57 protein-coding genes and 1 pseudogene (1 of these 58 only partly in view) are annotated in these 57,671 nt (G+C 30.4%); 37 read left to right on the top strand and 21 right to left on the bottom strand.

Annotation, left to right across the window (positions count from 1 at the left end):
• Positions 1 to 24: 24 nt before the first annotated feature.
• The 8 genes from N5D03_RS05715 to N5D03_RS05750 all read right to left on the bottom strand — a co-directional run bounded on the left by N5D03_RS05715 (position 25) and on the right by N5D03_RS05750 (position 6,426).
• A complete protein-coding gene (locus N5D03_RS05715; protein ID WP_115001095.1) occupies positions 25 to 729 on the bottom strand; it encodes a formyltransferase family protein in 705 nt (234 codons plus the stop codon).
• Between the two features lie 2 nt (positions 730 to 731).
• Entirely contained in the window at positions 732 to 1,586 is an 855-nt protein-coding gene (locus N5D03_RS05720) for a BadF/BadG/BcrA/BcrD ATPase family protein (RefSeq protein ID WP_181816317.1), read from the bottom strand.
• 99 nt (positions 1,587 to 1,685) lie between these two features.
• Entirely contained in the window at positions 1,686 to 2,138 is a 453-nt protein-coding gene (locus N5D03_RS05725; RefSeq protein ID WP_280051131.1) for a DUF4625 domain-containing protein, read from the bottom strand.
• 53 nt (positions 2,139 to 2,191) lie between these two features.
• Positions 2,192 to 2,509: a hypothetical protein gene (locus N5D03_RS05730; RefSeq protein WP_038337229.1), complete on the bottom strand. Its 318-nt coding sequence runs from the start codon at positions 2,507 to 2,509 to the stop codon at positions 2,192 to 2,194.
• 7 nt (positions 2,510 to 2,516) lie between these two features.
• On the bottom strand, positions 2,517 to 4,901 hold the full coding sequence (locus N5D03_RS05735) for a TonB-dependent receptor (RefSeq protein ID WP_221855587.1): 2,385 nt from the start codon (positions 4,899 to 4,901) through the stop codon (positions 2,517 to 2,519).
• Between the two features lie 50 nt (positions 4,902 to 4,951).
• On the bottom strand, positions 4,952 to 5,263 hold the full coding sequence (locus N5D03_RS05740; protein ID WP_038337225.1) for a hypothetical protein: 312 nt from the start codon (positions 5,261 to 5,263) through the stop codon (positions 4,952 to 4,954).
• Positions 5,264 to 5,284: 21 nt separating this feature from the next.
• Positions 5,285 to 5,926, bottom strand: a complete 642-nt coding sequence (locus N5D03_RS05745) for a hypothetical protein (RefSeq protein WP_115001090.1) — start codon at positions 5,924 to 5,926, stop codon at positions 5,285 to 5,287.
• Positions 5,926 to 6,426 (bottom strand): sigma-70 family RNA polymerase sigma factor, encoded by a 501-nt coding sequence (locus tag N5D03_RS05750; RefSeq protein ID WP_038337221.1) that lies wholly within the window; start codon positions 6,424 to 6,426, stop codon positions 5,926 to 5,928. Before N5D03_RS05750 ends, N5D03_RS05745 begins: the two co-directional genes overlap by 1 nt.
• A gap of 325 nt (positions 6,427 to 6,751) precedes the next feature.
• Here N5D03_RS05750 and N5D03_RS05755 point away from each other — a divergent pair, with 325 nt between their 5' ends.
• Genes N5D03_RS05755 through N5D03_RS05765 form a run of 3 tightly spaced genes read left to right on the top strand, consistent with a single transcriptional unit; the run spans position 6,752 to position 10,305 of the window.
• Positions 6,752 to 7,444, top strand: a complete 693-nt coding sequence (locus tag N5D03_RS05755; RefSeq protein ID WP_038337219.1) for a succinate dehydrogenase cytochrome b subunit — start codon at positions 6,752 to 6,754, stop codon at positions 7,442 to 7,444.
• 17 nt (positions 7,445 to 7,461) lie between these two features.
• A complete protein-coding gene (locus N5D03_RS05760; RefSeq protein ID WP_125349258.1) occupies positions 7,462 to 9,474 on the top strand; it encodes a fumarate reductase/succinate dehydrogenase flavoprotein subunit in 2,013 nt (670 codons plus the stop codon).
• A 60-nt stretch (positions 9,475 to 9,534) separates the two neighbouring features.
• On the top strand, positions 9,535 to 10,305 hold the full coding sequence (locus N5D03_RS05765; RefSeq protein ID WP_038337216.1) for a succinate dehydrogenase/fumarate reductase iron-sulfur subunit: 771 nt from the start codon (positions 9,535 to 9,537) through the stop codon (positions 10,303 to 10,305).
• A 640-nt stretch (positions 10,306 to 10,945) separates the two neighbouring features.
• On the opposite strand, the gene htpG is transcribed toward N5D03_RS05765, so the two are convergent.
• Positions 10,946 to 12,823 (bottom strand): molecular chaperone HtpG, encoded by a 1,878-nt coding sequence (gene htpG, locus N5D03_RS05770; protein WP_115001086.1) that lies wholly within the window; start codon positions 12,821 to 12,823, stop codon positions 10,946 to 10,948.
• Between the two features lie 210 nt (positions 12,824 to 13,033).
• Here htpG and N5D03_RS05775 point away from each other — a divergent pair, with 210 nt between their 5' ends.
• Positions 13,034 to 13,885 (top strand): DUF72 domain-containing protein, encoded by an 852-nt coding sequence (locus N5D03_RS05775; protein WP_280051132.1) that lies wholly within the window; start codon positions 13,034 to 13,036, stop codon positions 13,883 to 13,885.
• An 86-nt stretch (positions 13,886 to 13,971) separates the two neighbouring features.
• The gene (locus N5D03_RS05780) at positions 13,972 to 14,943 is read left to right on the top strand and encodes an N-acetylornithine carbamoyltransferase (protein WP_280051133.1); all 972 of its coding nucleotides are present in this window, start codon (positions 13,972 to 13,974) and stop codon (positions 14,941 to 14,943) included.
• A gap of 65 nt (positions 14,944 to 15,008) precedes the next feature.
• Here N5D03_RS05780 and N5D03_RS05785 read toward each other — a convergent pair whose 3' ends face one another.
• The 7 genes from N5D03_RS05785 to N5D03_RS05815 form a co-directional block, all read right to left on the bottom strand.
• Complete coding sequence (locus tag N5D03_RS05785; protein ID WP_280051176.1) at positions 15,009 to 17,066, bottom strand: glycoside hydrolase family 2 TIM barrel-domain containing protein; 2,058 nt, start codon at positions 17,064 to 17,066, stop codon at positions 15,009 to 15,011.
• Between the two features lie 263 nt (positions 17,067 to 17,329).
• Positions 17,330 to 18,409 (bottom strand): peptidylprolyl isomerase, encoded by a 1,080-nt coding sequence (locus tag N5D03_RS05790; RefSeq protein ID WP_038331198.1) that lies wholly within the window; start codon positions 18,407 to 18,409, stop codon positions 17,330 to 17,332.
• A gap of 25 nt (positions 18,410 to 18,434) precedes the next feature.
• A complete protein-coding gene (locus N5D03_RS05795) occupies positions 18,435 to 18,962 on the bottom strand; it encodes an FKBP-type peptidyl-prolyl cis-trans isomerase (protein ID WP_115000909.1) in 528 nt (175 codons plus the stop codon).
• On the bottom strand, positions 18,962 to 19,987 hold the full coding sequence (locus tag N5D03_RS05800; RefSeq protein ID WP_280051134.1) for a DHH family phosphoesterase: 1,026 nt from the start codon (positions 19,985 to 19,987) through the stop codon (positions 18,962 to 18,964). The genes N5D03_RS05795 and N5D03_RS05800 overlap by 1 nt, the downstream gene beginning before the upstream one ends.
• 171 nt (positions 19,988 to 20,158) lie before the next feature.
• A complete protein-coding gene (locus N5D03_RS05805; protein ID WP_125349264.1) occupies positions 20,159 to 20,632 on the bottom strand; it encodes a DUF1203 domain-containing protein in 474 nt (157 codons plus the stop codon).
• A 163-nt stretch (positions 20,633 to 20,795) separates the two neighbouring features.
• The gene (locus N5D03_RS05810; RefSeq protein ID WP_280051135.1) at positions 20,796 to 21,626 is read right to left on the bottom strand and encodes an ABC transporter permease; all 831 of its coding nucleotides are present in this window, start codon (positions 21,624 to 21,626) and stop codon (positions 20,796 to 20,798) included.
• 1 nt (position 21,627) lies between these two features.
• Entirely contained in the window at positions 21,628 to 22,524 is an 897-nt protein-coding gene (locus N5D03_RS05815; protein ID WP_221856261.1) for an ATP-binding cassette domain-containing protein, read from the bottom strand.
• Between the two features lie 74 nt (positions 22,525 to 22,598).
• Here N5D03_RS05815 and N5D03_RS05820 point away from each other — a divergent pair, with 74 nt between their 5' ends.
• The 8 genes and pseudogenes from N5D03_RS05820 to N5D03_RS05855 all read left to right on the top strand — a co-directional run bounded on the left by N5D03_RS05820 (position 22,599) and on the right by N5D03_RS05855 (position 28,806).
• Positions 22,599 to 23,483, top strand: a complete 885-nt coding sequence (locus N5D03_RS05820) for a ChaN family lipoprotein (RefSeq protein WP_280051136.1) — start codon at positions 22,599 to 22,601, stop codon at positions 23,481 to 23,483.
• Between the two features lie 50 nt (positions 23,484 to 23,533).
• Positions 23,534 to 23,719 (top strand): annotated as a pseudogene (locus N5D03_RS05825) (gfo/Idh/MocA family oxidoreductase); the annotation flags it as partial.
• Positions 23,709 to 24,629, top strand: a complete 921-nt coding sequence (locus N5D03_RS05830) for a sugar phosphate nucleotidyltransferase (RefSeq protein ID WP_280051137.1) — start codon at positions 23,709 to 23,711, stop codon at positions 24,627 to 24,629. The pseudogene N5D03_RS05825 and the gene N5D03_RS05830, both read left to right, overlap by 11 nt.
• Before the next feature lie 6 nt (positions 24,630 to 24,635).
• The gene (locus tag N5D03_RS05835) at positions 24,636 to 25,667 is read left to right on the top strand and encodes an aminoglycoside phosphotransferase family protein (protein WP_115000898.1); all 1,032 of its coding nucleotides are present in this window, start codon (positions 24,636 to 24,638) and stop codon (positions 25,665 to 25,667) included.
• A complete protein-coding gene (locus N5D03_RS05840; protein WP_280051139.1) occupies positions 25,639 to 26,127 on the top strand; it encodes a GNAT family N-acetyltransferase in 489 nt (162 codons plus the stop codon). Before N5D03_RS05835 ends, N5D03_RS05840 begins: the two co-directional genes overlap by 29 nt.
• Positions 26,127 to 27,221 carry a Nif3-like dinuclear metal center hexameric protein gene (locus N5D03_RS05845; RefSeq protein WP_280051178.1) on the top strand — a complete coding sequence of 365 codons (1,095 nt, stop codon included), beginning with the start codon at positions 26,127 to 26,129 and terminating at the stop codon, positions 27,219 to 27,221. Before N5D03_RS05840 ends, N5D03_RS05845 begins: the two co-directional genes overlap by 1 nt.
• 2 nt (positions 27,222 to 27,223) lie before the next feature.
• Complete coding sequence (locus tag N5D03_RS05850) at positions 27,224 to 28,009, top strand: hypothetical protein (protein ID WP_125349270.1); 786 nt, start codon at positions 27,224 to 27,226, stop codon at positions 28,007 to 28,009.
• A gap of 143 nt (positions 28,010 to 28,152) precedes the next feature.
• Positions 28,153 to 28,806, top strand: a complete 654-nt coding sequence (locus N5D03_RS05855; protein WP_280051140.1) for a hypothetical protein — start codon at positions 28,153 to 28,155, stop codon at positions 28,804 to 28,806.
• 71 nt (positions 28,807 to 28,877) lie between these two features.
• Here the strand turns inward: N5D03_RS05855 and N5D03_RS05860 are convergent, their stop codons facing one another.
• Positions 28,878 to 30,212 (bottom strand): NAD(P)/FAD-dependent oxidoreductase, encoded by a 1,335-nt coding sequence (locus N5D03_RS05860; protein WP_125349272.1) that lies wholly within the window; start codon positions 30,210 to 30,212, stop codon positions 28,878 to 28,880.
• 297 nt (positions 30,213 to 30,509) lie between these two features.
• Between N5D03_RS05860 and N5D03_RS05865 the strand changes: the two genes are divergently transcribed.
• The 8 genes from N5D03_RS05865 (at position 30,510) to arfB (ending at position 39,828) form a co-directional block, all read left to right on the top strand.
• Positions 30,510 to 31,589, top strand: a complete 1,080-nt coding sequence (locus tag N5D03_RS05865; protein ID WP_280051142.1) for an NADH:flavin oxidoreductase/NADH oxidase — start codon at positions 30,510 to 30,512, stop codon at positions 31,587 to 31,589.
• A 3-nt stretch (positions 31,590 to 31,592) separates the two neighbouring features.
• Positions 31,593 to 31,982 (top strand): VOC family protein, encoded by a 390-nt coding sequence (locus N5D03_RS05870; protein ID WP_280051144.1) that lies wholly within the window; start codon positions 31,593 to 31,595, stop codon positions 31,980 to 31,982.
• An 8-nt stretch (positions 31,983 to 31,990) separates the two neighbouring features.
• Entirely contained in the window at positions 31,991 to 33,097 is a 1,107-nt protein-coding gene (locus N5D03_RS05875) for an MFS transporter (RefSeq protein ID WP_280051146.1), read from the top strand.
• 128 nt (positions 33,098 to 33,225) lie between these two features.
• Positions 33,226 to 34,020 carry a LytTR family DNA-binding domain-containing protein gene (locus N5D03_RS05880; RefSeq protein WP_280049277.1) on the top strand — a complete coding sequence of 265 codons (795 nt, stop codon included), beginning with the start codon at positions 33,226 to 33,228 and terminating at the stop codon, positions 34,018 to 34,020.
• On the top strand, positions 34,007 to 37,039 hold the full coding sequence (locus N5D03_RS05885; protein ID WP_280051148.1) for a histidine kinase: 3,033 nt from the start codon (positions 34,007 to 34,009) through the stop codon (positions 37,037 to 37,039). Before N5D03_RS05880 ends, N5D03_RS05885 begins: the two co-directional genes overlap by 14 nt.
• A 260-nt stretch (positions 37,040 to 37,299) precedes the next feature.
• Positions 37,300 to 38,253, top strand: coding sequence for an aldo/keto reductase (locus N5D03_RS05890; protein ID WP_280051150.1), 954 nt, complete (start codon positions 37,300 to 37,302; stop codon positions 38,251 to 38,253).
• Between the two features lies 1 nt (position 38,254).
• Positions 38,255 to 39,436, top strand: a complete 1,182-nt coding sequence (locus N5D03_RS05895; protein ID WP_280051152.1) for an MFS transporter — start codon at positions 38,255 to 38,257, stop codon at positions 39,434 to 39,436.
• Positions 39,436 to 39,828, top strand: coding sequence for an alternative ribosome rescue aminoacyl-tRNA hydrolase ArfB (gene arfB / locus N5D03_RS05900; protein ID WP_038331233.1), 393 nt, complete (start codon positions 39,436 to 39,438; stop codon positions 39,826 to 39,828). Before N5D03_RS05895 ends, arfB begins: the two co-directional genes overlap by 1 nt.
• A gap of 5 nt (positions 39,829 to 39,833) precedes the next feature.
• Here the strand turns inward: arfB and N5D03_RS05905 are convergent, their stop codons facing one another.
• On the bottom strand, positions 39,834 to 40,103 hold the full coding sequence (locus N5D03_RS05905; RefSeq protein ID WP_115000878.1) for a DUF1294 domain-containing protein: 270 nt from the start codon (positions 40,101 to 40,103) through the stop codon (positions 39,834 to 39,836).
• Positions 40,104 to 40,249: 146 nt separating this feature from the next.
• Here N5D03_RS05905 and N5D03_RS05910 point away from each other — a divergent pair, with 146 nt between their 5' ends.
• The 8 genes from N5D03_RS05910 (at position 40,250) to N5D03_RS05945 (ending at position 46,420) form a co-directional block, all read left to right on the top strand.
• Complete coding sequence (locus N5D03_RS05910; protein WP_280051155.1) at positions 40,250 to 40,969, top strand: 3-ketoacyl-ACP reductase; 720 nt, start codon at positions 40,250 to 40,252, stop codon at positions 40,967 to 40,969.
• A 118-nt stretch (positions 40,970 to 41,087) separates the two neighbouring features.
• Positions 41,088 to 41,720, top strand: a complete 633-nt coding sequence (locus N5D03_RS05915) for a hypothetical protein (RefSeq protein ID WP_280051156.1) — start codon at positions 41,088 to 41,090, stop codon at positions 41,718 to 41,720.
• Positions 41,721 to 41,729: 9 nt separating this feature from the next.
• Positions 41,730 to 42,029 carry a transcriptional regulator gene (locus N5D03_RS05920; RefSeq protein ID WP_038331250.1) on the top strand — a complete coding sequence of 100 codons (300 nt, stop codon included), beginning with the start codon at positions 41,730 to 41,732 and terminating at the stop codon, positions 42,027 to 42,029.
• Positions 42,030 to 42,094: 65 nt separating this feature from the next.
• On the top strand, positions 42,095 to 43,498 hold the full coding sequence (creD, locus tag N5D03_RS05925) for a cell envelope integrity protein CreD (RefSeq protein ID WP_115000873.1): 1,404 nt from the start codon (positions 42,095 to 42,097) through the stop codon (positions 43,496 to 43,498).
• A complete protein-coding gene (locus tag N5D03_RS05930; protein ID WP_280051157.1) occupies positions 43,480 to 44,079 on the top strand; it encodes a hypothetical protein in 600 nt (199 codons plus the stop codon). Before creD ends, N5D03_RS05930 begins: the two co-directional genes overlap by 19 nt.
• A 12-nt stretch (positions 44,080 to 44,091) precedes the next feature.
• Complete coding sequence (locus N5D03_RS05935; protein WP_125349284.1) at positions 44,092 to 44,292, top strand: hypothetical protein; 201 nt, start codon at positions 44,092 to 44,094, stop codon at positions 44,290 to 44,292.
• A 220-nt stretch (positions 44,293 to 44,512) separates the two neighbouring features.
• A complete protein-coding gene (gene brnQ / locus N5D03_RS05940) occupies positions 44,513 to 45,802 on the top strand; it encodes a branched-chain amino acid transport system II carrier protein (protein ID WP_280051158.1) in 1,290 nt (429 codons plus the stop codon).
• 279 nt (positions 45,803 to 46,081) lie between these two features.
• A complete protein-coding gene (locus N5D03_RS05945) occupies positions 46,082 to 46,420 on the top strand; it encodes a cysteine-rich CWC family protein (RefSeq protein ID WP_115000866.1) in 339 nt (112 codons plus the stop codon).
• Between the two features lie 291 nt (positions 46,421 to 46,711).
• Here N5D03_RS05945 and N5D03_RS05950 read toward each other — a convergent pair whose 3' ends face one another.
• Positions 46,712 to 47,482, bottom strand: a complete 771-nt coding sequence (locus N5D03_RS05950) for a hypothetical protein (RefSeq protein WP_280051159.1) — start codon at positions 47,480 to 47,482, stop codon at positions 46,712 to 46,714.
• A gap of 180 nt (positions 47,483 to 47,662) precedes the next feature.
• Here N5D03_RS05950 and N5D03_RS05955 point away from each other — a divergent pair, with 180 nt between their 5' ends.
• Positions 47,663 to 48,784, top strand: a complete 1,122-nt coding sequence (locus N5D03_RS05955; RefSeq protein WP_280051160.1) for a redoxin domain-containing protein — start codon at positions 47,663 to 47,665, stop codon at positions 48,782 to 48,784.
• Between the two features lies 1 nt (position 48,785).
• Here N5D03_RS05955 and ybaK read toward each other — a convergent pair whose 3' ends face one another.
• Positions 48,786 to 49,277: a Cys-tRNA(Pro) deacylase gene (ybaK, locus tag N5D03_RS05960; RefSeq protein ID WP_125349287.1), complete on the bottom strand. Its 492-nt coding sequence runs from the start codon at positions 49,275 to 49,277 to the stop codon at positions 48,786 to 48,788.
• Between the two features lie 301 nt (positions 49,278 to 49,578).
• Here ybaK and tyrS point away from each other — a divergent pair, with 301 nt between their 5' ends.
• A complete protein-coding gene (tyrS, locus tag N5D03_RS05965; protein ID WP_125349288.1) occupies positions 49,579 to 50,781 on the top strand; it encodes a tyrosine--tRNA ligase in 1,203 nt (400 codons plus the stop codon).
• Between the two features lie 54 nt (positions 50,782 to 50,835).
• On the opposite strand, the gene N5D03_RS05970 is transcribed toward tyrS, so the two are convergent.
• Positions 50,836 to 52,404, bottom strand: coding sequence for a hypothetical protein (locus N5D03_RS05970; RefSeq protein ID WP_280051161.1), 1,569 nt, complete (start codon positions 52,402 to 52,404; stop codon positions 50,836 to 50,838).
• 505 nt (positions 52,405 to 52,909) lie between these two features.
• On the opposite strand from N5D03_RS05970, the gene N5D03_RS05975 reads away from it, so the two are divergent.
• The 6 genes in view from N5D03_RS05975 to pyrH are tightly spaced (at most 50 nt apart) and all read left to right on the top strand, a layout consistent with a single transcriptional unit that may run on beyond the window.
• Complete coding sequence (locus N5D03_RS05975) at positions 52,910 to 53,899, top strand: LLM class flavin-dependent oxidoreductase (protein WP_115001001.1); 990 nt, start codon at positions 52,910 to 52,912, stop codon at positions 53,897 to 53,899.
• Positions 53,900 to 54,397, top strand: coding sequence for a hypothetical protein (locus N5D03_RS05980; protein WP_280049270.1), 498 nt, complete (start codon positions 53,900 to 53,902; stop codon positions 54,395 to 54,397).
• Positions 54,398 to 54,436: 39 nt separating this feature from the next.
• Positions 54,437 to 55,408: a polyprenyl synthetase family protein gene (locus tag N5D03_RS05985; RefSeq protein WP_280051162.1), complete on the top strand. Its 972-nt coding sequence runs from the start codon at positions 54,437 to 54,439 to the stop codon at positions 55,406 to 55,408.
• A gap of 3 nt (positions 55,409 to 55,411) precedes the next feature.
• Positions 55,412 to 56,401, top strand: a complete 990-nt coding sequence (locus N5D03_RS05990) for a GSCFA domain-containing protein (protein WP_180904651.1) — start codon at positions 55,412 to 55,414, stop codon at positions 56,399 to 56,401.
• A complete protein-coding gene (locus N5D03_RS05995; protein WP_115000994.1) occupies positions 56,391 to 57,158 on the top strand; it encodes a TatD family hydrolase in 768 nt (255 codons plus the stop codon). Before N5D03_RS05990 ends, N5D03_RS05995 begins: the two co-directional genes overlap by 11 nt.
• A gap of 50 nt (positions 57,159 to 57,208) precedes the next feature.
• On the top strand, positions 57,209 to 57,671 hold the 5' portion of the coding sequence (gene pyrH, locus N5D03_RS06000; protein ID WP_115000992.1) for a UMP kinase. Its footprint extends 248 nt past the window's final position; the window shows 463 of its 711 coding nt (coding positions 1–463); its start codon is at positions 57,209 to 57,211; the stop codon falls past the right edge of the window.

Raw genomic sequence — 57,671 nt, forward strand, 5'->3', positions numbered from 1 at the left:
TTTTAATTTTTTTCTAAAAAATATTTAATCCCTTTTATATTTTTCTTTGTAAGTATCAAATGCTTGCATCAAATTTTCTTCGATAGCTTTTGGCATTCTGCGCGTCGCTTCAAATTCATTTGATGAAAGTGATTTGAATTCTGAAAGTGTTGGTATTAATTCAATCGAATTAACTAACATTTCAATTTCTGTTTCATATTGACGATTAGCCAAAGAATGAAACGTATCATTCCCGTAAACAGGAACATATTGTTGTTCAATCAAAAAACCAGCATCGGCTTCTGTGTCTACAAAATGAGTTGTAACACCAATTTCGACTCCTTTTGTGATTGCCCATTTTAATGAATCTAAACCTCTTGTCAAAGGTAAAAAACCTGGGTGTGTATTGATAATTTTATGATTTTCAACCAATTCATCTGGTAATAATCCTGCACCTGCAATAATTACATATTCAGCTTTATAATCGTTTAATTGATTATTCAACGTTTCAGCAGTTGTTAAATCAAAATTATAACCAAAACTATTACAGTAATCATCTAAATTTACTTGAATCGCTTTACTTGGACGATGTTGATAAATTGGTTTGAACGGATTTTCTCTTTGTACAAAAGGCAATGCAAATATTTTTACATTTTGATAACCTTTAGCTTTTAATCCGTGTAAAACATCTTGTGTTTTGCGATGAGGAGTATTGTAAGAAATTACTGCTATTTTTGGTTGAGTTGCCATGATTATTTAATCAAATATTTTTTGTGATAATCAACAACATTATCAATTGGTTTTCTAATAATATGACCAACTGTTAAGTGATATTCTGCCGCAACTGAACGAATAACATCTTCGTAAATATGAGCAATCGAACCAATGAAATTTAATTCAGAATGACGAGCTTCTTCGTAAGGCATAATTTGATATTCGATAAAAGAAGACATTGCATCATAAATAATTTTCTGAATAAATGGATCATTTTTATGTTCGACAACAAATTTATTGAAAGAGGCTAAATAAGTATTTGCAAATTTATTTTGGTACACATTTTTATTTAACTCATTTACAGATAATTTATAATAATCATCAAAAGCTTTTGCTAAATGTGGAGGCATTTTTTTTGTATAAAAAGCGCGTAATACACGTTTTCCTAGGTCATTTCCAGAACCTTCGTCTCCTAAAATATAAGCTAAAGATTTTGTTTCTTCGCGCATTGTTGTTCCATCGAAATAACAAGAATTAGAACCTGTTCCTAAGATACAAACCATTGCAGGTTTTCCCATGTAAGTGGCATAACAAGCGGCTAATAAATCATGGTCTATTACAAATTCAGCATTTGTAAAGAAGTTTTGTAAACCTTCTTTAACAACAGCATGCATTGTTTCGCTGGAAGTTCCAGCACCATAAAAAAAGATTTTTGCGAAATCATTTGCAACAGGTGCAAAATCTTCATTTTTTTGTAATTCAGTCGTAATATCTTCTGCTGTTACAAAATACGGATTAAATCCAATTGTACTTGTTCTAAAAACTTCATTAAGGTCGCTATCTAAAATTACCCAATCCGTTTTAGTAGAACCACTATCTGCTATTGCAATCATTTTTTTGTTTTGATATAATTGAAGAGTGCTAAAATAGTATTCTTTTAACAATGCACATAAAAAAACGCCCGAAATTTCGGACGTTTTCAAATTTTTTTTTTAGTGATCATGGTCGTAATCTTCACCTACAACGATTTCGATAAAAGATTGCGTTTGATTTCCAGCGCGATCAATTAAGAATAATCCTAAGTGATAATGTCCTTCCGTAATTCCTTCTGTAGGAATATTTACTTTATGACTTAATGTGTGCTCAGTTTTTCCTGCTGGAATAGCTTCTTCTGCATCATACGTCCAATTAACATTTGCTGTTCTGTGTTGATGACCATCTCCTGCATAATGAATATCAATTTTTACCGTTCCCAATTCTACATTGTCTTTCAAAATAGCATCAATTGAGATGGTTTCGCCTAAATGAAATTCATCGTGGTCTTTAGGTGCAATCAAATTAATTTCAGGTTTTGTTGTATCTAATGAAGAATCATCTGATGAACAAGATGTAATGAATAATGCTGATAATGTTATAAATGAATAGTTTAAAATTGAATTTTTCATTGTTTTATTTTTTTTGAATTGAATATTATTTTTTTAAGATTTTGGTTGATTTATTAATAAACAAAATCCTGAGGCGGACCTCGTGTAAAATGATATTCAATTGTAGAATGTTTAATTTTTTCTACTTGTTCAAAACTTTCTTTACTGTAAAATTCTTCGTTCGGTTTTGATTCTATTTTTGGTTCATCATGCGTGTCAATAAAGACAGAGTAATAGGTGAAATGATTACATTGATGATGAATAATTTCTTTCTTTTGATTCGAAAAATCTTGTGAATGATCGATTAAAGAAAAATGTAATTGATTAAAAGTTGGAATCGAAAAAAGAATAATACTAAAGAAAAGTCCAAAAATAGGATGTTTCTTTTTCATGTATCAACTATTTTCCGAACGGAATTCCTAACATAATTTGTATGTTTCGAGCTTGTTCTGGTAATTGCAATGCACGATAAAAACTGGTGTGATTGTAATAGTTTTTATTGAATAAATTAGAAACCTGAACACTTAAATTTGCACTAAAATTATTGAATTTAAGTTTCGTTTTTCCTCCAATTCCAACCAAGAAATAACTTGGAGTGATATCTTCATTTTGTGCAATTTTATCTTGCTCAAATGTATATTTTCCATTTGCAAAAAAGCTCAAACCTTCTAAAAATGCAATATTTTGATTGATTTTATAATTAATTTGTCCAAATAAATTATTTGCAGGAGTGAAAGGAAGATAATTTCCGAATTTTTTATTTTCCGTAATTTGTCGATTGTATAAATATTCGTACACAAGATTTGCATCAAAATTTTCGTTGATTTTCTTACGAACTTCAAATTCAAAACCAGTCAACAAAGCTTTGCTTTGTGTATATTGATAAATTTGTCCACCATGAGGAAGAATCGAAAATTGTCCCGAAGGTTTTAAGAAAATATAATTGCTGAAATAATATAAATACGGACTTAGCGAAATATTCCAATCATTTTTGTGAAAAACAGATTTGAAATCTACAGCAATTCCTTTTTCTATATCAAGATTTTCGTCACCTCGTTCATGTCTAAAACTACCGTGATGAATTCCGTTAGAACCCAATTCTATAGCGGTTGGTAAACGGAAATTTGTTCCAACATTCAAGTTGAAATCCCATAAATCATTTGGTTGAAAAGTTGCACCAATCATTCCGTTTAAATTACTGAAACTACGATCGATTGATTTGCTACGATTTGCATAATAATCTGCAATGCCTTCAGAATTACCTTTTTCAATCAAATAATTGTAAAGAAATTCATCAAAATAACCTTCCGATTTGAACGTCGAATAATCGTAACGTAAACCAGCAGTTACTTTCCAACGATTTCCTTTTTTGAATTCTTCAATCAAAAATCCGCTAAAAATATTTCGGTCATATTTTGGTAATAAATAATTGTAACCGGCAATATTATTGGCTTGTAATTGCGCTTGTGCGCCAATTATTGTTTTGAAATTTTTGCTATGATTATGTTCAAATTTTAATTGAGAATCATACGTTGATAAATTAAAATCTAATTCTAAATCAGGATTTTTTGTTGGAACTGGTTGATTTGCATAATGTGTGTGAAATGAACTAACTTCTTGTCGACGATTGTTTTGATAACTTGCTAAAAATTTTAAAACGTCTTTTGAATTTAAACGAAATTCATTTTCGGAAATTACTTTAAAATGATTCACTTTTTGATAAGGAAATTCGATATTTCTATAATTTCCATCATCTTGAAGTCTATCTACAGAAGGAATTCCGTGTGAACCAGGAAAGAAACCGATTTTCTGATTAACGTTAGAAACCGTTAAAATTGAACGAAATTTCTCACCAATATAACCTGTTTGTATTTCAGCATTCAAATCTTGTCCAGCCGTATTTTTTACACGTTTATTGTAAATTGGTAAATAGCGATTCAGGTAATAAATGCGATCGGTAGTCGTTCTGTAGTCTGCATAATCAGAATAAGAACCTTTTATTTTATAGAAAAAATGATCGTTACGAGATTTCAAATTAAATCCAATTCCGTAATTATCATTTATTGATTGATATAAAGTTTTTGCTTCTCCAGAAAGTGAATGTTTCGCTGGTAAATTGTTATTGTTAATCTTGATAACTCCAGCAATAGCTTCATTTCCGTACTCCAAAGCCGCAGGCCCTTTTATCACTTCGACATCTTCAACATTTAGCGCATCAATCTCCAAACCATGATCGGCTCCCCATTGTTGTCCTTCTTGTTTTACACCATTTTCAGCAACAATTAATCGATTGAAACCAAGTCCACGAATAATTGGTTTTGAAGCTGATGATCCAATTCCAGAAGCATTAACACCTGCAATATTTTCAAGTGATTTGGCTAATGATCCTGCATAGTTTTCTTGAATATAAGATTGATCGACACGCTCTACATTAGCTGTTGAAAAATCGTGATGATGCCCTAAAACAGTAACTTCATCTAAATTATATGCTTTGTGAAAAGTAAGTGTAAAAACAAATTTTTGTTGAGAATCAAACGTAATATTTTGAGAAAAAGGTTCGTAACCTTGCTCATCAATTTGAACTTGATAATTTCCTTTGTTTAAATTCTCAATTCTAAATTTTCCTTCGGCATTTGTGTGATATTCTTCGTTGTTGAAGTATACAGTTGCGAAAGGAATTGGTTTTTGATTTTTATCTATAATTTGACCTTCGAAAATGTTTTGTGCAAACACAGTTCCGCACAATAATGTAGCCGCAATACTACATTTTATGTTGATTGACATAAATACAATAATTTAATAACGTTAAAAAAATAAGGTGGTTTTTTCTGAAATTAAATTGCGTAGGGCGGTGCTCGAAGACTTTTTTGAGTAAGTAATACAGCTTGTTTTACACGAGTTGTATAAAGTGTTTTATCTTTTTGGATAAATGATTGTGACCATTCAAATAACTCAATTTCTGAATCATTTTCTATAAAATGTTGATTGAAATGGCAAATTGTACAGCTATGATCGTGTACGTTAGAGAATTTGTCTTTCAGCTCTTTGTGCTCTTTATTTAGAGCATGATCCAATATATGCGCAGACTGATACACTGTCATAAACAGTGAAATCGTAAGCATAATATATTGGATAAATTTTTTCATTCAGTTTACAAAAATAAGATTTTATTTCATTTCTTTCAACTCTTTCATGTTTTGTTGAAGTTTTCTTAAAAATAAAAAATAAATAATCCCATAATAAACCGTTCCTATAATCACAATAAAAGCAACAGCAGTTATTATTGCAATCCAACCATAAACAGCAGCATTATTCACAATTGGCTGTATATCATGAGCGTGTTTTGCCAAATAAATAGATTGGCCTAATTCGTAATAGAATGGGGCAGAAGAAACAATTAAACTTAAAACGGTGAAAAGAATAAACAAGTTCACCAATCGACGAAATGAAATAATATTTTTCATCAAATCGACTACAGATTGATTAAGATCTATTTTTTTGAAATAACGATAAGCCATCACCAAAAATCCAAACGTAATCACAATACTAAAAACCGAAGCGATTTCGTAATTGTTAATTGTTTTTTCTTCGACTAATGTTTTGACTTCGTTATTAAAAAAATTTTTTCCTGAAATTAAAACATATAAATTGTAGACAAGAAAAAGGATAAATTCGCAAAAAGTGAATATAAATAACCATTTTATTGTCGTTGATGATTTTTTCTTCAACATTTGAAAAATTTGATTTTGATCAAACTTTTCTTCTTCCTTTATGGAACCCCAAATTGATTTTAAGTCATCTAACTCCATTATTGTTCCATTTTAGACATTATTTCTTTTAATTTTATCTTTACTCTGTTCATTTTTACCCGAGCATTAACTTCTGAAATTCCTAAAGTTTCAGCAATATCTTTATAAGGTAAGTCTTCCAAAAATAGCAGTACCAATGCACGTTCTACGTCGTTTAATAATCTAATTGCTGCGTATAAAAGTGTGATACGCTCTTCTAAAAATTCGTCTTTGTCATCAGATTTTAAGTTTAAAAATTGAGCTTCATTAAAATCAGTTTCACTGGATTTTGTTTTTTTTCTAATTAAAGTAATTGCTGTGTTTAAGCTAACACGATACATCCACGTACTAAATTTTGAATCTCCTTTGAAAGAGTCATAAGAGCGCCATAATTGCAAAACTATTTCCTGAAATAAATCGTCATGAGAATCCTTGTCGTCTGTGTAAATACGACAAACTTTATGGATAATTCCCTGATTTTTCTCGACTAATTCAGTAAATATTTTTGCTTTATTATTCAAACTATTATTCTGTTGCTCTTTATTTGTAGTAAAAAAAAGAATAATGTTACAACTAAAAAAATAAAAAATCCTCTTATAGAAATATAAGAGGATTAACCTAACTAACTTAAACCTATGAAAAGTTGTTCTACTTTTCTACTGCAAGTATAGAAATTAAATATTTATTAAGCAAAAAAAAATTAGAAAATTTGTTAAAATGTCTTAATTAACTAAGAATGATTCTAAACTATCGAAATCTGTTAACGAAATGATATAATTCATTGTGATTAGAGCAACGGGATGATTAAATTTGTGGAAATATCTAAAAAATTAAACGAATTGCTTTATGGCAAATGAATCATTACTAAAATCGTCGATTGGTAAGAAGTTCGCGATGGCGCTTTCAGCGTTATTTTTGATTGTGTTCTTGTTACAACATTTCGTGATTAATGCATTATCTGTTATTAATCCGAATGGGTTCAATGAAGTTTCGGCTTTCATGAGTGATAACCCTTTTATCCAATATTTAATGCAGCCTATTTTATTAATTGGTGTTGTATACCACTTTGTAATGGGGTTTGTATTAGAAGCGCAAAACAAGAAAGCGCGTGGACCAGTTGCTTATCAAAAGTACAATGGTGCTGCAAATGCTTCTTGGATGTCAAGAAACATGTTAGTTTCTGGATCTGTAATTTTAGTTTTCTTATTATTACACTTGTATGACTTTTGGGTTCCTACAATTACTGATCACTACATTGCTCCAAATCCTGAGTTTGCTCAAGGAAATTACTTTATGGATCATTTAAACCACGTTTTCACATTAGAAGGTGCTTTAAGTTTTGTAAGATTAGTAATTTACATTGTTGCATTTGTATTTTTATCATTACACTTACAACATGGATTTGCATCAGCATTCCAATCTATTGGTGCAAGACACAACAAATACACTCCAGTAATTGTTGCTTTCGGGAAATGGTATTCAATTTTAATTCCAGCAGGTTTCATTATCATCGCTGTTTACCATTTTTTTGTTAAATAATTAAATAATATCAAGAAATGAGTATATTAGATTCAAAATCTCCACAAGGAGATATCGCACAACAATGGAGCGAACACAAAGCACACTTAAACTTAGTGGCTCCAAATAACCGTGATAAAATTGATGTTATTGTTGTAGGTACTGGTTTAGCTGGTGGTTCTGCAGCTGCTACTTTAGCAGAGTTAGGATATAAAGTAAAAGCTTTCTGTTATCAAGATTCACCACGTCGTGCGCACTCTATTGCTGCACAAGGGGGGATAAATGCTGCTAAAAATTATAAAGGAGATAACGACTCTATCTACCGTTTATTTTACGATACAATCAAAGGTGGTGATTACCGCGCTCGTGAGTCTAACGTTTATCGTTTAGCGGAGGTTTCTGGTAATATTATCGACCAATGTGTAATGCAAGGGGTTCCTTTTGCACGTGATTACGGTGGGTTATTAGATAACCGTTCTTTTGGTGGGGTACAAGTATCTCGTACTTTCTATGCGAAAGGTCAAACAGGACAACAATTATTATTAGGAGCTTATTCAGCAATGAATCAGCAAATCCACTTAGGGCACATCCAAATGTACAACCGTCACGAAATGTTAGATATTGTACTTGTAGATGGTAAAGCTCGTGGTATTATCGCTCGTAATTTAATTACAGGTGAAATCGAAAGACATTCTGCTCACGCAGTAGTTATTGCTACTGGTGGTTACGGAAACGTATATTTCTTATCTTCTAATGCAATGGGTTCTAACGTAACTTCAGCATGGAAAATTCACAAAAAAGGTGCTTATTTTGCTAACCCTTGTTATGTACAAATTCACCCAACTTGTATTCCAATCCACGGAACAAATCAATCTAAATTGACTTTAATGTCTGAATCTTTACGTAACTCTGGTCGTATCTGGGTTCCTAAAAAGAAAGAAGATGCTGAAGCAATCCGTGCTGGTAAGAAAAAAGCAGTTGATATCAAAGAAGAAGACAGAGATTACTACTTAGAAAGACGTTATCCTGCATTTGGTAACTTAGTTCCTCGTGACGTTGCATCTCGTGCTGCAAAAGAGCGTTGCGATGCTGGTTATGGTATTGAAGCAAATGAAACTGGAGAAGGAGTTTACTTAGATTTTACAGATGAGATCAAGAAAAAAGGTCGTGAGGTTGCTTTCGCAAACGGAGATCAAAATCCATCAGATGCTGAAATCGAGAAATTAGGTAAAAAATGGATTGAGGAGAAATATGGTAACTTATTCCAAATGTATTGGAAAATTACAGATGAGAATCCATACGAAAATCCAATGCGTATCTATCCAGCAATTCACTACACAATGGGTGGTGTTTGGGTTGACTACAACTTACAATCAACAATTCCTGGATGTTTCGTAGTAGGAGAAGCTAACTTCTCTGATCACGGAGCTAACCGTTTAGGAGCTTCTGCATTAATGCAAGGTTTAGCAGATGGTTATTTCGTATTACCTTATACAATTGCAGATTATTTATCAGCAGATATTCGTACAGGTAAAATTCCTACAAATACGCCAGAATTTGATGAAGCTGAAAAGGCTGTTAAAGACCAAATTCAACATTTCTTAAGCAATAAAGGAACTAAAACTGTAGATAGTTTCCACAAACGTTTAGGAAATATTATGTGGAACAAAGTAGGTATGGCTCGTAATGCTCAAGGTTTAAAAGAAGCGATTGCTGAAATTGCTGCTTTACGTGAAGAATTCTATCGTGATGTAAAAGTTCCTGGTGATGCTAACGAAATGAATACTGAGTTAGAAAAAGCTGGACGTGTAGCTGACTTCTTAGAATTAGGACAGTTAATGGCAATTGATGCTCTTAACCGTAATGAGTCTTGTGGTGGTCACTTCCGTGAGGAGTACCAAACAGAAGAAGGTGAAGCAATGCGTGATGATGAAAACTATACTTATGTTGCCGCTTGGGAATATAAAGGTGATGATATCAACACTGAGGTTTTACACAAAGAGGAATTAAATTACAAATATATCGAGCTTAAAACTCGTAGTTATAAATAATAAAATCATTTTGCTTGATAACAAACTTTCAAGCAAAATGTCAAAATATCATATAGAATTATGGCATCATCAAAAACAATCAGCATCACGCTGAAAATTTGGCGTCAAAAAAACGCTAATGCTCAAGGAAAAATGGAAACATATTCCTTAAAAGATGTTTCTACTGATTCTTCTTTCTTAGAAATGCTTGATTTATTAAACGAGCAATTAATAGAGGAAGGAAAAGAGCCAGTTGCATTCGACCACGACTGTCGTGAAGGTATTTGTGGTATGTGTTCTTTATTCATCAATGGAGAAGCGCACGGACCAGATAGAGGTGTTACAACTTGTCAATTACATATGCGTATGTTCAAAGATGGTGAAACGATTTACATCGAACCATGGAGATCTGCTGCATTCCCAGTAATCAAAGATTTAATTGTAGACCGTTCATCTTTCGACCGTATCCAACAAGCTGGTGGTTACATCTCTGTAAATACATCAGGACGTACAGTAGATGCAAACAATATTCCAGTAAACAAAATGCATGCAGATGAAGCGTTCGACGCTGCAACATGTATTGGTTGTGGAGCTTGTGTTGCAACTTGTAAAAATGGATCTGCAATGTTATTCGTAGGAGCTAAAGTTTCTCAATTCGCATTGTTACCACAAGGACAAGTAGAAGCTGCTCGTCGTGCTCAAAAAATGGTTGCACAAATGGATTTAGAAGGTTTTGGTAACTGTACAAATACAGGAGCTTGTGAAATCGAATGTCCAAAAGGAATTTCTTTAGATAACATTGCACGTATGAACCGTGAGTATTTATCTGCAAAAATTGTATCACAAGAATAATAACATTCTGATATATATTAAAAGAGCGACATGTTTGTCGCTCTTTTTTTGTTATAATAATTGCAAAAAAAAAAAGGATTTCAATCTCTTGAAATCCTTCCCAATGTCAAATTCTTTCTTCTGAATAAGTCCATTGTAACTTGTTCTTTTTAAATGATTATAAAAAAGAATTTTTATAAATAGAACAAATATCTATTGTAAATAATAAATGAAATGTACTCATATATGAGAGACTATTAATCCTATGCAATAACTATGAGCAAAATCGATTTAAAAAGAACGTCTAGGGAAAAAAGGATTTCAATTTCTTGAAATCCTTCCCGAAATTTTTGATAATGATTTGAATTAATTTTCACCTTATTATGAAAATTCTCTGTCGGCTTAAAAATTTCGTTATTTTGTGGAAAAACAACTATTAATTTTAATGTTCTGTTTCAAAACAACTAAAGTATTTTGAAGTCCTGAACGAATAATTATTAATTCCTTGATGTAAAATTAATGACAAAAATCATGTTTTGCAAATTATTTCAGATTAATTTTAAAAGTTTAACACATCAATAAATCTATTTAGAAATAAAAAATCCAGCACATTATGTGCTGGATTTTAAGTTTAAGATTACTAAAATATAGTGTTCTGAGATTATTTAATGTTCTTAAAACTTCTATTGATAAAATTTGTTAATTCTTTACCTTTTAACAAACCTTGCGATAATTTTGCTAGATCTAATGCTTGATTAATCAACGCTTCTTTTTCTTCTTTCGAATCTTTAGCTAAAATTTCTGTTGCTAAATCCGAGTTTGCATTCACAACAACATTATACATTTCAGGGAAATTACCCATTCCAAACATCCCAGCTCCGCCAGAAGCTTGCATATCTTTCATACGACGCATAAATTCTGATTGCGTAATGATGAAAGGTGCATCTGTTCCAGATAAATCTTCTAATTGAATTGTATATGATTTATTGTTGATTGATTCTGTGATTTCAGTTTTCAATTTTTCTTTATCATCATCAGATAATTTGGAAATTTTAACTTCATCTTTTTCAATCAAATTATTGATATGATCCGCATCAACACGAACAAATGTTACATTTTCTTTTGTAGATTCTAACTTCTGAATCAAGTGAGAAGAAATAGGAGAATCTAATAAAATTACTTCGTAACCTTTTTCTTTCGCAATTTGTATGTATTGATCTTGTCCATCAACATCAGACGCATAAAGAATTACTAATTTTCCGTCTTTGTTGGTTTGATTGTCTTTAATCGCAGTATTTAATTCATCCCAAGTAAAATATTTACCATCAACTGTTGGATACAATGCAAATTTGTCAGATTTTTCGAAGAATTTATCTTCCGAAATCATTCCATATTCAATTACAACTTTAATATCGTTCCATTTTTGCTCGTAATCTTCACGATTTTGATTCATTAATGAAGACATTTTATCCGCCACTTTTTTCGTAATATGTGCCGAAATTTTCTTCACAGCTCCATCAGCTTGTAAGTACGAACGCGAAACATTCAATGGAATATCTGGAGAATCTATCACACCACGTAATAACATCAAGAAATCAGGAACAATTCCTTTCACTTCGTCTGTTACAAATACTTGATTTTGGTATAATTGAATACGATCTTTATCAATATTGATGTTGTTTCCTAATTTTGGGAAGAATAAAATTCCAGTCAAATTAAATGGATAATCAACATTTAAGTGAATATGGAATAAAGGTTCTTCGAATTGCATTGGATACAATTCTCTGTAGAAATTTTGATAATCTTCGTCAGACAATTCTGATGGCGCTTTTGTCCAAGCCGGATTTGTATTATTGATAATATCATCAACTTCGATTTCCTCAGGTTTTGCATCTTCTGAAGCATCTTCTGGTAAAGGAAGTGTTTCTTTTTTCGTTCCAAATTTGATCGGAATTGGCATGAATTTATTGTATTTATTCAATAATTCACGGATTTTCCATTCGTCTAAAAACTCTTTCGAGTCTTCTGCAATGTGTAAAACGATTTCAGTTCCACGATCTGTTTTATCCGAATTTTCTAATGTAAATTCAGGAGAACCATCACACGTCCAATGAACTGCAGGCTCGTCTTTATATGATTTTGTTATGATTTCTACTTTATCCGCAACCATAAATGCAGAATAAAAACCTAAACCAAAATGTCCGATAATTCCGTCCGCATCTTGGTGTTGATTGATAAATTCTTCCGCTCCAGAAAACGCCACTTGATTGATGTATTTCTCCACTTCATCAGCTGTCATTCCCAAACCTTGGTCAATAATGTGCAAAGTATTATCGTCTTTATTTATTTTTACTTCAATTTTTGGATTTCCGTATTCTACTTTTGCGTCACCAATACTTGTTAAATGCTTTAATTTCAGGGTTGCGTCAGAAGCATTTGAAATTAATTCACGTAAAAAGATTTCGTGATCGCTGTATAAAAACTTCTTAATTAATGGAAAGATATTCTCTACCGAAACATTAATATTTCCTTTATTCATCGTTATTGTATTTTTATTATTTAATAATTAGTTTTTCTTGTAAATAGTCTAAATCATAAGATTTATTGACGAATTCTAAATTTCAAAAGATATTCCAAATGAAATTTTTCTGACATTTTGTCGTAAAATAGATCATGAGAACTGCTTATAATTGCTTAATTTTCGTTCAAATTTAGAAAGATGAAATTCGGATAAGTAGAAAACCCAGAATTGGTTAATTTTACATTGCCAAAAACGCCAAAAGAAACGATTGATTTGTTGAATAAAGCTGATAAATCAGATAATTTCGAAGTATATGTAGGCTGTGCAAAATGGAATAAGCAAGATTTGAAGAATTTTTATCCGCCTAAAACAAAAGATGAATTGAGTTATTATTCAAAGCAATTTAATAGTATCGAGCTAAATGCGACATATTATCGTTCGCCAAGTAAAGAAAATGTCGAAAGTTGGGCAAATAAAACTCCAAAAGATTTTAAATTTTTCCCGAAAATTCCACAAAGTATTAGTCATTATGGACGATTGCAAAATGTGACAGATAAATTGAATGAATATTTGGATGCAGTTGCGTTATTTGAAGAAAAATTAGGAATGATTTTCTTACAAATGCACGAAAATTTTGCTCCAAAAGATTTTGAAAAATTAGAAAATTTCATTCAAAATTTTCCGAAAGGTTATCCGTTAGCTGTAGAACTTCGTCATGAAGATTGGTTTTCGAACGAAGAAAATTTTAATCGATTGGTTTCGTTATTAGAAAAGCATAACATTTCAAATATTATTGTTGATACAGCGGGTAGGAGAGATATGGTGCATATGCGATTGACTTCGAATGAAGCTTTTGTGCGTTTTGTTGGAGCAAATATTCCATCTGATTACGAGCGTTTGGATGAATGGATTGAAACAATTAAACTTTGGAAAGCAGAAGGTTTGCAGAAATTGTACTTTTTTATTCATCAAAATTTAGAGTTAGAATCGCCAATGTTAGCCAAATATTTTATTAAGAAATTAAACAATGATTTAGATTTAGATATTCGTGGTCCGCAAGATGAATTGACGTTGTTTTAAGTGAAAATTAGAAAAAATAATTCTTTAAACCTCGATTGTTTCAACTAATTTTGCAGAACAAATAAAACAAAAGATTCTTCTCAATTATGAAACAATTTACTTCGGTTTATGATGTAGAAAACATCGACGAATTACTAAAAACAGCCTTAGAAATTAAAGCAAATCCTTTTGCTCAACAAGAAGTTGGTAAAAATAAAACAGTTGGTTTAATTTTTTTTAATCCAAGTTTACGTACACGTCTAAGTTCTATTAAAGCGGCTTATAATCTTGGAGCAAATGCTTGGGTTTTGAATGCTGGAGCAGATTCTTGGACATTGGAAATGGCTGATGGTGCTGTGATGAACGGAGATTCGCAAGAACATATCAAAGAAGCAATTCAGGTAATGAGTGCGTATTGTGATGTTTTAGGCGTTCGTACTTTTCCGAAATTAGTAGATCGTGATGAAGATTATAACGAAATCATGTTCAATAAAGTAAAAGAATTATCTTCTGTTCCTGTTGTGTCTTTGGAAAGTGCAACATTACATCCATTACAATCTTTTGCTGATTTAATTACAATTGCAGAAAAAACGGGTTATACGCCTGGGACAAAACCTGAAAAGAAAGTGAAAGTTGTGATGACTTGGGCGCCGCATCCACGTCGTTTGCCACAAGCTGTTCCGAATTCTTTTGCGCAATGGTTTTCTAAAGTAGATTGGGTAGATTTTACAGTTGTACAACCAAAAGGTTTGGAGCTAGATCCAAAATTTACTGATGGAGCAACGATTGCTTATGATCAAGATGAAGCGTTGAAAGATGCTGATTTTGTTTATGCAAAAAACTGGTCTTCTTATGAAAATTATGGTCAACCGAATGATGGTGATAAGGATTGGGAAGTGACAATGGATAAAATGAATTTGACAAATAACGGAAAATTTATGCATTGTTTACCAGTTCGTCGCAATGTAGTAGTATCTGATGAAGTTTTAGATTCTGATCGTTCTATCGTAATTGATGAAGCAACGAACCGAATTTTCTCAGCTCAAACCGTTTTCCACGAGATTTTGAAAAATAAGTAGTAAACTACAATATAAAAAAGGCTTAAAAATTAATTTTTAAGCCTTTTTTATGATATTATTTCCCACTAAAGTCCAACATGAATATCTTTCGTAGTGGCTTCTTTTTGAGAAGTTTTATATTTTGGATCATAGTTCCAAATAATTTTATCTGAAATGGTTTTTCCATTAAGATTAGTTTCTGCAATGATTATGTTTTCACCTTTTTGCAATTGAACATTTTCAGCAACGAAATGAATTTTATTATAGCCATTTTTTACATTTTCAATCTTTTTACCATTGACAGTTAACGTTGGCGTTCCTTGATTAGAGAAGATTGTAACAGTTGTAAATTCATTTCCTCTATTTACCATTCTACGTTGCGTTAAATAAACAACAGGTTCTTTGCTCCAATTTGCTTTATACCAATAAAAAGGATCTTTTTTAATTTTTCGATCAAATGAAACCAAACCTTTGAAATTTCTTGGATTAACATTCAATCGTGTAATAGGCGTTGCAAAATCGAAAGTATTCCAAACATAAGATCCCAAAAATATTGGATGTTTTTCTATTGTTGCCCAATGAACAATATGAAATTTAGTTGCAAATTCTTCTGGAAAAAATGCAGGATCACTCCATTGATTTCCATAGTTCCCAGCAACTTCAACTTGATCTTCAGGTTTTGCTTCTGCGCCATATTCAGAGAAAATAATTTTATAATCTTTAAATTTTTTTGAAATATCATTTGCCCAAGTTTCAACATCTTCTTTGTCAGATAAATTTTCTACTTCGCCATTGTACCATCCAAAATAATGATTAATTCCTTGTATATCTGCGTTGTTATTCACAGGATGATCTACTGTGTTGTATCCATTTACTTGAACTGTGTAACGGTATGGATCTTCTGTTTTAGCTAAATCATTTAGTTTTGTTGTTAATTCGGTTGTGTAATTATTTGGTGTATAAACTTCGTTGTGTAATCCCCAAGTATAAATTGATGGATGATTGTAATTCTGACGAATTAATTCTTTCAATTGTTGCATCGCATTATTTTCTTCCAAGGTTGTAACCTGATTTACAAACGGAATTTCTGCCCAAATTATTAATCCTAAACTATCACATTTAGAATAAAAATAATCTGATTGTTGGTAATGTGCTAATCGAATAGAAGTTGCACCAATTTCTTTTATAATTGCTAAATCTTCATCGTGATCTTCATTTGATAAAGCCGAACCTTTTCCCCAGCGATCTTGATGTCTTGTGACACTATATAGCGGATATTTTTTGTCGTTTAAGAAGAAACCATCGTTGGCTTTTAGCTCAAATTTACGGATACCTAAAGGTTGCGCTACTTCATCTAGAACTTGATTATTTTTTTTGATTTGCGTAACCACTTTATATAAATATGGATCTTCTAAACCATTCCATAAATGTGGATTATTAACCTTGATATCTTGAATAATTTCTTGTCTACCTTGCGGCGATAGAGTGTAAGGGGTAGTGATAGATTTTACAGTTTTATTGTTATGATCAATAATAGAAGTGAAAATTTCGATGTTATTTTGTTGACCAGATTTATTATCAACTTTGACTTTAACATGAATATCAGCCGATTTTTTGCTAACATTTTTTTGAGAAATAAAAATTCTAGCCGAAGCAAAATCATTTACAGCAATATTGATAGGGTCAGTAACAATCAACGAAACTGGACGATAAATTCCGCCATAAACAGGAAATAAAACATGATTCACAGGAATAATTGCTGGATTTTCCTCGTTATTGGCTTTAACTAAAATTTCATTTTCTTGATCAAATTTTATCATTCCTGTCAATTCCAAAACAAATGCAGAATATCCACCTTGATGACGTCCAACAAAATTATAATTTCTGTTGTTTGTATCGCTTTGATAGCTTACTTTGTTCTTATTTTGTGTAGATTTTAGAGGCGAATTATTGACGTAGTAAACTTCTACATTTTCGCCAACGCCTTCAAATTTGATAAAAATACGTTTTCCTTTCCATTCAGTTTTTGGTGTAAAAGATTTTCTGTAATACGAATCACCAACATAAAAGCGCTTTTTAGTACTATAAAAATCTGCTGTAACTTGATTTGTTTGCATATCAGTCGCATTCCATGTATGTGGAATTTGAACTAATTGTCAATCGCCTTTGAAGACAGAATTGTAGTTGATTTCCGCTGTAGTAAATGGACCTTTCTTGAAACTCCAATCGGAGTTGAAGTTTACTATTTCTCTTGCATTTGCTAGTTTTAAACTGAGAATGAGTAAAATTAAAGATGTTAAATTTTTCATGTGAGTTTTGATAAGAAGTAAAAATAGTTATTTCAAAATGGGACAAAAAGAAAGCCACTCAATTTGAGTGGCTTTTCTACTTATTTTGAATAGATAAATTATTTATCTAACACTTCCATATCAAAATATAAAGTTGCGTTTGGTGGAACAACACCTCCAGCACCTCTTGAACCATAACCTAATTCAGCAGGGATAATTAAGAAAACTTTAGAACCTCTGTTGAACATTGTCAATGCTTCCATCCAACCTTGGATTAATCCTGTTACACCAACTGTTGCGTCTAATGGTTGATTGCGATCGTAAGATGAATCTAATTTTTCACCATCGTTTAAACGTAAAGTATAATGTACTTGAATTGGATCTCCTTGAACTGGTTTTGCTCCGTTTCCTTCTTCTAAAATTACATATTTTAATCCAGAAGGAGTAGTTTGCGCTTTAGCCTCTAATTCTTTTTGACGAGCAATTTCAGCATCTTTTTCAGCTTTTGCTTTCGCTTCAGCTTCAGCTTGTTTTTTTGCATGATTTGCTTTTGCAGTTTCAAAAGCTTCTCCACCGTTATATTTGGCATATTTATCACCTTTACGAGCGATTTCTACTTTCTCAATCACAACTGGAACAACTGGTTTGTCATCTCTTGTTTTTTCTACATTAGCAATAGAATCTACAACTTCTAAACCTTCTACAACTTGTCCAAAAACAGTGTGTTTACCATCTAACCATGGAGTTGGAACCTCTGTAATGAAGAATTGAGACCCGTTTGTTGCTGGTCCTGAATTTGCCATAGATAAAACACCTTTTTTATCGTGTTTTAATGTTGCATCAAATTCATCTTCGAAATCGTAACCAGGTCCACCTGTACCTCTTCCGTCTGGATCACCACCTTGAATCATGAAATCTTTGATTACACGGTGAAAAATGATTCCATCATAAAAAGGAATTCCTTTTGCTTTTGCTTTATTTTCTTTTGTACCTTCTGCTAATCCTACAAAGTTAGCAACAGTCATTGGAGCTTCTTCTTCGTATAATTTGATTGTCATTGCACCATGATTTGTTGTCATTTTTGCATACAATCCGTCTTCTAAACTTTTAAATTCTTCTTTACTCATCGATTTTGGAATTTTAACGCCACAACTAACAAGAGTAGTGATGACAGTTAAGATTAATAATATTTTTCTCATTTTAACTTTACAGTCTTTGTGTTTATTAGTGTTTTTTTATTTTTAAAACTTTTACATCCATAATAATAGGCGAGTCTGGAGCAATTTTTTGTGTATCACCATAACCTCCATAAGCTAAAAACGAAGGTAATAATAATTTAGCAGTTTCACCTTCAGGAATTAATTGCAAACCAGCTTGTAAACCTCTCACAATATCAGCTTTTCCTAAAATTATTTTCTGAACTTTATTATCGTTAAACGAATATAAAATATTGTTTTCGAGATCAGTTACTTGATATTCAAATTCGATGTAGTCTCCATTATTTGCTGTAGAAGCTGTTCGTTGACCACTATTTGAAATCCAAAAGCCCGAACTCGTTTTAACAAATTTTAGGTCAGATGTTTTCATATAATCATCAAACCATTGTAATTCTTCTTGATGCAATAATTTTCCACGTTCTTGCGAACGTTTCATAAAATCGTCATTGGAATATGAAACGGGATATTGTATGACTTTTTGATCACAACTCATTAACGCAAAAACAGCGAAAGTGAATAAAATAACTTTTTTCATTAGATAACGATACTAGCTAATTTTTCTTGATATTCTGGTAAAAGGGATTGGAAATAAGCAATTGTTTCTTCCATATTCATATCCGAACGACCTCCAGAAGCATTCATATGACCGCCGCCATTGAAATGTTTGCGAGAGAATTCATTCACATCAAAATCACCTTTCGAACGTAACGAAATTTTAATGAAATTATGATGTGTGTCTTCAATAAAAATTACAGAAAAGATAAAATTTTCTACACTCAAACCATAATTTACAAAACCTTCTGTATCTCCTTTTTGAAAACCATTTGCTAGTAAATCTTCACGTTTTAAAAACATGAAAGCTGTTCGATATTCTGGTAAAAAAGTTAGATTATTTAGAGTTAATGATAATAACTTTAATCGTCCTTGTGTTTGTGAATCGTTTACATAAGAAGTAACTTTATCTACTTCTACACCTTTATCAATTAACTCTGCTACAATTCTATGCGTATCTGCCGATGTATTACGAAAACGGAATCCGCCTGTATCCGTCATTATTCCAGTATAAATACATTCAGCAATGCCTTTATCAATTTTATCTAAATCATTCATCGCTTCGATAAAATTATAAACCATTTGACAAGTCGCAGGCATTTCGATATCCGAATACATAAAATCAAATGTATCTGGTTCGCGGTGATGATCGATTAATATTTTTGGAGCTTTCGAACGTTCAACCCAGTTTCCTAAGTCATCAATTCGTTTTACAGTATTAAAATCTAAGATAAAAATCAACTCAGCTTGATGTATAATTGCTTCGGCAACTTTTGGTCGGTAATCTGCAATTACAATCTCTTTTGCTGAAGGCATCCATTTTAGGAACTTAGGAAAATCGTTTGGTGAAACAATGTTACATGTATGTCCTAATTTATTCAAATAATGAAACATCGCCAATGTAGAACCTATCGCATCTCCATCAGGATTTTTGTGCGGTAGAATTGCAATTTTCTTTGGTGTTGATTTTAAAAGAGTTTTTAACTCTTCGAAATTTGTCATTTGCATAGTTGCAAAGATAAACAAACAAGTGAAATTGTAAATTGCTTTGAAGAAGAAAACTGCAAATTTTAGATGAATTATTTATTTTTTTTTGAATTGATTAATGGGAATAAAAAAATAAAAACCTTTGTAAACTAAAATTCAGATTTAATTTTTTAACAAAAATACTAATTAGCTTTAAGCTCTTTCTACTAAGCAATTATAACAACCAGGTCTTGCGTTGTGAATATGAATGTATTCGACTTCTTGGTTTTCTAAGATTTCATTTAATTTTTCTTTTAAATAATCTCCTTTTATTGCATCAGCAAAAATCATTATTGAATTCTTGTTGTAAGCACGAATAGACAAAAACCGATGGTTAAACATTATTGGAATTTCATTAATAGAAGATTTATAAGTTTGTGCGTTTTTACTTATAAAAATAGGACCAGATGCCTTGTAAGGAGAGTTTACCGAATGATGTTCAAAATTAAGTAGAATAACTTCTTCTCCAACTTGCACATCTGTTAAACTAACTCGGCAAGGATATCCTGGGAATTTATCTACAATCATTCTCGAGATATTTTGTTTTGACAATTCCTTATCACTTAGATTAAAATAATCACTAAAAAGCTCATTATCTAAGGCGACTATTCTAAAGTTATTTTTCATTTTAATTTTATTAGATGATTGATTATAACTAATTTAAATAAAAAATAATAATTTAAATAAAATAAAATAAAATAAATATTAACGTAGTAGAAATGTAAAAAAAACTAGAGCATGAAGTAATTTCAAACTCTAGTTTATAACTTGATAATTTATTATAATAAAATTATAAATCTCTTTTTTTGATAATCAGTAAAGATAAACCTAAAAATAAAATGATGTAAAAAACGTTGATTCCAAAATATTCCCATTGAATAGAATCTGGAACAAATAATTTACTTTTCATCAAGGCTTGTTGTATATCTACTGAAGGATAATCGATGATTTTTCCGTTTGAATTTAAAGGTAAATAATTTGATAATAGCTTTATTTCTTCAGGATTACTTGGTGGTTGTTTTCCAAATCGAACTAAAAATTCGATAGCTTTTACAACAGATTCTACGATGTTTAATACAATTAAAGATAAAATTGCAAAAGCACTTTTCTTTAATAAAAATGATAAAAACATGGCAAATACGATATAAGCGAAGATTTCGACGAAATATCCTCCCAAGAATTCGATTCCATTTATAAAATCAAACTTTTCGCTAAAAATAGAACCTAATGCAAAAACTAAAACGCCAACTAAAAGTGTAGAAATCAAAGTTATCACAACGTTCATCAAAACTTTTGTGTTTAAAAATTCAGTTTTAGATAAACCATCAATTGTATTTTGCTTGAAAGTTCCGAAAGAGTATTCGTTTGTAATATTATTAATAACAATAATAGCTAAAAAGAATTTTCCAAAACCAATTAACCACGTAATATTATGCCAAATTATAGGAAACTCTAATGCTCCCAATTTGATTAAATCAACTTCAATTTCATTCATATTTGGTTTGAAATTCGGTAACGTAATTCCCATTAACAGAATCATCACAAAATATAAAATGATGAAAATTCGCGTTCCTTTATTGTAGAATAATTTATTCCATTCTATGCTAAATAATCTTTTCATGTTAGTTCTGTTTTTGGATTAGTTGGAAAAATTGTTGTTCTAAAGATTCTTTACGTTTTACTAAATGATTCACGATAATTCCTTGTTCATAAAGCATTTTGTTAATTTCTGCTGGATCTTTCTCTTCTGATAAAACAGCAAAAAGTTTGTTGTTTTCTTTGGTAACTTTTGAAACGAATGAGAACGTTTTTAGTGTATATTCCAAACTTTCCATATTTTGCGCAGCAACTTCTATACTTCCAAAACTTGAATTCATTTGATCTACAGAACCCGCATAAAGCATTTTTCCTTGATTCAGAACCACTACATGCGAACATACTTTTTCGACTTCGTCTAATAAATGACTTGCTAGAATAATTGTAGTTCCTTGTTGAGCAATTTTAATAATCAATTCACGAATCTGAATAATTCCTTGTGGATCTAAACCATTAGTAGGTTCGTCTAAAATCAGCACTTCAGGATCATTTAATAACGCAGCCGCAATTGCCAAACGTTGTTTCATTCCCAACGAATATTGTTGAAATTTATCTTTTTTACGAGAAAGTAATCCAACTAATTCAAGTTTTTCGTCAATTTTTCCATAATTAACTTCTTTAATATCAGCAACAATTTCAAGATTTTTTTCTGCTGATAAATAAGGATAGAATTTTGGGCTTTCGATAATTGCACCAATTTTTTTTAATGAATCGTTATCTGGTTCTTGATCAAACCATTTCCACGAACCCGCTGTAGGATTGATTACATTAAGAATCATTCCTAATGTTGTCGATTTTCCACTTCCGTTTGGACCAAGTAATCCATAAACGTTTCCTTTTTCTACCGAAAAAGTGACATTGTTGACCGCTGTAAAACTGCCAAATTTTTTAGTAAGTTGATTAATTTCAAGAACTTTATTCATAGTAGTTGAATTTGTTTTCTTTATATGTAGAGTTTTTTGTTAATTTGTTACAATTTAGAATTAATTTAAATAACATGAGAACGATACTTTATACCTTATTAATTGTACTAACAATTCAGGCTAAAGCGCAAAACGGAAAAACTTATCAAATTTATAATCAACAAGAAAAGAAAGTTGATTTTGATAAAATGATTAAAGAATTAGCAAAATATGATGTTGTTTTATTTGGTGAACATCATAATAATGCGGTAAATCATTGGTTGCAATTGCAAACGACAAAAGAATTGTATAAGATAAAAGGAAAACAACTGATACTCGGAGCAGAAATGTTCGAGCGCCATCAACAAAATGATTTAACGAATTATTTGAAAGGCAAAACGACGGATGAAGAATTTCAAAAAAGTACAAAGCTTTGGAATAATTATAAAACAGATTATAAACCGCTTGTTGATTTTGCGAAAGAAAAGAATTTGGATTTTGTAGCGACTAACGTATCACGCAAATATGCTTCGTATGTCGCTAAGAATGGACTTGAAGCTTTGGATACAGTTCCAAATAATGAGAAAGTCTTTATTGCGAAACTTCCTATTACGATAGATTATGATGCACCTGGTTATCCTGAGATGATTAAAATGATGGGAGATCATGCTGGAGTGAAGGCAAAACAGTTTGTTGCAGCACAAGCTACAAAGGATGCAACAATGGCAGAATCAATTTTGAATAATTTGAAGAAAAATAATCTATTTATTCATTACAATGGTGATTATCATTCTAAAAATTATGGCGGAATTTATTGGTATTTGAAATATTTTCGACCTGAGCTCAAAATCGCTGTAATTGAAATTCTAGAAAGTGAAGATTTAAATGAAAAAATATCTGCAATTAAATCAAAAAACGAAAATGTTACTACGACAGAATTCATTATAGTATTTCCTAAGGATTCGCCTAAAACCTACTAATTTTACTGATAAGTAGAAAGTTTTATTGATTATTTTTCATATTTTGCATTTTAAAAAATAAAGCAAACAAAGAATTCCCATTCGATGTATATGATTTAGCAACTTGGTATGCAGTAACACCATTAAGTGAAAAATCTATCGAAGGAAATGGTACTTCTCAAGAAATGCCAGACTTTACAAGAGGAAAATATAAAACAAGAAAACCAGTTTTTGGTACAGAAGATTATGGATTCTAAAACCTTATCATTAGTCATTTTAGCAGGTGGAATGGGAAGCCGCTACAAAGGACAAAAACAAATTGATCCAATTGGACCAAGTAAAGAAACGTTGATGGAATATTCAATTTTCGATGCTTTTTCTTGCGGAATAAAACATTTTGTATTCATTATTAATGAACAATTTAATGCAGAAACTAAAAAATATTTTCAAAATTTAATTGAAAAAAATGGAGGTTCAGCTGAGTTTGTTCTTCAAACGACATATACTTCTGTTCCGAGAGGAATTTACGATACAATAGAGAAACGTGAAAAACCTTGGGGAACAGGACATGCTTTAATGATTACAAAAAATCATTTAAACAATCCATTTATTGTGATTAATGCAGACGATTTTTATGGTCGTAAAGCATTTGAGAAAGCAAATGAATTGGTTCAAAACGAAAAAATTACAGCAAATACTTATGGTATGGTTGCGTACAAATTGGCCAATACGATTAGCGAAAATGGTTCTGTTTCTCGCGGAGTATGTACTGTAACTAACGGTCATTTGGAGAATGTTGTAGAGCGTACAAATATCTATTCTAACGAAAATAAAGAAATTGTTTTCGAAGAAGATGATAACGTTTTACCATTGGACGGAGATACGGCTGTTTCGATGAATTTCTTCGTTTTACATCCTTCTATTTTTAGAAAATTAGAAGATAAATTTGAGGAATTTCTTCTCGAAAATGCTTCTCAATTGAAAGCAGAATTTTTCTTGCCAAAAGTTGTAAATGATATGATCAAAGAAGATCAATTGGAAGTGATTGTAGAAAAATCGGATGACAATTGGTTCGGAATGACTTATCCAGAAGACAGAGAAGTTGTAGTAAATTCTATTCAAAATTTAATCAATGATCAAAAATATCCAAATTCACTTTGGACATAAAATATAATGGAGAAAATATTAAAACATTATTTCGAAAATATAGATCAAGTTAGTATTAATCCAATCAGTTCTGGTTGGATTAATTCTACTTATGAAGTTGAGTATGAAGGAAAAAAATATATTTTACAAAAAATAAACACGCACGTTTTTCCTCAACCAGAAGTAATTTCGAACAATATTGACATCATTTCTCGCCATCTAAAAGCAAAGAATTATCAAAATTCGGTAATCGAAATTGTAAAAGATTTGCAAGGAAATTTATTAGCAAAAGAAGATAGAGAAACTTGGAGAATGACTTCTTTTATTCCAAATTCTATTTGTTTTGAGAAAGTGGAATCTGCGGAACAAGCGTATGAAGCGGCGAAAACAATTAGTGAATTTCATTCGTATTTGTTAGATGTTAATGTTGATGAAATTTATCCTTCGATTGTCGGGTTTTTAGATTATCATAAACGTGTAAATGATTTCAAAAATGCATTGAAAAATGCTTCAACAGAGCGTTTAGAAGAAACGAAAGAAGAAGTTGCTTATATTTTGGATAATCTGTATCAAGTTGAAAAGTATTTAGAAATAGATTTCCCAAAGCGTGTCGTTCATGCTGATGCTAAAATCAGTAATTTCTTATTTAATAATGATAATCATTCGCAAGCAATCGCTGTGATAGACTGGGATACAATAATGCCAGGGAATATTTTGTGCGATTTTGGAGATATGATTCGTACATACGCAAACCTGAAAGCTGAAGACGATCCTAATCCTGAAAAATTGTTTGAACCTGATTATTATAAAGCGGTTAAAAATGGGTTTTTAGAACATTTAAAATATGATTTACAACCAATAGAGATCGAAAATATGGATTTTGTTGCGTATATTGTGATTTATATTCAGGCGGTTAGATTTTTGGCAGATTATTTAGAAAACGATATTTATTATTCGATTTCTTATCCAAAACAAAATCTAAATCGTACGATTAATCAAATCAATTTATTAAAAGCATTAACAAAATTTCATGAAGAAAATTCGGTTCGAAAAATATAAACCTACAGATTTTAATAACTTTTTTAAACTTGTTCAGGACGACGAAGTGATGAAATATATCTCTGGAAAAGGTTTGAATGAAGAGCAAGCAAATCACAAATTTACATCAATCTTAGAAAAAGGTAGCGTTAACGAAAACCTTGGTTTTTTTAAGGTTTATGACGAAAACGACACACTTTTAGGTGATTGTAAATTGGTGTATAACAAACACATCGAAAATTCACTTGAAATAGGTTATTTATTGAAAAAAGAATTTTGGAGAAAAGGTTTTGGATCAATGATTTGCAAACATTTATTAGCAGAATCAAAAGAAAAATTTCCTGATTTGCAAGTAATGGCTGTCATCGATCCTGATAATGTTGCTTCAAGAAAGTTGTTAGAAAAGTTTAATTTTGAATCGTATTGGAAAGGTATCGAAAATGATTTGCCTACAGAAAAATTGCTTTTAAAAGAGAAATGATACGAATAAAAGATGTCGCTTTGGCGATGGAAGAAGTAGCGCCTTTGGCGTATGCAGAGGATTTTGACAATGTTGGATTGCTTGTTGGTGATTACAATGATGAGGTAACAGGAATCTTGATAACGTTGGACACAACACCAGAAGTTGTAGAAGAAGCAATTGAGAAAAATTGTAATTTGATTGTGAGTTTTCACCCAATTATTTTTTCAGGTTTAAAGAAATTAAACGGAAAAAATTATGTTGAAAAAGCAGTGATGACAGCGATCAAAAATGGAATTAATATTTATGCAACGCATACGGCTTTAGATAATTCGAAAGTTGGTGTTAATTTCAAAATTTCTGAACAATTATCTTTATTGAATACTAAAATTCTTATTCCAAAGTCTCAAACCATCAAACAATTGATAACTTATGTTCCAACAGAACATGCTGAGCAATTGAAATCTGCGTTGTATGAAGCGGGTGCAGGGAAAATTGGGAATTACGATTCGTGCGGTTTTGCGATAGAAGGCAAAGGAAATTTTCGACCAATTGATGGCGCAAATCCTTTTATTGGAGAAGTTGGTAAGCTGGAAACAGTAAACGAAACGCGAATAGAAGTTGTGGTTCCGCAACATTTGGAAGGTGATGTGATGAATGCTTTGTTCAAAAATCATCCGTACGAAGAAGTTGCATATTCTGTTATTTCGTTGAATAATCAAAACAATTATATTGGAATTGGAATGATTGGAGAGTTAGAAAATGAAATGGAAGAACTCGATTTTTTCAATTATCTAAAAACTCAAATGAATACACCCGTTATTCGTCATTCGAAATTATTAAACAAAAAAATAAAGAAGGTTGCTGTACTTGGAGGTTCTGGCGCATTTGGAATAAAAAATGCAATTTCAGCTGGAGCGGACATTTATATCACGGCAGATTTGAAATATCACGATTTTTTTACTGCTGAAAATAAGCTTGTTTTGGCAGATATTGGGCATTTTGAATCGGAACAGTTTACAAAAAACTTAATAACTTCGTATCTTAAAGAAAAATTTACTAATTTTGTGGTCTTTAATTCTGGAATTAATACCAATCCTGTTAATTATTGTTAACTATGTCTGAAACAAAAAATATTAAAGAACTAAGCGTAGAAGAAAAACTTCGCGCGTTATACGACTTGCAATTAATTGATTCACGTTTAGATGAAATCAGAAATACAAGAGGTGAATTACCTTTAGAAGTTGAAGATTTGAGCGACGATGTTGCACAATTAGAAACGAGAATCCAAAAAATAGTTGACGAAACTAAAGGTTTGGATGAAGAAATTAAATTGAAGAAAGAAGCAATCAAAAATGCTGAAGCTTTAATTAAAAAATACACGAAACAACAAGATAACGTACGTAACAATAGAGAATTTGATGCTTTAGCGAAAGAAGTAGAGTATCAAGGTTTGGAAATTGAGTTATCTGAGAAACGTATTCGTGAGTTTACAGTTAAAATTTCTCAAAAAAATGCACAAGTTGAAGAATTTAATGCAAAATTAAATTCAATGAAAGAGCATTTATCTCACAAACAAGCTGAGTTGGATACAATTGTAAAAGATACAGAAAAAGAAGAAAGTAATTTATTGAAATTATCTTCTGAATATTCTGCTAAAATCGAACAAAGATTATTAGATGCTTACAGCCGTATCAGAAATTCTGTGAAAAATGGTTTAGCTGTTGTTCCTGTACAACGTGGAGCTTCTGCGGGATCTTTCTTTACAATTCCACCACAAAGACAGATGGATATCGCTCAACGTAAAAAAATTATCGCTGACGAACATTCAGGACGTATCTTAGTTGATTTGGAACTAGCTTTAGAAGAGCAAGAAAAAATGGAAATCGTTATCAAAGGATAATTTTCTGTTAAAAAATATTTTATTTAATATCAAAGTGTTGCACGTTTGTGTGACACTTTTTTTATGCCAAAACTGGTTGTTGTTATTTTTTAGCACGCTATTTGTAATATTGGCATTATAATTAGTTTGAAAATTTAGAAATTATGAAAAAAATTATATTTTTAGCAATGTTAACGGTCTCGTCTATATCATTAACATCTTGTGTGAATAATGATGATGGATACTATGACAACGGACCAGAAATTGTAAATGTTGGACAAATCAATTATGATGGCGTTTCTTTTCCGCTTCGAAATGCAGTTGTAGCTGATATTGAAAAAGCAGATGGAGGATATTATTATAGTGTAGAGTTATCGACGAATCCGGTTCCTAAAAATGGAAAATTATATGGCTCTTATTTGTATTTAGAAATTTTCCAAAGAGGTGATTTAAATTTTAATGGAACTTACGTAACAGAAAATAATGATAGAGGATTAGATTATATCGAATATTACGAAGATCCTATAATGCAAAATTATGTACCAGTTCTTAATTCTGGAACGTTTGCTTTGTTAGATACAGATTTTTCTTCTGGATCTATTAATCTAAAAAATTATTTTGACCCTTATAACAGAAGTTTATTATCTACAAACTTTGCATTGAGAGTTTCGAATGGTAAAACATTGACTGGTGATTTTGATGGATTATTTGATTTTATCCAATTATACAGCAAATCTGCTAAAGATGCTGTAAGTGCAAAATCTGCATCAACAGAAAGAGTAAAAACAGGAGTGAGAACACCTTCTGCAAGAAAATAAAATTTCAATTCATAGATACAAAAAACTCCGCTAAATATTTAGCGGAGTTTTTTATTGATATACTTTTTTGATTAAGCTTCTACTTCTTTATCACGATTCTTTGGAAAACGGCGATAACCTTTCAAATTAAATCTAAAATCTTTTTTCGTTGGACGAACAATAATACGTAATGATGAATCATTTGTAAAATAATTTTGAGCCCAATTAAAGAAAATAGCCAGTTTGTTGCGAACAGTCAAGATTAACATTAAGTGTAAGAACATCCATGTAAACCATGCCATACGTCCAGAGAAAGAGAATTTAGGTAAGTCAACAACAGCTTTATGTTTTCCTATTGTAGCCATAGATCCTGGATCTTGATATTCAAATAAAGTTAATTTATCTTCTGATAAACCTTGTCCAATTTTATTGAAATTTTTGGCTAAATTCATAGCTTGATCCCCAGCAACACGTGCTAATTGAGGATGTCCATGAGGATATTTAGGTGTTTCCATACAAGAAATGTCACCAATAGCATATATGTTATCAGTTCCAATAATTTTACTTGTACGATCTACCTTAAAACGGTTACCTCTTTGTAACTCTTCTTGAGACACAGCTCCTTCAGGAATATTTCCTGTAACACCAGCAGACCAAATTAAATTTTTTGTTTTGATTGTGCGTCCGTCAGCTAAGGAAATAGTTTTTCCATCATAATCTGTAACTCGTCCTTCTGTCCAAATATGTACTCCCATATTTGTCAAATATTCGTGAGACTTTTTATGAGCTAAATCAGACATAGGTCCTAATAAATTAGGACTTCCTTCAATCAAATAAATATTCAATTTAGAGAAATCTAAATCTGGATAATCTTTTGGTAGAATGTGTTTTTTCATATGTGCAATTGCACCAGAAAGTTCTACTCCAGTTGGTCCACCACCAACAACAACAATGTTCAAAATTTCTTCTAATTCTTCTTCTGACTCAGCAGAATAAGCACTTTCAAAATTTGTTAACAATCTGTTTTTTAGCGTTAAAGCTTCGTTTGTGGATTTCATTGGGAATGATAATTCCTCAATTTGCTTATTACCAAAGAAATTTGTGGTACATCCCATGGCAATAACCAAATAATCGTAAGAAAAATCTCCGATTGTGGTTTCAACAATATTAGCTTCTTTTTTTATAGCTGTTACTTCAGCTAATCGTACGCTGACATTTTTACTTCCTTGAAATACTTTTCGTATAGGAAACGAAATATCACTAGCGTTTATTCCTGCTGTAGCAACTTGATAAAAAAGAGGTTGAAATTGATGATAGTTATAACGGTCAATAAGTGTAACAGAAAAGTGTGGGTTATTATTTAATTTACGGGCTAATTTAAGTCCGGCAAATCCAGCACCTAAAATGACAATCTTTTTCTTTTCCAAAATTCACTTTTTTGTAAAATTACGAACAAACTAAGAAACAATGAAAGATTTATTAAAAATTATTCTGAACCTTAGATATTTACTATGATATCGGATTGATTATTAGATTTTTTTAAATTTATGTTTTTTGTCAGTTTTAAATAAATTGTTAAAATTATTTGTGATTTCATGTATTTCTAAGCTTTTTTAATTTTGTTGAAAGATTAGAATTCAAACAATTTTTAAGCTGAATCATTTTAAGAAATCAATCAAATTCACGAATTTTATTCCAAATTAATTAAGTCAAAAAAACAAGTAATGAGCAAATTATTTGAATCAATCAATATAAATGAATCTATTTCATTAAAAAATAGAATTATCATGTCGCCAATGTGCCAATATTCTTCGGAAGATGGTTTTCCAAATGATTGGCATTTTCAACATTATGTTTCGCGTGCAGTAGGTAATGTTTCGGCGATTATACAAGAAGCTACCGCGGTTGTTGTAGAAGGTCGAATTTCATATGGTGATTTAGGAATTTGGAAAGATGAACATATCGAAGCGTATCAAAAATTAACTTCTGAAATCAAAAAATACAATTGCGTTCCTGGGATTCAGTTAGCGCATGCAGGACGAAAAGCAAGTACAGAAAAACCTTGGTTGGGACACAATCAAATAAAATCTAACGAAAAAAATGGTTGGAAAACAGTTTCGAGTTCTAATTTACCTTTTAATGAATTGGATGAAACCCCACATGAATTATCAGTTTCAGAAATTGAAAATATTGTAAAAGAATGGGGAAAAGCAACAGAGCGTGCTATAAAATCTGGTTTTGAAATTTTAGAAATTCATGGCGCGCATGGTTATTTGGTTCATCAATTTCTTTCGCCTTTAATTAATAATCGAATAGATGAATATGGAGGAAGTTTCGAAAATAGAATTCGTTTTGTGTTAGAAATTGTTGCTGAAATGCAAAAATATATTACAACTCAATCGCTTTGGGTTCGTTTGTCAGCTTCGGATTGGGCAGAAAATGGTTGGAATTTAGATGAAACAATTGAATTGTGTAAAATTTTAAAACAAAATGGAGTAGAAGTGATTGATGTTTCGTCTGGAGGAGGAGTGAGTCATCAAAAAATTGATGTCAAAAAAAATTATCAAGTTCCATTCGCAAATGAAATTAAAAACCAAGTCGAAATCATTACTGGAGCTGTTGGATTAATTTTTGAGCCAAAACAAGCCGAAGAAATTCTTCAAAATGAAAAAGCAGATTTAATCTTTTTAGGAAGAGAATTATTACGCGATCCATATTTCGCATTACGTGCTGCAAAAGAGTTAGAAGAAGATATAAAGTGGTTGCCACAATATGAAAGAGCAAAAAATAATCATTACGCATAAATTATGTTAGCATTAAAAAAAATTCATCATATTGCAATCATTTGTTCGGATTATCAAAAATCAAAACATTTTTACACAGAAATTTTAGGTTTTGAAATTGTGCAAGAAGTTTATAGAAAAGAACGTGATTCTTATAAATTAGATTTAGCTTTGCAAAATTATTACTGCATCGAATTATTTTCTTTTCCTAATCCACCAAAACGTGTTTCTCGACCAGAAGCTTCTGGATTGAGACATATTGCTTTTGCTGTGGAAAATATAGAAAATGAAGTAGAAAAACTAATGCAGTTGAATGTAAAGGTAGAGCCAATTCGTGTGGATGAATACACGCAAAAGAAGTTTACTTTTTTTGAAGATCCCGACGGTTTGCCGATAGAATTATACGAAGAATAGAAGAATAAATGGTAAAAAAGAGTTTACTTGCCTTAGCAATGGGAGGTTTAGCCATCGGAATGACGGAATTTTCGATGATGGGAGTTTTAGAAGATTTTGCAAAAGATTTGAATATTTCAATTCCAACAGCAGGGAATTTTATATCAATGTATGCAATGGGCGTAATGGTTGGAGCTCCAACATTGATCATGGCTACAAGTAAATATTCGCCTAAAAAAGTTTTAATCTTTTTTATGTTATTGTTTACCATTTTTAATTCACTTTTTGTTATTGCACCAAGTTACAATACCTTATTAATTGCTCGTTTTATGTCTGGTTTACCTCATGGAGCGTTTTTTGGAGTAGGATCTGTTGTGGCAGCACAATTAGCAACAAAAGGAAAAGAAGCGCAAGCTATTTCGATTATGTTTGCGGGATTAACGTTTGCGAATTTAGTCGGAGTTCCATTAGGGACGAAATTAGGACAAGTTTTTTCGTGGCGATTAACGTTTGGGATTATTGCAAGTTTAGGATTAATCACAATGTTAGCGATTTCTCTTTGGGTTCCGAATCTTAAAAATACAAACAAAGGAAGTTTGGTAGAACAATTAAGTTTCTTCAAAAAATGGGAAGCTTGGGTATTAATTGTGATGATTTCTATCGGAACTTCAGGATTATTTGCGTGGATAAGTTACATTTCTCCGTTAATGACAAACGTAGCAGATTTACCCAAAACAAAAATTCCAATTATTATGACCTTGATTGGTCTAGGAATGTTTGTAGGTAATTTTATAGGTGGAAAATTGGCAGATACCATGTCGCCAAATAAGGCTGCAATTATCTCATTTGCTTCGATGGCGATTTGTTTAGTGATTGTTTATTTCACTTCTCACATACAAATAATGGCTTATATTATGTCGTTTATTACGGGATTAATTGCGTTTACAATTGGTTCGCCAATTCAAATGATGTTGATTAATAACGGAAAAGGATCCGAAACTTTAGCCGCAGCAGCTGGTCAAGCAAGTTTTAATATCGGAAATGCTTTAGGTGCATTTTTAGGAGGAATTCCGATTGCAATGGGGTTAGGATTTAATTCGCAATTGTGGGTTGGCTTTATTATGGCTTCGGTATGATCAATAATTGCAGCAATCTTTTTACAATTAAAATCGAAAAGAGTTTAAAAATATTACTTCAATCATAATCAAAGGATGTTCTACGGAGCATCCTTTTTTAGTTTATATTTGTAACAAATTAAACTCAAATGAATCATTACAAAGCTCTTATTATAGATGATGAACACTTTGCTCAACAAGGGTTAAAGAAAATTATTCAACATGCTTTGCCAGATTTTTTTGTTTCCATTGATACTGCAAATTCTGTAAAAGAAGGCGTTGAAAAAATTAAGGAAAATCAACCAGATATCGTTTTTTTGGATATTCACATGCCAGAGGAATTTGGGTTTAAATTATTTGATTATTTCGATGATATTACGTTTGATGTCATTTTCACAACAGCTCATTCAGACTATATTTTAGAAGCTGTAAATCAATGGGGATGTTTGGGTTATTTGATGAAACCTATTTCAATTTCTGATCTTAAAGTATTATTGAATCGTTTTGTAGAGCGTCAAAATCAAACAAAAATAACGAAAGAGATTATTAATATTGCAGATGATTTTGAAGATGAAGTAGAAACTGATAATCTGAAAGATGTTTTCAAAAATGAGCATGGAATTATATTTATTCCATCTATAACAGAGGTTTTGGTACTGAAAATTGAAGATATTATTTATTGTAAAGCAGATGATAGTTATTGTACAATTTTTACCGAAAAAGAGGCGTACATGGTAACTAAAACGTTGAAAGAAGTAGAAAATTTAATTGATCAAACCAATTTTTTCCGTGTCAATAGATCGTATTTGGTTAATATTAATTTTGCTAAAAAATTTGATAAACGAAACAATTTATTGATTCTGAATTGTCATCCAAAAGATGGTGAATTAAATCTTCCTGTGACTTCTTTGGGGTATAAAATTTTATCGAATGTGGTTGCGTAACTTCATTTTTTTACTTGTTTTATTTCTTTGTTCTCATCAACTTTCTGCGCAATATGTTCTGACAAAACAATACACGTACGAAAATGGCTTGCCTGCCAATGAGATTTTGAGTGTTTACAAAGATTCTCGTAAAATCTTGTGGGTTGGAACTCGTTTTGGCGTATTTGTGAAAGACATGGACAATTTCAAAATGATGAAACGCTTCGAGAAAGTACAATACAATAATGTTTGGACAATAATAGAAGATAGGCAATATAATGTTTGGTTCGGAAGTTACGGACAAGGGATATTGAAATTTACTGGTCAACGTTTTGAACAAATTAATACAGCGAAAGGATTAGTTTCGGATCGTGTTCGAAATTTATTTTATTTAGATGATTTAATATATGTTGCTGCGCAAGGTGGTGTTTCGATTATTGATACAAAATCAAAGAAAATTTATAATCCTTCTTTTGAAAAAAATAACAATATTGTGTTCGAAGCGGTATCTTTTTTCGAATATCAAAACAAGGTTTATGTTGCAACAATAGATCATGGTGTTTATGAAGTTCATCGCGATAAGTTGAAGTTGGTCAATCCTTTCAATCGAATTAATTATAGTTTTTTGAATAATAATGATTTGTATTTGTCATCTTCTAAAGGTCTTAATATTATTCCGATAAACGATTTTTTGAATAAAAAATTGAATTTTAAAACCTACGATTTTCCAGTTTTTAGAAATCACAACATTTCAGATAAACGTCATTCTCTTTTATTAGCTGGTTACGAAACGGGTGCAGGAAATGGAATGGTTGCCGAATTAAAGGACAATAAAATAACAGATCAAACAGAAAATTTTAAAATCACTTCGGATTATCCGTATCGAGTTTTTAGTAGTAAAACGGATGATTTAATTTATGTTGGAAGTGCTGATAAAGGACTTTTTGAAGTTCATTTTAATCATTTTTTAGATTTTTCAACGATTGATAATAAAAGAGTCATTGAAATTCTAAAAGTTGCGAATACACAATATTTTTTAACACCAGAAGGACTTTATTTTCAAGAGAATAATGTATTCAATAAGCAGATAAAGAGAAATGCTTTTTATCAATATATGCTTCGAAATAAGTCAAAATTCAAAGATTTTTTAAGTCAATCAAATAAAGATTTTTATGAAATTGATTTTGATTTGAAAGAAAAAAACCTTCGTTTTTATAAAATGATTATCCGTCACAATTCGTTCATTATAGCAACTAATTTAGGACTTTTCGAGTTAGATTTTAATGGAGAATTCAAAGATTATTTACCTAATCGAACAAGTCAATTTACGTATTTTAATAATCAATTTATTCAAACAAATCCTTTTGGAGGAATTTTGGTTTTTGATGATTTGAATAACCTAAAATATCACTCATATTCCGCTGCGCAAGCCAATGTTCCGAAAGATGTTGTTTCGATTTGTCAAAATAAAAAAGCTGTATTTTTTGGTTCTTCTTTGGATGGATTATTCAAGTATGAAAATGGAAATTTTATTTCTTATTTGCAAAATAATCAGTTTAATGAATCTAAAATTAAAATGATAAAATGTGTTGGAGATAATCAGTTGTTGGTTGCAACAGAATTTGCGAAAGTTTATATTTTAGAGATAAAGGGAGATGAGTTAATCACAAAAAAAGTAATTAATATTCGTGAAATTGGTGGAGAAAATATTAGTTCAATTGACATTTTTGGGAACTCAATTTTAATTGGAACCAATCGTAATTTACTCGTTTTCAATAATGGTAAAACATATATGATTGGCAATGAACAAGGTTTTGTGAATAAGGATATACATTCGTCTATTTTTGACGGAAAAACGGCTACAATTGGTGTTGAAAATGGTTATTATAAGTTAAATCTTGAGAATTTATTAAAGCAAAAAAATCAGTCGAAAGAGATTATTATTACAAGTTTTAAAATTAATGATGAATCTTTTGGGATAGATAAATTTATGTGGTTTGATTTGATTGATAAAGATTTGAATTTAAAAAATAATGAGAACAATATTACACTAAATTTTGCTGTGGTTGATGCCAATTTTGCTCAAAATTATAAGTACAGATACCGTATGAATCCTGATGAAAGCTGGAACGAGTATTTTTATGATCCGTCAATATACTTGAGAAATATTCAATATGGTAAATATCGTGTTCAATTAGAAATAACCGATACAAGCAATGGACAAAAACAAATTATTGATTTGGTTTCGTTGAATGTTGATGAACCTTTTTACTTGAACATTTATTTTATTTTGTTGTCAGTCTTAACTTTAGGTTTGATTGTTTATCGTTATAATACAAATAAAATCAAGACGTTAAATAAATTTAATCAATTAAAAATCAGTCAATTAAATGAAAAAAACACGCAAGAAAATCAACGTTTGCAATTAGAGCGACAATTAACCGAAACGAAGTTAACAGCCTTACAATCGCAAATGAATCCGCATTTTATTTTCAATGTGTTGAATTCTATTCAGTTTTATATTTTGGATAATGATATTGATAATGCGTTAAATTCGTTGGGACGTTTTTCTCACTTGATTCGTCAGATGTTAAATCTTTCGACAAAAGATGAAATTAGTTTGAAAGACGAAATTGATTTTTTGAAATTATATGTTGAAGTTGAGAATTTTAGATGGAAAAATAAAATAGAATTTGATGTTCAAATTGATAACCAATTAGATATTTATCGTATCAAAATTCCGCCAATGTTGATTCAGCCAATTATCGAAAATTCTTTTGTTCACGCATTTGATCAAAATCATTTGCAACCGATTATCAAATTGATTATTAGATTAAAAAGTGATTATTTAGAAATAATTATTGAAGATAATGGAAAGGGAAATACAACACAAATTACGCAAAATAAAACTCACGATTCGAAAGCACTTAAGATAATTAATGAGCGTTTACAATTGCTTAATCATAATATTGAAGAAAATATTTTTATAGATTTTCATGAAAAAGGAACAAAAGTTTGGATGATTTTGAAAGTTAATTAAAATTTCACCTGAATAAATTTACAATTCACCTTGCTGAAACGTGAATTAACGAAATCTAAACTCTATTTTAATAATAGATATTATTCAGTATATATATTTGCAGTATCGATTTCAAACTAAGTATTAAACTTTGATACTTTGTTTTCTAAACCTATGAAGACACCATAAAGTATCTTAAAAGTTACATTTTTCGACGTGTGAGTCAAAAAATTTTACAACAAGAAGCTACTGCAAAGTAGCTTTTTTTTATCTTTATACCCATGAAAAATGTACAATTAGGAAATACAGATTTAGAGATAAAACCAATTTTTTTCGGAGGAAATGTTTTTGGTTGGACATTGAATGAAGAAGAATCTTTTAGAATTTTAGATGGATTTTTGGACAGAGGATTTAATGCGATAGACACTGCAAATAACTATTCGTATTGGGTGGATGGTAACGTTGGAACAGAATCTGAACGAATTATCGGAAATTGGATAAAATCGAGAGGAGTGAGAGATCAAATCGTTTTGGCAACGAAAGTTGGTGGACGAAATATGATTCAAGATAAGCCAAATACTACAAAAGCTCATATCTTAAAAGAAGTAGAAGAATCACTTATCCGTTTACAAACCGATTATATCGACTTGTATCAAACTCATTATGATGATATAAATACACCTGTTGAAGAAACTTTATCGGCTTATAATCAATTGATAAAAGAAGGGAAAGTGAGATATATTGGTGCGTCTAATTTTTCTTCGGAACGATTGATTGAATCGTTGGATAAATCAGAACTTTATAATTTGCCGCAATACAAAACCTTGCAACCTGAATATAATTTGTATGATCGTCAGCATTTTGAAGAATTTTTGCAACCTGTTGCAGAGAAATACAATTTAGCTGTTATTCCTTATTACAGTTTAGCGAGTGGTTTTTTATCAGGTAAATATAAAACTGAAGAGGATTTACAACAAAGTTTACGAGGAGAAGGAATCAAAAAATATTTGAACGAAAGAGGATTCAAAATTTTGGACGCTTTACAAACTATTTCTACGCGATATAATATTTCTTATTCAGCAGTTGCTTTGGCTTGGTTAATGGATCAGAAAACAGTTGTAGTTCCTATTGCGAGTGCGACTAAGGAACAACATCTTGATGCTTTTGTAGAAGCTGTAAATGTGCAATTATCTCATGATGATGTGAAACTTTTGACCGAAGCAAGCGAATATTAGAATGGAAAATTTACAAATGAAACCCAAATTAACTCCAATCATTTTATGGATAATGATCATTGGGACTGGTTTGGTTGTGGCGAATAATTATTACAATCAGCCCTTATTGTCATTAATTGCAAAAGATTTTAATGTTTCCGAAAGTAAAGTCTCTAATATTGCAATGCTAACACAAATAGGTTATGCCTGTGGATTGTTATTTATTATTCCTTTAGGAGATTTATTGAAACGAAAACGAATGATTTTAATCGATTTTGTTTTTATTATTGCAGCTCTTTTGGGAATGTATTTTGCACCATCTGTAAGTTGGCTTTTTCCATTAAGTTTCCTTATCGGTTTCACCTCAGTTATTCCGCAAGTTTTTGTGCCAATGGCGGCTGAATTAGCTGAACCTCAAAAAAAAGCGCAAGCTGTCGGAATGGTTATGAGTGGTTTGCTTGTTGGTATTCTACTTTCTCGCGTTTTTAGTGGCTTTATTGGTGAATATTTAGGATGGCGAGAAGTTTATATGATAGGCGCAATTTTAATGTTTGTTCTATGGATTTTTATCTATATATTTTTACCAGAAATACAACCAAATTTCAAAGGAACTTATGGTAATTTGATGAAATCGATTGTCGATTTAGTAAAAAATCAACCGCAATTAAGATTAGCTTCTTTTCGAGGAGCTACAGGTTTTGCAGCATTTAGTGCATTTTGGACAACATTGGTTTTTCACTTAGAAGAAGCGCCATTTTTTGTTGGAAGCGATATTGCTGGTGCTTTTGGATTAATTGGAGCAGTAGGAGCATTAGCTGCTGCATTAGTTGGTAGAGTTTCAAAAGTTCTGTCAACATCAAAAATTATCTTTTATTCCATCATTACTATGCTAATTTCTTGGGGATTTTTCTATGAATTTGGCTATACATATTGGGGATTAATTGTTGGTGTAATTTTGATCGATTTAGGTTTACAGGCAATGCATGTTTCTAATCAAACCATTATTTTTGGATTAGATGCCAAAGCAGGAAATCGAGTGAATACAGTTTATATGACGAGTTATTTTATTGGTGGATCTTTAGGAACATTTATTGCAGCAAATGCGTGGGATAAATTTCAATGGAATGGAGTGGTTGCTGTTGGCGTTTTTTTTACTTTAATTTGTTTGATATCTCATATTTTATTCAATAAAAATAATAAGTGATGAAAGATTTTTCTTCTGAAATAACATATAAAACAGCAAGAAGTAGTGGAGCTGGAGGACAAAATGTAAACAAAGTTGAAACAATGGTTTTAGCAAAATGGAACATTGAATCTTCTCTATTTTTTTCGGAGGAAGAAAAAGCATTAATTACAGAAAAGCTAAAAAATAAGATTAATTCAGAAGGATTTCTACAAATCAATTCACAAGAATCTCGCTCTCAATTGGACAATAAAGAATCTGCCACAAAGAAAATGTTAGAATTGGTCGAAAAAGCATTGATTATTCCAAAGTTTAGAAAAAAGACCAAACCTACGAAAGCTTCTCAACAAAAAAGATTGAATCAAAAGAAACAACAAGCTGAGAAAAAAGATGGTCGTAGGTTTAAATTTTAGAAGAATTAAATTCGATCAACTAAAAAAATTAATATACTACATTGTATTGCTATAATCATTACTATTTTAAAAATAAAAGACTTTTTTCTTGTTTTATGACGATAAATCTGCATTGACATAAGAGAACCTATTGTCCCGCCAATCAAAGTCACAAAACAAAGTGCTAACTCAGAGATACGCCTTTTACCAATAATTGAATTTTTTTTATCTATTTTGAATAAAAAAAAAGAGAGGACGTTGATAAGGAGGAGAGTAAAAAATAAATATTTATCCATTCAGTGTGTAATTAAGCAATAAAAATACTTATAATTAAGTAGATAAAAAATATTTTCACTAGAAATCTATGTTGTTTATCTTTGTACTTCAAAATTACAAAAAATCTTCAAAAAATAAATTGTAAAATTCTAATTAGGAAATAATTATGCAAGATTTAAAAGGAAAAAATGCATTAGTCACAGGAGGTAGTAGAGGTTTAGGAAAAGCTGTTGCTTTGGCATTAGCTAAAGAAGGTGTTAATGTAGCTGTGACAGGACGTAATACAAAAACATTAGAAGAAACTGTAGAGGAAATTAGAAGTTTTGGCGTAAAAGCTGATTATTCTATTTTTAATGTAGCCGAAAAAGTTGAAGTGAAAATGCAACTTGAGCGATTAATTGAGAGTTTTGGAGCGTTTGATATTTTGATTAATAATGCTGGTATAGCGGCTTTCGGAAGTTTTTTGGAAATGCCAGAAAATGATTGGGAAGATATTGTGCGTACCAATTTATTTGGTCCGTATTATGTTTCAAAAGCAGTAATTCCTTCGATGGTAGAATTAGGAAGCGGAGATATTATCAATGTTTCATCAACAGCAGGATTAAAAGGAAACGCAGTTACTTCTGCTTATTCAGCATCAAAAGCGGGATTGATAGGTTTATCAGAATCGTTGATGTTCGAATTGAGAAAGAAAAACATTCGTGTTACGACCTTAACTCCAAGTACAATTGCTTCTGAAATGTCAAAAGATGTGTTGAAAATCACAGACGGAAATCCAGAAAAAGTGCTTCAACCAGAAGATTTCGCGCAATTAATTGTCGATTTGTTAAAATTAGATAAACGTGCAATGTTGGCTTCAGCATCTTTGTGGTCTACAAATCCTTAAGAATAATTTGATTCATTATATTTTAAAATCCAATTTCTAAATGAAATTGGATTTTTTTTGAAAAATATTTTGTAGAATCATTTTTTATATTAACTTTGAATTACAAAGTACTTTTGATATGAGCACAAATAATCCTGTAGAAAGTTTAAACGAAATTAAATCGATGATGCAACGCACCTCAAAATTCACAAGTATTAGTGGATGGAGCGGTGTTTGGGTTGGAATAGTGGGAATGATTTCTGCATTTATCGCTTATGTTTTGATTTTACAAGATGCGCTTCAAGTAAATTACAGAGGAACATTGACGCCTATTTTAATGAAAAATTTAGAGATTAAATTATTCTTTTTAGGAATTGTAACTTTAATAGTTGCTTGTATTGGAGGTTTCTTTTTTATGACCAAAAAATCGACAAAAGATGGTGTTAAATTTATCAATCCAGTTACAAAACGAATATTGCGTAAATTTCTTTTTGTTTTAATCGTTGGAGGATTAGTGAGTTTAATATTTATCAATAATTTTAGTTTTGCTTATGTGGCTCCAGCAACGCTTTTGTTTTATGGTTTGGCACTGTATACAGTGGAACGAGACACGATTGTTGAGATAAAATATTTGGCAATGTGCGAAATCTTTTTAGGATTATTGGCTTTCTATTTTATTTTCAATGGTTTATTGTTTTGGTTTATCGGTTTCGGCCTTTTGCATTTGATTTTTGGAGTTTGGATGGTGCGTAAATATGATTACAAAGCTTAAATTTGCAACATGGATTTTAATCTTAATAAATTAAACAAAGTCTTTGATAATCGTATTCGTGTGGGAATTATGAGTGCTTTGGTGATGAATGAAGAAATTTCTTTTAAGGATTTGAAAGACTTTTTGGATTTGACTGATGGTAACTTGGCTTCACACTTAAAAAACTTAGAAGAAAACGATTATATTACTGTACACAAAGGATTTATAGGTCGTAAAACGAATACAACTTATTCGATAACAGCACTTGGAAAACAAGCTTTTCAGGAACATTTGAACTATCTTGAAAAATTAATAAAGAATATAAAATAATTTTTTTTGCATTTAAACTTTGAAAAACAAAGTACTTTTTAAAATAAAAAATAAAATTCAAACTTATGGAAAACAATGATTTAGAAAATGAGTATCAAACTGAAAATCAATCAGTTTATTCACAAAACAAAACAATGATAAAAGGATTTTTGGTATGTCTTTTAGTTTTAGGACTTTTAATTCCGATTCCGTTCATATTAAATTTAATAGAAGAACGACAAGGAAACAAAGAAAAAGTAATTACCGAAATTTCGGACAAATGGAGTGGAAAACAGACAATTTATGGTCCTTTTATCGAAGTTACTTACATGGAAAATGTAAATGATGCACAAGGAAAAGTTGTGAAACAACAAATGAAAAAGTATATTTCTGCAAATGATTTAAACATTAATGGAACGATTGATACGCAGTTAAAAAGTCGTAGTATTTATGAAGCTGTTGTTTACAATTCGAAGCTGAATATCAATTCGAAATTTAAGAATTATTCGGATATGCTTGCAGAAATGGAAGTAAGTGCAGAGAATGTAGTTTCGACTAAAATTGTTTTCGGAATCTCTGATTCTAAAGGATATGAGAATAAAGTAATTGTACAATCTAACAATAAAAATTATCCGCTGAATATGGATAATTCGACTTCTACAATTGATATTCAACCAGAAGTTAGAGCAGAAAATGGAGAATATTCGGAACAAACGACTACCACTAAAAAAGTAATGCCTGTACAAATGATGTCTCAAAAAATTGATCCTTCTACATTCGATTTTAATCAAGTTTCGATCGATTTGGTGATGAAAGGTTCGCAAATGTTGAATTTTATTCCATCGGCGATTAATACAAAAGTTGATCTGACTACAAATTGGAAAGATTTGAAATATGATGGGAATTTTTTACCTAATTCTGATCCTGAAACAAAGAATGGAAAAACCAATGTAAAATGGTCTATTTATCAACAAAATCCATTGCAAGGGCAGATTTGGCAAGACGCTTCTAACTTTTCTGATTATAGTTTTGGCGTTAATTTTTTACAAATGAATGATCATTATGACAAAACATATCGTTCGACAAAATATGCAATTTTGTTTATTGGATTAACTTTTGTAGCGTTTTTCTTTATCGAAAGTCGAAATAATTTCAACATTCATTTGGTACAATATGCCTTAGTTGGCTTTGCAATCTGTGTCAATTTTGTGTTATTGTTATCGTTGTCAGAATATTTAGGATTTGATATTGCTTATTTTATTTCATCTGGTGCAACCATTTTATTGATTACATTTTTCGTCAATTCTTTCCTAAAATCATTTGGATTAACATTCAAAATTACATTAATGTTAATCTTATTATACGCATTTATTTACAGTGTTTTACAACTCAAAGAACATGCGTTATTAGTGGGAAGTATAGGATTATTTATCATTGTTGCAATCTTAATGTACTATTCAAAAAACATCGAATGGAACAAAACAAAATAACATTTGCACACTTATTTTTGGGGATTTTTGTCATCGGTCTTGTACTGATGGCAATTTCCTTTACAGATATTGTGGTTAAAAATAATGATACAATTTTCAGTTTTTCTATTTTTATTATAGAGTTAGTGATTTGCCTATTTGCAGTGTCATTTTATTTGAAAATTGATAAGATTTCGGAGTTGTTTTTAGGAGAAATTTTCTCTAATTCTGGACAAATATTTACTTGGACCAACATTACATGGCTTTGTATTTCAGTAGCTTTTGTTTTAGATGAAACAATTATTCGAGGATTTTATGATTTAGGTTTTTATTTGCCGCTTTTAGGTTATTTATTGTTTCTTTTAATTATAGTCAATTTTTTTGCAGCAATATTCTACACTAATTTTGATGATGAAGAAACGATAGGTTTTAATTATCTTAATTATTTTTCGATTTTTTTAGCGGTAGTTTTAATACTATTTTTTAGTTCGGTCATACTATTTTTCGCTGTTTTTGAGTATCCTTCAATATCAATCTGTTTTATGATGTTTAATATTTATCTCATAAATATTATCGCAAAAATTTTAAAATCAAAAGTTTAATAATATTCTATTATGAATGTTTACTTCGGAATTATCATCTTATTTATTTTAGTAACGAGCATTGTATTTTTGATTATTATAGGTTACATTATTTACGGTGTTGTGAAAAAATATTTTAATAAGAAAACAGCTAATTATTCTATTATTTTTTATGTTTTAGCGATTGTTTATATTTCAATCAATCTATTTTACAAAGACGAATTGTCTCTTTAGATAAAATTTCAAATGAGTTGAGATTTGATGATATCGATGATTAAAACATTCATAATATATAAAGTTTAAATTTTGATAAATATAAAAATTGTTATTCAAATCTGTCAAATTTATAAATTAGCTGTGTGATTATCGAATAATTCTACTATGTTTAAGGCTTGAAAATGCAATTGTAGTAATTTGCGAACCGTTTTTTAAAACAGATAGAATTATTAAATATATGAAAAGTAAAAAGTTAACCAATGTATTAACACTTGGATTTGCGTTGTTTGCGATGTTTTTTGGTGCAGGAAACCTTCTTTTACCTCCTTTGATAGGATTAGAAGTGGGCTCAAATTATTTCGTCGCGATGATTGCATTTGGGTTAACTGGTATTTTATTGCCATTTACTGGTATTTTATCTGTTGTTTTTTCGGGTGATAATTTTAATGATTTAGGGCATCGTGTGAACAAACATTTGGCGGCTATTTTAGGTACAATTATTATGATTTGTATCGGACCGTTAATTGCGATTCCTCGTACTGCCGCAACAACATTCGAAGTGGGATTAAAACCATTTTTTCCAACATTGGATCCGATGTGGGGATCGTTACTATTTTTTGCAGTAACACTTATTTTAGCGATTCGTCCCTCAAAAGTGGTAGACGTTATTGGAAATTATTTAACACCAGTATTATTGATTTTATTGACCTTATTAATAGTCATTGGAATTATATACCCAACCGCTGATTTCTTACCTTCAGACTTAACGATGATGCAATCTTTTTCGAAAGGTTTTATAGAAGGTTATCAAACATTAGATGTATTGGCATCTGTTATTTTTGCTGGAATTATCATTGCTGCAGCGCGAGATAAAGGATATACAGATACAAAAAGTAAATCACAAATTGTAATCGTTTCAGGTTTATTGTCTACGACGTGTTTATTGTTTGTTTATGGTGGATTGATTTATTTGGGCGCAACTTCTGGGATTACAACTCCAGAAATTTCTCGTGCCGAATTATTAATCGAAATTTCTCGAAATACATTAGGACAATATGGAGTAATTGCAATTGCGTTATGTATGGCATTTGCTTGTCTTACCACAGCAATCGCATTAACATCTGCGGTAGGTACATTTTTCGGACGTTTAACAAACGGAAAAGTAAGTTATACAGTTTTAGTGGTTTTATGTACAGTGATTTCGTTTGGTTTATCGATAAAAGGAGTAGACGAAATTATCAATTTTGCATATCCGCCTTTGGCTTTCGTTTATCCAATTACAATCACGTTAGTTATTTATATTGTGTTGTTTGGGAAAACGATTAAAAGTAAAACGCCTTATATTTTTGCATTAATAGCGTCTACAATTATTGCTATTTTTGGTTTATTAAAATTGTTAGGAAAGTTAGATGAATCGACAATAGAAAACCTGAATAAAATTCCATTTTTCGAATATGATTTAGGTTGGATTGCTCCGTCGATTATCGGTTTTGTAATTGGTTTATTGATTGATAGATTAAGAAAATAAAAAAATCCTCGGAAGAATTTTCCGAGGATTTTAACCAATCAAAACTACTATAAAAACACTAATTAGAATAATAATGTCTATTACTTATTCTTTTACAAATTTCTTAAAGTTTTGGGAATAAACTTCTTATTGATTACAGATTTATTTTATGTCTAGATAGAATTAATTTATATCTATTTATTAATCATAGATGTAGAGAATTTGAATGAATTGATTTAGGAAAAGTTTAAGAATTTTTTGTAATTTAAAAAACGAATAGAAATAAATAATCCAATAAAAATGATCGAAAATTGTTCGCGTTGTAACGAAACAATGGAATGTAAGGTAGATGATATTGCGAATTGTGCTTGTACTACAATTGTGATAAAAGACGAAATAAAAGAGTTTTTGAAGAAGACGCATTACAAATGTTTGTGCAATTCTTGTATAGAAAAACTGAATTATTTTGTAGAACTAGATCAACAATATCCACATCCAACAATGCCTTCGGAGTTTGTTCCTCATATACATTATTATATCGAAAATGGGTATTGGGTTTTTACAGAATTTTTCCATTATCAGAAAGGAAAATGTTGCAAAAATGGTTGCAGACATTGCGCTTATGGTTATAAGAAATAAAAAATGGTTCAACTTGCATTGAACCACTAACCAACCTAAAAATACTATAAAAAAACTCTATTTGATTAAGGATATTCTTCTTCAGAAAATCAACTTCATTATCCTTAACAACTATGAATAAATTATTTATAGTACAAAGGTAGGCGTTTTTCTTAATTTGATAAATAAATTGTTATTTATTTTTTTATGCTAGGATAGATAAGATTTATATTAATGTTAAGAAATTATTAAATCTACCTATTTATGAGTATTTCGTAAAAAATCAATACTATATTTTCGAATGTTGTAATTTTAAGAAAAATATTGCATTATTTTTTTCGAAATTGTTTCAACAGTTGTTTTATCTCCAGTTTCTTCCAAAGTTGTGACATAATCTTCTAAGAAACTTTTGATTTCTTGTTGATTAGAACCTTCAAAATTTGCTAAATAATCTTCGAAATCGATATTTCCTAAAACACGATCAAAATAAGTTTTGGCTTCATCATATTTTTTCATGTTCACTAGTAAAGGCGCAATGCTATGACTGATATAAAACTTGTTTACAGCAGCTTGTTCAGCATTTTCTTCTTTTTGGAAATGTGCAGAATTTAAGTAATTATTATAAGCTTCCACAGCTTTTTCATTTTCTCCTAAAACCTCGTAACAACGTGCTTTGAAGAATTTAATTTCATAAAATTCGTCTTCATTCAGTTTATTGAAAAATGTAATACTTTCTTTGGGATTTGAATAAAATTTTCGGTATCCAATAATAAAATCTTCTACAAATTCTGTATCCGTTTGTTCAATAGCGAAATTCAATAAGCTTTGAGATTGTTCTTCTGTTAATTGTCCAATAAAAGCTTCCCAATAATTCACCAAACTATTGAAATCATACGCCAAATCTTCCACAAAAATTTGTGCAGCAATTCGTAGAAATTTATCACCCAATTGATCGATTATTTCATGGTCTTCATCAGAAAAATCAGTTGAATTATACAATAGATTTTCGATAATTTCTGACGCCTTATCTTCTGAATAATCATTATTTAATTGTTTCAAAGCATTGCTAACATTGAATTCCATTTGTGTAAATTTTAAATTAAAAATCAACACAAAGGTAACTGATTTACTGCAAAAAAAACTTGATAATTTCAAAAGTTAATCGTCAATTCTAATGAGAATTTAATGAATAGTTTTTTTGAGAAAGTAGAATTTTAGTTATCTTGTGGTAGTTTTTATTAGTTTATTTAAAATAAACGTTTTATGTTACGAATCTATTCGATAGTACTAATTATATGTGGTTTTTGTTTTACAAAAGCTCAAAATTTGAATGTTGGCGCTCAGTTTCCGATTAATAAAATTGAAAATATCAATCAATCTTCAAACTTTAAAATTATTGTATTTACGCCAAGTTTATACAAAACGAATCCGTATGCGAGCATGATGACAACTTCGCTGAATTATTATTTTGTGAAGAATTTGGCATTTTCGTCTCAAAATCCACCAAAAATTGATGTGATTTATATTGTAAATGAAGATAATAAATGGAGTAAAGAACCGCAGCAAACGTTTGCTTTTAATGAAACGACTAATCAAAATAAGTTGGATGGAACGAAGGTAATTTATGATGAAGTTGGAAAAATTTACAATGCAATAGGGTTGAAACCTTTTAAGCAAAATTCAATTTCGAATATAATTCCAACTTCTAATTCTAACAATGTTTTAGTAGAAAGTTCGATTCTTTTTCTAGTGGATCAAAACAATAAAATTTTGATGCGAGATAATGATTATCGTGCGCAAGGCGAACATCTGAAACCTTTGGAAAGATTGATTAAAAGAACGTCTAAAATCGATAACATAGAAGTAAATATCACAGAAAATAAAACCTTGAAGGTTGGTGATAAAGCACCAGATTTTATTTTGAATGGACCGAATTATAAGACTAATTCGACAGATAAATTTTTGAATGATAAATCGACTTTTAAAGTTTTAACGTTTTATCCTGCGGCGTTTAGTGGACAAATTTTGCCTGATTTTACGTCAATTGATACGAAAGCAGCAATGACTTGTGCTGCTCAAATTCAATTAATCGATCATAATCCATTGTTACAAAATGTAAAAAATTACGCAGTTTCTAGTTCTACAAATCCGTTGTTAGAATTATGGAAATCAGCTTTGCGAACAAATAATATTACGTATTTGAATGATGAGAATTATGCAATTTCGTTGATGTATAATTCTTATAATCGTTTAGGTTACAATAATAGAGCAACTTATGTGATTGATAAAAATGGAATTATTGTGTATGCAAATCCAGATTTGACGTTTGAAGATGAAGCAAAATTTCCAACTATTTTAGAAAAAATCATTCTGAATAGTAAATAAATTATGAATCAAATTGTGTAATATCTTCAAATTTAGCCTCAATCAAATTTCTTAAATCTTCGGGGTTTAGAATAATTTGTAAACCTCTTTTTCCTGCACTAATACAAATCTGATCTTGCAAAACAGCCAGTTCTTCTATGTAAGTAGGAAATTGCTTTTTCATTCCGATAGGTGAGCAACCACCACGAATATAACCTGTAACATTCAGCAAATCTTTCAAAGGAAGCATTTCGCAGTTTTTATTACCAGAAATTTTCGCAAATTTTTTCATATCAAGATGTGTGTTTGCAGGAATTACGGCAACTAAAAATGGTTCTATATTTCCTTTCAAAACCAAAGTTTTATAAATTCCTTCCGGATTTACGTTCAATGAATTTGCAACATGCAAAGCATCAATATGTTCTTCATCAACTTCATATTCGCGCAATTCGTACGAAATATTGTGTGTGTCTAAAATTCGTACTACATTTGTTTTAGCAGTTTTATTGCTCATTCTATAATAATTTACACAAAGTTATTACGAAAAACTTTTATAAAGGTTTTTCTATAGAATTATTGTCTAAGATAATTTTTTGAACGAAAATTTCTATTCTCAAAACTATTCTTACCTTTGCATTATAAATGAAGTTTTTGCAACACATATTACGTTTACCGTTTTTTAGCACTTATTATCGTACAATATTTGCTCGGGTAGACTATGTGTATACTTCGTATTAATTTTGTACGTCAAAAATTTAATCATAATCTACAAGCCCGAGCAGTTTTGCTCGGGCTTTTTTTATTTAAAAAAAATCATGGAAAATTTAAAAAGTTTAAAGGAAAATGTAGCTATTTTTTTACCAGAAAATGGATTGGAAGAAAAATTAAAATTAGCTGAAAAAGAAAATCGACCATTACGAATCAAATTAGGTTTTGATCCTACCGCACCAGATTTACATCTTGGTCACGCCGTTGTATTGAAGAAATTGAAAGAATTTCAAGATTTGGGACATCAAATAGTTATTTTGGTTGGGAGTTTTACAGCTCAGATTGGAGATCCAACAGGAAAAAATAAAAGTCGTCAACCGCTGAATGCAGAACAAGTTCAGAACAATGCGGAAACCTACATTAATCAATTGTCAAAAATTATTGATGTGAATAAGGCTGAAATTGTGTTTAATTCAGACTGGTTAGATCATTTACCTTTTTCGGATATTATTCAGTTGTTGTCAAAAGTTACGGTTGCACAACTGATGCATCGAAATGATTTTAATAAACGCTTCACCGAAAATACGCCGATTGCAATGCATGAGTTGGTTTACCCGATTTTACAAGCATACGATTCTGTTCAGATAAGTGCTGATATCGAAATGGGAGGAACGGATCAATTATTTAATTGTACAATGGGACGACAATTGCAAGAAACCAATGGAGAAGCTGCTCAGATTGTAATGTGTATGCCACTTTTGAGAGGAACCGATGGAAAAGAAAAGATGAGTAAATCGTTGAATAATATTATTGGTTTGACGGATGAACCAAATGAAATGTTTGGGAAAACAATGTCTATTCCAGATGATTTATTAGAAGAATATATTGCGTTAGCAACGGATTTTTCTATTGAAGAAAAAATGAATTTGAATGAGCGATTAAAAACAGATAATCCAATGTTAATTAAGAAATTAGTTGCAAAAAATATTATTATTCAATACCATTCTGTAAATGAAGCTGAACAAGCAGAAGAATTTTTTAACAATCAATTTCAGAAAAGAAATGATGAAAATAGAGTTTTCGAAGTTGTTAAAATTAGTTCTTTAAACTTTGAGAATGATAATATTACATTGTTAGATGTTTGTCATCAATTAAAGAAAGATTTATCGAGAAATGCAATCAGACGTTTGATAGAAAGCGGTGCAGTACAAATTAATGGAGAGAAAAAAATGGATGCTTTTGATGATTTTGAATTAAAAACCGAAACTAAAATTAAAATAGGAAAACGAGATTTCTTCGAGTTGAAGTAATAGTGAAAAGATGATTTACTATTTAGTAAATCATCTTTTTTATCTCCTATTTTCTTAATCTTGAAAAATTTGATCAAAATTTTTATATTTCTTTTTTAAGCGTTGTTTCGCTTTTTTGACTGAATCTGCAGAAATTCCTAAAAGTTGAGATATTTCAATATTGGTTAAACCTAATTTTAACAAGTAAATTATTTTCAAATTAGATTCTGTTAATCCAGGAAAGTTTTGATCTAAATGTTCAATAAAATTTTTCTGCTCATGATCGAAAATACTTTTAAAGTTTGTCCAGTTTTTAGCTGTCATAAGATGAGAATCTAATAAATTAACTAATTCATCATATTGCTGTGCTTTATTTGAGAAATTTGAATTCGAAACTGTATTGATTTCTTTTTTCAGCGTAACAATTTGTTTATTTTTTTCGGATAAATAAGTTTTATAAGCTTCGAGTGTTTTGGTCGTTTCATTTAACTTATTCTCAGATTTTAGTTTATCATTTTGAATAGATAAAACCTTATTTTCATAATTAGAATTTTGAATTTTTATTCTTCTACGATAGGAAATGATGACAAATAAAATGATGATAATCAATAATAATGTAATCAAAAGTAAAGCGTTTTTTAATAAAATTGCTTTTTCTTGTTTTACTTTTTCGGTCTCAAATTTATAATTGAAATTTTCTTGTTGAATCTTCCAATTTATTTCATTTATAACATCTTTTCCGTCTGATTTTTGAATTTCATTTTCTAAAATACTCAACCTTCTTCTTGCAAATAATTCGTCAGCTTCGTTATTTTCTCGTATTGCGATTTCTAATAAAATGGTGTAAATGTCAAATTCATAGCTATTTAAATATTTCTTTTGTGCAGCATATTCTTTTGCTTCAATCAAAATATTTTTTGCCTCTTTCAAATGATTAAGTTGCAAGTACAATTTTCCCAATTGAATATTAGCGTACATTAAATTTCGAGCGTTTTTTAATTTTTTAGAAATTTTAATATCTTTTTTCAAATTATCAATCGCTAAATTGTACTGTTTGTTGAGAATATTTATAGAGGCAATATCACCTAAAGCTTTTGCATATCGAATTTCGTCCTTATTTTGAATTGCATATTCTTTTGTTAATTCGAAGTAATTATTTGCTATATTAATATTATTTTTATTCATAAAAACATGACCAATCGCATTCAGAATTGTTCCATATTCGTGGTCCTTTTTGTTGGTATATTTTAAAGCTAACAAAAGATATTTTTCACTTTTATCAAATTCTTTTACATTCATAAAGTAAAATGCATTCTTTTTGTAAACATCACTTTTAGAAAAAATATCCTCATCTTTTGTTAAGTCGAGAAGTTTTGATGCTTCCATAAAATATGGATAAGCATTTTGATATTGACTGAAATTATAAAAATAGAATCCGAATTGTGTATTCACCCAAATCTGAATGTTCGAATCTAATTTTTTAGCCTTTTTTAATGCGGAATTATATAATGATTCGCTTTTTACATTTAACTTATCATAGTTTTGAGCATAAATATTTGCTAATAATACTTGATAAATAATTTGATTTTTTTGTTTAAAATTAGAAGTCGATTGACGATTAATTTCATTAAAATTAAGTTGCAATTGTAACGAATCTTCAACATCTCTATTTTGAAATATGATTTTTTCTAATGCAATTTGATCATCATATACAGTATGAAATGATTCAAATGATGAGAATAAAAGTATTAGGTTTAGTAAAAAAGTAAAAAATATAGAGGACTTGAGCATATTTTTTTTCAAATATAATTTTAATATTTAGTTTATTTTAGATAATCTTAAAATATTTTATCCTTTTTTTGTAAAGGATAAATAATTGAAAATGAATTAAATGTAATTTGTCCCCTCAATTGTCCCCCCTGAAAATATAATTTTTTTTGATTTATAATCTATTTTTGAATTAAGTATCTCGAAAGATTACTAATCTATCATCAAACTATTAATTAAAAATTTTAGACTCTTCAACTACTTAAACCTATTTATAAATCCAATTACAAAATTATCTCCTCCATAATGTATGTTATGGGGGAATTTTTTTTGAATTTTTTTCTTTGTAATTTAGTTTAATATTTTAATTAGAGAAGAACGGATGAGAAAAATAAATTACTCGGTGTTAGATTTGGCTTATGTGAGAGAAGGGGATACATTAAATCAAACGTTCAAAAACACGTTAGATAACGCAAAATTTGTCGACGAAATAGGGTATAGTCGTTATTGGCTATCCGAACATCATAATATGCAAAATGTTGCGAGTGCGGCAACTTCTTTATTAATAGGTTATGTAGCAAATGGAACTTCAAGAATTAAAGTTGGTTCGGGAGGAATCATGTTACCTAATCATACTGCTTTATCAGTTGCAGAACAGTTTGGAACATTAGATGCGCTTTATCCAAATCGTATCGATTTAGGTTTAGGTCGTGCGCCAGGAACAGATCAATTAACGGCGTCTATTTTGCGTAGAGGCGATAATTTTATGAATTATGATTTTGAAGCTGAAATCAAAAATCTACAAAACTATTTTAGTTTAGATAATAAAGAAAGTAAAGTGCGTGCAATTCCTGGAGAAGGAGCAAATGTGCCGATTTATATTCTAGGATCAAGTACAGATTCGGCTTTTTTGGCGGCTAAATTAGGTTTACCTTATGCATTTGCGGGGCATTTTGCGCCACAACAATTTTATAATGCGGTAGAGATTTATCGTTCTCAATTTCAACCTTCAGAATTTTTGCAAGAACCTTATACGATTGCTTGTGTCAATGTAATTGCGGCGAATACAGACGAAGAAGCGCATTATTTATCGATGTCGATGTACCAAGGATTTTTGAATATTATTACCGATAAACGCCAACCAATTGTTCCACCCGAAAAAACACAGTTAGAATTAGCTTCGCCTGAGCAAAAATATATGCTAAAAGGAATGACAGCTTTGTCTTTTATTGGAAGTAAAGGTGCATTGGCGCAGAGTTTAGATGAATTTATTTTTGAATCTAAAATTGATGAAATTATGGTTTCGACGAATGTTTTTGATCAAAAAGCAAAACGAAAATCGTATCAAATTGTAAGTGAATTATTTCGTTAAATGAAATCAAAGAAATCAATCTCAAAGTTCAAGTATTATTCAATGTTTGTTGATCAATTCAAAGATCAATTGACGATTGTTTTGATGCTAAATCTTGTTTTATTTTTTATTGCAAACCATTGGAGTTATCTTGTTCCAGAAGAATTTTTGTTTGTAAGTCACAAAGATATTTTTGGCTTATTTAGAGAACAATTTGTGCTGAACGAATTTTTCGAGGTGTTGGCTTATACTTTTTTGGGTGCTTTATTTATCCATTTCGGAACATATAAAATGAATAAAATTTGGATTTTTAGGCTTAATGCGTTGCTTTTAGTAATTGTTTCTACTTATTTTTGGACAATTCCTTCGTTGCAAAGTGCTGAGATTGTTTTACAAAAAGGTCATCCTTATTTTATTGCGGCGATTATTGGTCAAATTCTTTTGTATTTGATTGTCGGAAACGAATTTTTAGGTTCAATCAAAAATAAAAGAAAACAACCCAAAATCAATCATTCTTAGTTATATTTGCCAAAACTTAATTTTTACAAAAATCAAACTATGTACTCATTTGATAAATTTCACGAATTAATTGCCGAAACAATCGATAAAAATCCATTTTCTAAAAATCCAGAAGAATTATACGAACCAATGGATTATATTTTGAATATTGGTGGTAAAAGAATTCGTCCAATTTTGACTTTATTGGGAACTGATTTGTTTGATGGTGAAGTTGAAAAAGCATTGAAACCTTCGTTAGCGATTGAGTTTTTTCATAATTTTTCGTTGATGCACGATGATATTATGGATAATGCCTCATTAAGAAGAAGTAAAGCAACAGTTCATGAAAAATTTGGATTAAATACAGCGATTCTTTCTGGTGATGCAATGTTGGTTAAAGCTTATCAATATCTAGAAGATTTAGAGCCTGAATTATTTAAAAGTTCGACAAAATTATTTTCTAAAACTGCTTTAGAAGTTTGCGAAGGACAACAATTGGACGTGAATTATGAAACAAAATTGAATGTTTCTTACGAAGATTACATCAAAATGATTTCTCTAAAAACGAGTGTTTTACTTGGTTGTGCTTTGAAATTAGGTGCAATGATTGGAAATGCTTCGGAAGAGGATTCGGATAAATTGTACCAATATGGTTTGAATTTAGGAATCGCGTATCAATTGAAAGATGATTATTTGGACGTTTTTGGTAGCCTTGAACATTTAGGTAAAAAACACGCTGGAGATATTTTCGAAAATAAGAAAACGATTCTTTACATTTCTGCTTTAGAAGCGGCAAACGAAGAAGAAAAAGAGGAATTATTATATTGGTATAGTTCAAATACAGATAATATCGATAAAGTATATGCGGTAGAAAAATTATTCAGAAAACTGAATGTAAACCGTAAACTTTCGACATTAATTAGAGAATATACAAATAAAGCGCACAGCTATTTGGATCAAATTGATGTTCCAGAAGAACGTAAATCTTATTTGAGAGAATTAAGCGAGGTTTTAATTGATCGACAAGGATAAAAAATGCAATTTCGAACGACTTTTCAAATTCAATCTTCTGATTTTAAGCTCAATCATCAACACAAAATATTGACGATAGGCTCTTGTTTTTCAGATGAAATTGGAAAACGTTTGACAGATTTAAAGTTTGATGGATTAATTAATCCTTTTGGAGTGATTTTTAATTCACATTCCATTCAAAATTTAATAGAAAGAAGCATTCATAAAAAATATTTTACAATAACTGATGTACATCAAAACGGAGAAGAATTTTTCTGTTTCGATGTACATTCGTCGTTTAATGCGTTGACGAAAGAAGCTGTTTTAGAGGAATTAAATTCAACAATCAATCAGGTTCATGATTACATTCATTCTTGTGATGTGTTGATGATTACATTGGGAACATCGTGGATTTATGAATGGAAAACTTCAAATCAAATTGTCGCGAATTGTCATAAAGTTGAGGCAAAACAATTTGAAAAAAGATTATTAACAACAGAAGATAATCTAAAATCGTTGGAATTGATTGTTTCAGATTTGAAGAAAATTAATCCAACTATTCGCATTATTACAACAGTTAGTCCAGTTCGTCACACAAAAGATGGAATGATCGAAAATAATGTAAGTAAAGCGAGATTGTTAGACGCTTTATATCAATTGAGTCTTCAAAATAATCAAGTTGAATATTTTCCATCGTATGAATTGGTTTTAGATGATTTGAGAGATTATCGTTTTTTCAAAGAAGATTTGATTCATCCATCAAAACAAGCCGTTGATTATATTTGGGAAAAGTTTTCGGAAACTTATTTCGAACAATCAACGCAAACAATTATTCAAAAAATAAACAAAGTTATTTCAGCGATTAATCATCGTCCTTTTAATGAAGAATCAGACAATCATCAACAATTTTTAGTAAAAACGATTGCATTGATGAATGAATTAGAAAAAGGAAATCAACTTGATTTTTCTGCTGAAAAAGAACTTTTGAAATCAAAAATAAAACATGTTAATTGATACACATACACATTTATATTCGGAGCAATTTGAGAATGATATAGATGAGGTAATTGCGCGAGCAAAGCAAAATGGAGTAGAGCGATTTTATTTACCAGCAATTGATAAAAGTTACACGGAGAGAATGTTGACATTAGAAAGTCAACATCAAGATTCGATGTTTGCAATGATGGGTTTGCATCCGTGTTCGGTTCATCCAGATACAATAGAGGAGGAGTTGGCTCATGTGCGCGAATGGATTGATAAACGTCCATTTAAAGCGATTGGCGAAATCGGAATTGATTTGTATTGGGAAAAAGATTTTTTACAAACGCAACAAGATGCTTTCAAAACGCAAATTGAATGGGCAAAAGAAAAGAATTTACCAATTGTGATTCATTGCCGTGATGCTTTCAACGAAGTTTTTGAAGTATTAGAAGAAGTGAAAGATGAAAAATTATTTGGAATTTTTCATTGTTTTTCTGGAACAAAAGAAGATGCACAACGCGCAATTGATTTTAATTTGAAATTAGGAATTGGTGGAGTTGTAACCTTCAAAAATGGAAAAATAGATCAATTTTTAGGAGATTTTGATATCAAACATATCGTTCTCGAAACAGATTCACCTTATTTAGCTCCAGTTCCGTTTCGTGGAAAACGAAATGAAAGTAGTTATTTGACACATGTTTGCGATAAGTTGGTCGATATTTATCATCAAACACCAGCTGAAATTGCAGCAATTACAACAAAAAATGCGTTTGACATTTTCGAACGTTAGGATAAATCAGAATAGAAAAATTATATTTGCAAAAGAAAACCTTTGACAAGATGAAATACAAAAGAATATTACTTAAATTGAGTGGTGAAGCATTAATGGGAGATTTACAATATGGTATTGATCCAAATATGCTGAAACAATATGCGCAACAAATTAGAGAAGTTGCAGAACTTGGTTGCGAAGTGGCAATCGTAATCGGAGGTGGTAATATTTTTAGAGGTGTACAAGGTGTTGCTTCTGGTATGGATCGTGTACAAGGAGATTATATGGGAATGTTAGCAACTGTGATTAACAGTATGGCATTGCAAGGAGCTTTGGAAGATGCTGGCGTTAATACGCGTTTACAAACGGCTATTCGTATGGAGCAAATCGCAGAACCATTTATCAAAAGAAGAGCAACGCGTCATCTAGAAAAAGGTCGTGTCGTAATTTTTGGTGCAGGAACAGGAAATCCATATTTTACAACAGATACAGCAGCCGTTTTGAGAGCAATTGAAACACAAGCTGATGTTA

It is taken from the genome of Empedobacter sp. GD03861 (assembly GCF_029840885.1).
Classification (GTDB): Bacteria; Bacteroidota; Bacteroidia; order Flavobacteriales; family Weeksellaceae; genus Empedobacter; species Empedobacter falsenii_B.

Excerpts from the sequence above, each read along its gene's own strand:
- N5D03_RS05715 (WP_115001095.1), bottom strand. The coding sequence starts at position 729 with ATGGCAACTCAACCAAAAATAGCAGTAATTTCTTACAATACTCCTCAT.
- N5D03_RS05720 (WP_181816317.1), bottom strand. The coding sequence starts at position 1,586 with ATGATTGCAATAGCAGATAGTGGTTCTACTAAAACGGATTGGGTAATT.
- N5D03_RS05725 (WP_280051131.1), bottom strand. The coding sequence starts at position 2,138 with ATGAAAAATTCAATTTTAAACTATTCATTTATAACATTATCAGCATTA.
- N5D03_RS05730 (WP_038337229.1), bottom strand. The coding sequence starts at position 2,509 with ATGAAAAAGAAACATCCTATTTTTGGACTTTTCTTTAGTATTATTCTT.
- N5D03_RS05735 (WP_221855587.1), bottom strand. The coding sequence starts at position 4,901 with ATGTCAATCAACATAAAATGTAGTATTGCGGCTACATTATTGTGCGGA.
- N5D03_RS05740 (WP_038337225.1), bottom strand. The coding sequence starts at position 5,263 with ATGAAAAAATTTATCCAATATATTATGCTTACGATTTCACTGTTTATG.
- N5D03_RS05745 (WP_115001090.1), bottom strand. The coding sequence starts at position 5,926 with ATGGAGTTAGATGACTTAAAATCAATTTGGGGTTCCATAAAGGAAGAA.
- N5D03_RS05755 (WP_038337219.1), top strand. The coding sequence starts at position 6,752 with ATGGCAAATGAATCATTACTAAAATCGTCGATTGGTAAGAAGTTCGCG.
- N5D03_RS05760 (WP_125349258.1), top strand. The coding sequence starts at position 7,462 with ATGAGTATATTAGATTCAAAATCTCCACAAGGAGATATCGCACAACAA.
- N5D03_RS05765 (WP_038337216.1), top strand. The coding sequence starts at position 9,535 with ATGGCATCATCAAAAACAATCAGCATCACGCTGAAAATTTGGCGTCAA.
- htpG (WP_115001086.1), bottom strand. The coding sequence starts at position 12,823 with ATGAATAAAGGAAATATTAATGTTTCGGTAGAGAATATCTTTCCATTA.
- N5D03_RS05780 (WP_280051133.1), top strand. The coding sequence starts at position 13,972 with ATGAAACAATTTACTTCGGTTTATGATGTAGAAAACATCGACGAATTA.
- N5D03_RS05790 (WP_038331198.1), bottom strand. The coding sequence starts at position 18,409 with ATGAGAAAAATATTATTAATCTTAACTGTCATCACTACTCTTGTTAGT.
- N5D03_RS05795 (WP_115000909.1), bottom strand. The coding sequence starts at position 18,962 with ATGAAAAAAGTTATTTTATTCACTTTCGCTGTTTTTGCGTTAATGAGT.
- N5D03_RS05800 (WP_280051134.1), bottom strand. The coding sequence starts at position 19,987 with ATGCAAATGACAAATTTCGAAGAGTTAAAAACTCTTTTAAAATCAACA.
- N5D03_RS05805 (WP_125349264.1), bottom strand. The coding sequence starts at position 20,632 with ATGAAAAATAACTTTAGAATAGTCGCCTTAGATAATGAGCTTTTTAGT.
- N5D03_RS05810 (WP_280051135.1), bottom strand. The coding sequence starts at position 21,626 with ATGAAAAGATTATTTAGCATAGAATGGAATAAATTATTCTACAATAAA.
- N5D03_RS05815 (WP_221856261.1), bottom strand. The coding sequence starts at position 22,524 with ATGAATAAAGTTCTTGAAATTAATCAACTTACTAAAAAATTTGGCAGT.
- N5D03_RS05820 (WP_280051136.1), top strand. The coding sequence starts at position 22,599 with ATGAGAACGATACTTTATACCTTATTAATTGTACTAACAATTCAGGCT.
- N5D03_RS05830 (WP_280051137.1), top strand. The coding sequence starts at position 23,709 with ATGGATTCTAAAACCTTATCATTAGTCATTTTAGCAGGTGGAATGGGA.
- N5D03_RS05835 (WP_115000898.1), top strand. The coding sequence starts at position 24,636 with ATGGAGAAAATATTAAAACATTATTTCGAAAATATAGATCAAGTTAGT.
- N5D03_RS05840 (WP_280051139.1), top strand. The coding sequence starts at position 25,639 with ATGAAGAAAATTCGGTTCGAAAAATATAAACCTACAGATTTTAATAAC.
- N5D03_RS05850 (WP_125349270.1), top strand. The coding sequence starts at position 27,224 with ATGTCTGAAACAAAAAATATTAAAGAACTAAGCGTAGAAGAAAAACTT.
- N5D03_RS05855 (WP_280051140.1), top strand. The coding sequence starts at position 28,153 with ATGAAAAAAATTATATTTTTAGCAATGTTAACGGTCTCGTCTATATCA.
- N5D03_RS05865 (WP_280051142.1), top strand. The coding sequence starts at position 30,510 with ATGAGCAAATTATTTGAATCAATCAATATAAATGAATCTATTTCATTA.
- N5D03_RS05870 (WP_280051144.1), top strand. The coding sequence starts at position 31,593 with ATGTTAGCATTAAAAAAAATTCATCATATTGCAATCATTTGTTCGGAT.
- N5D03_RS05875 (WP_280051146.1), top strand. The coding sequence starts at position 31,991 with ATGGTAAAAAAGAGTTTACTTGCCTTAGCAATGGGAGGTTTAGCCATC.
- N5D03_RS05880 (WP_280049277.1), top strand. The coding sequence starts at position 33,226 with ATGAATCATTACAAAGCTCTTATTATAGATGATGAACACTTTGCTCAA.
- N5D03_RS05885 (WP_280051148.1), top strand. The coding sequence starts at position 34,007 with ATGTGGTTGCGTAACTTCATTTTTTTACTTGTTTTATTTCTTTGTTCT.
- N5D03_RS05890 (WP_280051150.1), top strand. The coding sequence starts at position 37,300 with ATGAAAAATGTACAATTAGGAAATACAGATTTAGAGATAAAACCAATT.
- N5D03_RS05895 (WP_280051152.1), top strand. The coding sequence starts at position 38,255 with ATGGAAAATTTACAAATGAAACCCAAATTAACTCCAATCATTTTATGG.
- arfB (WP_038331233.1), top strand. The coding sequence starts at position 39,436 with ATGAAAGATTTTTCTTCTGAAATAACATATAAAACAGCAAGAAGTAGT.
- N5D03_RS05905 (WP_115000878.1), bottom strand. The coding sequence starts at position 40,103 with ATGGATAAATATTTATTTTTTACTCTCCTCCTTATCAACGTCCTCTCT.
- N5D03_RS05910 (WP_280051155.1), top strand. The coding sequence starts at position 40,250 with ATGCAAGATTTAAAAGGAAAAAATGCATTAGTCACAGGAGGTAGTAGA.
- N5D03_RS05915 (WP_280051156.1), top strand. The coding sequence starts at position 41,088 with ATGAGCACAAATAATCCTGTAGAAAGTTTAAACGAAATTAAATCGATG.
- N5D03_RS05920 (WP_038331250.1), top strand. The coding sequence starts at position 41,730 with ATGGATTTTAATCTTAATAAATTAAACAAAGTCTTTGATAATCGTATT.
- creD (WP_115000873.1), top strand. The coding sequence starts at position 42,095 with ATGGAAAACAATGATTTAGAAAATGAGTATCAAACTGAAAATCAATCA.
- N5D03_RS05930 (WP_280051157.1), top strand. The coding sequence starts at position 43,480 with ATGGAACAAAACAAAATAACATTTGCACACTTATTTTTGGGGATTTTT.
- N5D03_RS05935 (WP_125349284.1), top strand. The coding sequence starts at position 44,092 with ATGAATGTTTACTTCGGAATTATCATCTTATTTATTTTAGTAACGAGC.
- brnQ (WP_280051158.1), top strand. The coding sequence starts at position 44,513 with ATGAAAAGTAAAAAGTTAACCAATGTATTAACACTTGGATTTGCGTTG.
- N5D03_RS05945 (WP_115000866.1), top strand. The coding sequence starts at position 46,082 with ATGATCGAAAATTGTTCGCGTTGTAACGAAACAATGGAATGTAAGGTA.
- N5D03_RS05950 (WP_280051159.1), bottom strand. The coding sequence starts at position 47,482 with ATGGAATTCAATGTTAGCAATGCTTTGAAACAATTAAATAATGATTAT.
- N5D03_RS05955 (WP_280051160.1), top strand. The coding sequence starts at position 47,663 with ATGTTACGAATCTATTCGATAGTACTAATTATATGTGGTTTTTGTTTT.
- ybaK (WP_125349287.1), bottom strand. The coding sequence starts at position 49,277 with ATGAGCAATAAAACTGCTAAAACAAATGTAGTACGAATTTTAGACACA.
- tyrS (WP_125349288.1), top strand. The coding sequence starts at position 49,579 with ATGGAAAATTTAAAAAGTTTAAAGGAAAATGTAGCTATTTTTTTACCA.
- N5D03_RS05975 (WP_115001001.1), top strand. The coding sequence starts at position 52,910 with ATGAGAAAAATAAATTACTCGGTGTTAGATTTGGCTTATGTGAGAGAA.
- N5D03_RS05980 (WP_280049270.1), top strand. The coding sequence starts at position 53,900 with ATGAAATCAAAGAAATCAATCTCAAAGTTCAAGTATTATTCAATGTTT.
- N5D03_RS05985 (WP_280051162.1), top strand. The coding sequence starts at position 54,437 with ATGTACTCATTTGATAAATTTCACGAATTAATTGCCGAAACAATCGAT.
- N5D03_RS05990 (WP_180904651.1), top strand. The coding sequence starts at position 55,412 with ATGCAATTTCGAACGACTTTTCAAATTCAATCTTCTGATTTTAAGCTC.
- N5D03_RS05995 (WP_115000994.1), top strand. The coding sequence starts at position 56,391 with ATGTTAATTGATACACATACACATTTATATTCGGAGCAATTTGAGAAT.